Raw genomic sequence first — 42,462 nt, forward strand, 5'->3', positions numbered from 1 at the left:
ATAATGCAACGGAAGCTGTTAAGCAAGTTGCTAAGCATCAATGTCCTTCAAATGACGAAGACGGTGTTTTAGTGACGCTCGATCGATTGTTCCCTAACACGTAAACACTAGGTAATTCATCAAAAAACCTCGATATAAGAAATATTCGAGGTTTTAAAACTATATTTAGAACAGATTTACGAAGCGTCTGATGAGTCAAAATAGACTTGGACATTGCTATCTAAAATACCACTTTCATTCTTTAAACGAATTGTTTGATTTGATGGAGTTACCTCTAATACTAAATGCCCATTAATAAAGGTAGTATCGTATTCAGATGTTTTAACTGTTGCTTCTTCGCAAGGTATTGTTAAATCATATGCTGGAATATAATGTTGTGTGGAAACTAATAAAAAATGATCACCAATCATACAGCATCCCTCTGCTGAAGAAAATTGATTAGAGCCATCATTTAAAGTTAACAAGAATCCATCCTTTAAACGAGGTACTTGCTTAAATACTTCTGGTTGTACTTCTAAAAATAAATTATCGCTCATTTTCACGACCACCATCGACTTCCACAGTTGAAATTGACATTTTATTTAACACACCTATTCCCCCTTAACTATAACTCAATTCTATATAAAAAATATTCTATTCTCAAATAATTGAACTTTTCAAATCGCCAATTTACTTCGGCTTTATCAGAGCTCATTCATATCAAGAGCGATTAACGCTGTAAAAATTAAACCGAAGATCTGATAAATTTTCTCTATTTTCTACAATATTTAAAACGCTTCCTTAGTCTATTATATATCTATTTCTCTTAGGAGTATGTTTAGATGTTTGAATAATAGTTGCCCAACTTTAAAGGTTATTCTTATAATATTTTACTTCATTTTCCAATAGAAAATTCAAAGGATTACTGGTTTTTCTAAAATAGTTTAGTTTAAATACATAGGTATCCTCCGACACTGTATTAGTTCATAATCATCTAAATACAAAATTTTCAAATAAAAATATTTCAAGCTCTATCGTTGACGAATGTAAACGATACTTATAAAGTAATAGAAATTGATTACGTTTGTAAACTTAAAATGGTTAATTTATCTCACATAAAACTAAGAATAAAATAATGATTAAAAGTGGTTAGTTTTTATACGATTTAGCCTATCGGTAAAAATGAATTAACTTGGTAGATAAAGGAGAAGAAAGATGAAGACGATAGCAGTAGTTGGCGGTCATGGACAGGTTGGAAAAGGTAATGTTAGAGAGTTAACAAATCATGGGTATTTCGTTGTTTTAATGGGAAGAAATTTAAAAAAAATGGAAGTATTTGCCCAAGAATTTTTACCCATTCTAGAACAGAGTGAAGTAGACTTGAATAAATTTGTTATTCCTGAAAAACTTGCTGATCTTGATATGGTAATTGTTTGTTTGGACCAAACGGATACCCAGTTTGTCGAACAATGTCAAAAATTAGGAATTGATTATTTGGATATCAGTGCCAATAGTGATTTTTTGAAAAAAGTTAATTTGCTACCCATTCCTGAAAAAAGCAAGAGAGTCATTGGTTTAGGGTTAGCACCTGGTGTTACCAACTTAGCCGCGGCCGCGTACACTAAGAAAGAGCCATCTGCTCAAATGATAGTAATTGATGTCCTTTTAGGAATAGGTGATCGTCACGGTGAAGCAGCAGTAAGATGGACCTTTGAGCAATTAAATCGTACGTATATACATCCTAAATGGGCACAACCAATTGAAAATTTTGTCTATAGTCGAAAAACGGATTTTGGACCACCATTTGGGAAGCGTCGCAGTGCTAACTTTGGCTTTGCCGATCAGCATTTACTTTTTTCTGCAGATCCTTCACGCAATTATGTAACATTTCTCGGTTTGGATCAAAATTGGTTGACTGCATTGTTAAGAACAATAAAAAAAGTTGGACTAGCAAGACTTTTTAAAAATCCAAGAGTAATAAAGAGCCCCGTATGGTTCATGAAACGAGGATTAGTCGGAGATCGTTCTTTTGTTGTAAAAGTATCAAATGGACAAGTTAAAGATCCTGAAAAAATTGTTCTCTTTGGAGAAGAAGAAGCAAAAATGACTGCAGAAATCGCGGTATTTGTTGCGAACAAAATTTTAATAGAGACATTACCAAATGGGCATTACCATTTAACAGAACTAACTACCATGTCGGAGATACTAAGTCAGCTTCCACGTTTATCAGCCACAGAATAAATTGAAAAACTTTTTACACTATGAAAAATGGAAACAAGCTTCTCTAATTTGTTAAAATTATTCTTTTATTCTATCATTTCAACAAATATGTTGTAGTATGCAATAGCTTTTTTAGATTAAATTATATTATTTAATTTTTTCTATAGTAATAAAATTCTATATCAACCAGATTACAATAATAGTTCTTGCTGTGACAGATATCGACCTTATATTGCGAGACACTTATACTTAAAACGAATTGGATGTAAAGTTACTTGATTGAAAGAGAAGAAGCTGAGGAAATAATGAAAAAATATAATCGCAGCTATGGAGAATTTGAAGAAAAGGCTACTCGAAAAGAGTTTATGACTGTTTTACAGTGGGTAGCTGAAGAATCTAATCGGAAACAGCGAAAGATTGCGGGATTGGATAAAGAGGAAGAGCAGTAGGCAAAAGCCCACTGTTCTTCTTAGTAAAAATGCCTAAAAAGGAAGTAAATGAATTTTAAATTGTAATCCTAAAATCTGTTTTACAAGAAGCTACTGATAGTGAGTATCTAGTACAAATAATATTTAAAAAAGACCGACTACATCATAAATTGAAGTAGTCGGCTTTTGTGTGCAATACTAAGGCTATTTAAGTGTTCTTCAAATTATATAACTTTATTTTGTATCATAATGAGAATAAATCTCCCATAGAACGTCATAGGTAATTAAAAATATGAAAATGCCATATGTTAAGAATAGCTTTTTCTTTGAAGACTATCTTTTTTTATTAGATAAATAAAATTGTTGCAACAAACAGTATAGTTTTTACCGTTTGAATAATTCTCTTATCGAAAGAAAGAGTAAAAGGATAAACAAGAAGATCCCTAAACTGTTTAATAATAATTTTGGGATTGAAAGGTTTGTGCTGAAATTATGGATACCTAATAGAATAAAGCATGAAAAAATAATAGTTGATACTATAAGTCCTTTGGATTTGTTTTTAGTAGACATATCATTAGACCCTAGCAGCTTCAAAATCAATACTAGCTAGTCCTTCGCTGATAGCTCCTGCAACACAGTTAACAGCTTCGTTTCTTTCAACTTGTTTCATTTCTACTAATAGTATTTTTTTTATATTTTGCATGTTGATCACACTCCCTTTTTGATAATACTATTATATTAAACTCGATACTGATTGTGGTAAAAAAATCGTAAATCGCTATTTTTTTGTCTTATAGCAGTTTTTTTAGACTTGCTTATAGGAAAATATTTGTATTGGTGAAATAATTTTAGTGAAGTGTGATTAGTATATAAATTTCTTTTGGAATAGTTTCGGATAAACTCAATCTTGTTATAAGTAATTATTATGATCGGTAGTGGTCAGGTAATGATATTAGGCTCTATCTCGTATTTTATCAAAATAGTCTGAAAACGATTTGATTTTATGATTGTAAATATATTTTGAGCTAAGACTTTTGATGAATTATTCAAAAAATAAAAGATCTAGAAATTTTTTACTAGCTAAAGATAAATTTTTTTCTTCTTTGTATGCAATCCCTATTTTTCTATATAATGGAACATCTAAATCTAAAATTGTTAGATCATATTGTACACGTTGTAAAATTAATTCCGGAAGTATACTAACACCTAATCCTTTTTCAACCATGGCCATAATTGCATAATCATCCCAAGTAGTGAAATTAATATCAGGTGAAAAGTCCATCGTTTCAAATAATGTAGTGATATTGGAGTTTCCATTTTTATCTAAGAGAATAAAAGGTAACCCAGAGAGATCATTGAGTGAAACAGAATCTTTCTTTTCTAAAAAGTGGTTCTTCGGTACTATAACTTTGAAATCATCTTGATGTATAAATTGCGTACTTAATTTTGGCAGTGTGGGCAATCTTAGAAATCCAAAATCTACCCTACCAGTAAGAATCCAATGTTCGATTTCATCATAATCTCCAAGTAATAATTCAAATTTTATATTTGGATATTTATTTTGGAAATTTAAGATAAGTTGAGGTAGCCAATGCGTAGCCACACTTGAAAAGGTCCCAATTCTAATTACGCCAAATTTAATGCCGTTCAGTTCTTCTAGCTTTCTCTGCATAGATTCATATTCGTCAAATAAATTTTTTACATATGGATAAATGTTAATTCCGTCAAAAGTTAGACGTAGACCTGTTCGGTTCCGTTCAAGTAATGTCACACCCCATTCATCCTCCAAATCATTTATCATCCTACTTATTCCTGATTGAGAATAATTTAAAGCTTCAGCTGCTTTAGTAAAACTTTTCAATTCAACTGTTTTTAGAAAAGCAATATACTTTTGAATATTCATATCCATGCTTACACCTCATTAATATCTGGTTTTATCATACTAAAGATCTGATATATTCTCTTTTGTGATGTAATTATACATGATAAAGTTTCTTTGTAGTAAATATTAAGTGAAAGAAGGATTCAGATTGATTAATGTTAGTGAAATAAAAACCAATAAACCTCAAAAATATGAGACACTTTTACAAGAAAAAGTTTACGCTGCTTTAGAAAGTTTAGACATATCGTATGAACGTGTAGAAACAGACGAAGTGATAACTATGGAAGATTGCGAACAGGTGAATTTGAAATTAGATATGCATATGGTAAAAACACTCTTTTTGTGTAATAGACAAAAAACAAATTACTATTTATTTATTACGAGTGGCGACAAACCATTTAAATCTAAAGATTTTAGTAAAGCTTTAGGAATCTCAAGAGTGTCTTTTGCTTCCAAAGAAGATATGACAAGTATGCTACAAACCAAAATTGGAGCAGCTACAGTTTTTAGCACACTAATTGATACAAAGAATAAAATTAAAATCATATTTGATAAAGATGTAACGGATGACAGGTGGTATGGTTGTAGTGATGGGACTACTACTGGATATTTGAAGATTTCAACAAATGAAATGATAGCAAAGTTATTACCCTATACAAAACATCAAATGGAAATTGTAAAAATATCCTGATGAACATTCATAGAGACAAGATTGTAATTAAAGTTGGAAATACAACTTTAACAAATACAATTGGTAAAAATAATATCTAATCTTTCGATAAAATGGATGATGTTTTAACCGATATTCAAAATCTTGGCTATGAGATAATACTGGTTTCATTCGGAGCCATTGTGATTGGTGCAAATAAGCTAAATTTCCATAAATATCCTGAAACATTAAAAATAAAGTGGTTGGCACAACTTTCTTTACACAACAAAAATACTTTTGAAATTATTTCTAAAAAATAAAAGCTAACCGCTCAAACAATTTTGAACGCCTCTAATAAAAAAGCCTGTTCTTCTTACTTTCAATAAAAGGGTTCTGTTGCAAAGTTTTCCAAAAAATCTATTTTAGTGTAAAATTGAGAAAAAAGACAGAGAGGACAGAGTAATGAATCATTTTAAAGACAAACAATTCAAAAAAGACGTCATTATTGTCGCTGTTGGTTACTACCTGCGTTACAATCTAAGCTATCGTGAAGTTCAGGAATTGTTATATGATCGTGGAATAAATGTTTGTCATACTACGATTTATCGTTGGGTACAAGAGTACAGCAAAGTCCTCTATTATCTTTGGAAGAAGAAAAATAGACAATCCTTCTATTCATGGAAAATGGACGAAACCTATATCAAAATTAAGGGACGTTGGCATTATCTTTATCGTGCAATTGATGCGGACGGCTTAACCTTAGATATCTGGTTACGAAAGAAACGGGATACGCAAGCAGCCTATGCTTTCTTAAAACGACTCCATAAACAGTTTGGTGAGCCGAAAGCAATTGTGACCGATAAAGCACCTTCTCTTGGCTCCACCTTTAGAAAGTTACAGAGTGTGGGTTTATATACTAAGACAGAGCACCGAACTGTGAAGTATCTTAACAATTTAATAGAACAAGACCATCGACCTATTAAACGACGAATAAATTTTATCAAAGTCTCCGTACAGCCTCTTCCACGATTAAGGGCATGGAGACCATTCGGGGAATATATAAAAAGAACCGAAGAAATGGAACGCTCTTCGGCTTTTCGGTGTCTACTGAAATCAAGGTATTAATGGGAATAACAGCCTAAGATATTTGGAGTTCAGAGAGTGCGCGTTTGATTTTCAAACTTCGCAACAGAACCGGATAACTTATAATGAATAACTATTCTGTGATGATTAAAAACTCGGCTAAAGCTGATTTAAAGGAAATCAAACAGTCTAATTTGAAACCTCAATTTGAGAAGGTTATTCAGACTTTAAAGGAAGATCCCTATCTCCCTACCCAATCATTTGAGAAGTTAAAACCTACACATGAAGGTAGGTATTCTAGAAGATTGAATAGACAACACCGGGTTGTTTATAAGGTAGATGAAGATGAACACGTGGTTGAAATTTATTCAGCAAGGACGCATTACGAGTCACAGTAATTACTTGTAAATACATTATCTCGTGGTATAATGTATTTACTAAGTAATTACATACTGTTAGAAATGAGGGATTTAAATGATTACAAAAACAAGAAAACAAGGCAATTCAATCATGTTGACAGTACCTAAAGATTTTAATGTTCCTAATGGAGTCGAAGTTGAAGCAAAGTTGGTAGAGAATGGTATTCTTTATGAATTTGTTGAACCACAAAAAGAATTTTATGATTTTAGCGAAGATATTTTGTCTGATATAATTGCAGAAGGCTACGATAAAGATGAGATTCTTGTAGAATTTAAGAATAGAAAAAACAAAATGCATTCTTCCTTTAGAGATATTGCTGAAGATACACTTACTAATTCTAAAGTAATGACTAAAGAGGAGTTGGCAACAGAAATTGGCTTATGAAATCGTTCCTTCAAAACATGTCATTAAGTATTTAAAAAAGCTAAAAGAGAAGCCATTGAAAGAAAAATTTTTGAATTTAATTTATGATGAAATTGCGATTGATCCATATAAGGGTGAACAAAAAACTGGGGATTTATCAGGTATTTGGTCTAGTGGGTTCAAATATGCGGGCACAACATATAGAGTAGCTTACGAGATTATAGAAAACAAGGTTATTCCAGTATTGTTATGTGGAACGCATGAAAACTTTTATGAACAGTTGAAAAAATTAATCTAGTGATTTGTTGTCGTTCTTAAGAAGGACGGCTTCTTTTTTATCGAAGATCTGATTCGTCTACATGACTAAAGTCGCGAGTATTCTCTGCTTCTCGATAAATTAAATAACGTCATTACTTTGAGGAAAGCTATAAATCAATATATTTCAGCTTTTCCTTATTTATGTACTACCTTTTCCTTATTAATTATAAGGTAGTACATATATATTTTTTTTTTGGTAGTAACTAAAAATAAATATGTTATAATAGTATCAAATGAATATTGCTAAAAGAAAAGAGGTAGGAACGTGGTAGCGAAGAAATATGTAATCGGTAATTTTAAAGGTGGCGTAGGTAAAAGTACGTGCGCGCAAATGTTAGGGTTTGAATCAGCAGTTAATGAAGGAAAAAGAACCTTGATAATTGACTTGGATATGCAAGGAAATACTTCTGATGTGATGAACTTAACGCATATGAACTTCACTAACGAAGAAGGAGGCGGAGAAGGTGAACCGATTGTTTACGAAAATACTGTGACTGACGTGTTGATAAACAATCTTCCACCTAAAGAGGCTGTCTATAAAGTAATCAATAACCTCTATATACTTCCAGCAGACATGTCCTTTGAAATGTATGATGATTGGATCAAAGACCAATATAATGATTCATTATCCCAATTCAAATATATGAAAGAAAAGCTAGAACCATTATTTGATGAGTTTGACGTCATCTATTTAGATGTCCCACCTTCTATTTCTGTATATAGTAAATCCGCGATGTACATTGCGGACTGGGCAATCGTCGTCTTACAGACCCAAGTAAAATCGATGAGAAATGCGATGCAATATCTTGAGTATATGGACTTTTTTGTGAAAGAATTTGATACAAATTTATATGTTGCTGGTGTTATTCCTTTCATGTTGGAAAGCGGTGACGCAGTAGATCAGGAAATGTATAAACAAGCCCAAGAGATTTATGGGGAACATTTGATTAAAAATGTTGTACTCAAAAATGCGCGCTTAAAACGATACGACGGATCAGGTATTACGATGGAGAAGACAAAGAAAGGTCTCTTAAAACAATGGGATCGCAAAAGCCACGAATTATTTATCAGTATTTTGAAAGAATTGGAAGAACACGAGAATTGGTATGCGGAGGTGGAGTAATTGGCTGACATCAAAGGACTTGATATTTTTGGGAACAACAAAGGACTCGCCAAAATAAAAAAAGAAGCAGAAGCAAAGAAAAAGCAGCAAGCAATTACACCATCTGAAAATAAGCAATTAGAAGTGCACCAAGTTCAAGAAATAAAAACTTCCTCCAATGTTGAAAGACAGAGTAGAGGAAGAACAAAAAAAGTTGGCGCACCAATCAGAAAGTTTGATAAGGTTTATTCCACCAAGCATCCTTTAAAACTGTCGACTTTGTTAAATGCGACTTCCAGAGTTTTAGTAGAAAAGTATGAGACTAATATGACAAGAGATGAATTGCTTAGAAAAGCTTTAGATGAGTATATTAAACAGAATCTTACGCAAGAAGATAAGCAAGATTTGTTTAATGACGTGGTGAAAGAACTAGACTTGTTCAGAGAAAAATATCCAATTGTTCCAGAATTAGATGATCGTGGAGAAATAATAAGAACTACCAGTCAGATAAAACAAGATACCGAAGACTCACTGCGCAAAGGGTGGGGAATGAATAATAAAGTTAGATAATAATCAAAGAAGAACTAAGTAACTACCTTTAAACGGTAGTTACTTAGTTCTTCTTTGATTTGCGTGAAATAGAGGGGATTTATTTTTCTGGTTACGTGATTAAAAAATCCAAAAAATGAGCATAGGAACGGTTATGATTTTAGGGTGTGTTTTAATGAGATATTGTGATTTCATTAACAAGTGTATGATAATCTGTTGTTGAGTTAGTAAATAAGTAATAGAGCTAACTCTAAAATAAAACTATTAGGAGGAGATGTAGATGAAAAAGTTTAAAAAGAAAATATATTTAGGATTGGTTGTTGGGGTGAGTATGTTTGGGTTCATGGCTCATACTAAACAAGTAACTGCAGATACTAACCAAAAAGAAAGGATTATGAGCCAATTAGATGACTCTCAAATAGAGTATGTACCCAATGAGCTAATTGTCAGTTTAAAGGCTACACAAAGAATTTCAACAGAGAAAAATAAACCGCAAAATTTATTGGGTGTAAAAGTTATGGTGGAAAAAGATTTGACTCTTAGGACAAATGAAAGCGATTATAATAAGCGAGATCAAGTATTATTAGTGAAATTGAACGAAGAAATTAGTGTGGAAGAGGCAGTAAGAACATTTAATGCTTCTGATATGGTCAATTATGCAGAGCCAAACTATGTGGTTGAACTAGAGCCGTTGAATGATGTTGAGGAGCCAAATACAACTGATTCTTTAGGAAATCGATCAATTATTCTTAACGATCCTAATTGGAGTAAACAAGCTAATTTAAGAGAGATTAGCATGCCATCCGCTTGGGAAGAAACCAAGGGTTTGGATCTGTGTCAATAAAGTGGACTCATTTTTTGAGAGTTTTTTTGCAACCAATCCACTCTCGAGTTGTTTCATGATTTCAGACAATCGTCAAACTAAAACCGTTTGACCATTCTCTGAAACCATGAAAAGAGATTCTCGTGGATTCGTTCAAAAAATGTGAGTAGCTATTGCGCGTGCTGCCGAGCTTGGTCTTCTGCCTGTTGTGGTGTCAGATAGCCAATTGCTCCATGAATTCGCTTGCGGTTGTACCATCCTTCAATATATTGAAACAGTTCGAGTTTGGCTTCTTCATAAGAATGATAGGTCGTTTGATAGACTTCTTCTTTCTTTAATGCCGCGTGAAACGATTCGATACAGGAATTGTCGTAAGGCGTACCTTTGCGACTATAAGAGTGCGTTATCTTGTTCGTGCGCATTGCTTCCTCAAAATCGGAGCTAGTATACTGCGAACCAAGATCGGTTTGGATGATCAGTCCGTCTGTCGGTTGTTGATTTTGGATTGCTGATTCTAGCGCATTCATCACGATTTCAGTGGTCATCTGCTTGGCGTAAGTGTAGCCGATGATCTTTTTCGAATAAAGATCGATCACAGAAGCCAGGTAGGTCCAGCCGTCTTTTGCAGTCGAGATATATGTGATATCAGCGGCCCATTTTTGATTGATGCTGGTTGTGGAGAAATCTTGGTTTAAGAGATTTGTCCGTTCTTCAACGCGCTCTTTAGAAGCCTTGGTTGGATGATATTTTTTTACGGTGATCGAATGGATGCCAAGGAGACGCACCCGTTTGATCGACAAATCAAAGCCTTGCTCTATCAGCTGATGATGAATTTTCCAGGCACCATAACGTTTCTTGCTGTCTGTGTAAATCGATAAGATGGCTTTATCGATGCGTTCATTTTCAAGTTCACGCTGACTTGGTGTGTGTTTGAGTTCCTTATAATACGTGCTTGGAGCTACTTCCATTACTCGCAAAAGCATGCGCGTCGGATACTCGTTGCTCTCGTTTTCAATGAAGAGGATTTTACTGTATAAGTTTACTTCGTGAATATAGCCATTGCTTTTTTTAAGATTTCGTTCTCCTGTCGCAGACGCGTCATTTCTTTTTCCATCTGTTTAATCTGAGCGGGAGTCAGCGAACTGCCAGTAACGGGCGTGTTGCTTTTCTTCCATTTGTAAATCGTTTGTTCTGCAATGCCATATTCACGGGAAATTTCGGCAACCGGCTTACCAGTTGCGACGAGTTGAAGGATCATGTCTTTTCTTTCTTGACTGTACTTTTTCATTTAGCGAACTTCCTTTCGTTCGAGGTTATTATAGTCCTCTCCCAAAATGTGTCCACTAAATCATCCTAACACCATATGGATGTAGTACTGATGCGGCACGGGGAAAGTGAAGCAAATTTTGAAAATTATTGGACGGGATGGCTGGATGTTTCTCTGACAGAAAAAGGACAGGAACAGGCTCGTAAGGCAGGGGAAAAAATCAAAAACGCGCAGATCGAGTTTGACGCTGCATTTACGTCAGTATTGAAGCGGGCATCATTGACTTGCCAGATTATCTTAGAAGAAAGCGATCAGTTACGGATACCGACATTTAAAACCTGGCGTCTGAACGAGCGGCATTATGGCGCTTTAGTAGGGAAAAATAAGGATGAAATGGCACGAGAATTCGGGGCAGATCAAGTCAAACGCTGGCGTCGAGATTATTATGAAATGCCTCCATTAGTAGAAGAAAACCATTTTGATCGCCGTTACGCACAATTGGCAGATCAAGACATTCCTCATGGAGAAAATCTGCAAATGACGGTCCAGCGGGTCGCGCCATTATGGCAAGACGAGATCGCGCCGCTGTTGGGTTCGGGTAAGAATGTTTTGATTACCGGACATGGCAACAGTCTGCGGGCACTGGTGAAATATTTGGAGGATGTACCGGAAGACCAAATGGATACCATTGATATTCCCAATGCGCAGCCGATCCACTACCGCTTTGATAAGAACTTGCAGATCGTCAATAAATCGATCCTCTAAAGACGAATATTGGCTGAAGGAAATAGCCCTTTGTTTCAGAATTTTTCATAAAACTATCATAAATTATGGTATACTATTGAAAAAATTGGAGGAATAAGAATAATGAAAGCTATTTTAACGGTGGTCGGGAAGGACAAGGTTGGGATCATTGCCGGTGTCAGCCAGAAGTTGGCAGAATTGAATATCAATATTCTAGATGTATCTCAAACGATCATGGAAGATTATTTTACCATGATGATGATGTTGCAAATGCAACCAGAGGCTGATTTAGAAGCGATCAAGCAAGCATTGAGTCAAGTTGAAAACACGTTGGGCGTCAAAATCAGCATTCAAAATGAAGAGATCTTCAATGCGATGCATAAACTATAATTCGGAGGGAAATGATGGAAACAAAACAAATTCTTGAAACGATCCGGATGGTAGAAGAAGAAAATCTTGATATCCGGACGATCACAATGGGTATTTCATTGTTGGACTGTATCGATGCCAGCACAGAAAAGACTTGTCAAAATATCTATAATAAAATCACCAGCAAAGCGAAAAATCTTGTAAAAGTCGGTGACGAGATCGCCAGTGAATTTGGGATCCCCATCATCAACAAGCGGATCTCGGTAACGCCGATCGCAATCGTTGCTTCCGCAAGCGGCGGGCAAGACTGTGTTGCTTTTGCGCGAGTTTTGGACAAAGCCGCAAAAGTGGTGGGGATCAATTTTATCGGCGGGTATAGCGCATTAGTTGAAAAAGGCTATCAAGGAGCGGACCTGTCCTTGATCCAATCGATTCCGGAAGCCTTGGCAGAAACAGAATTTGTCTGTTCTTCTGTCAATATTGGTTCGACACGGGCAGGGATCAATATGGACGCTGTCAAATTGATGGGTGAAACCATCAAACAAACCGCCGAAGCTTCAGATATGGGCTGTGCGAAGTTGGTAGTCTTTGCGAATGCGGTGGAAGACAATCCTTTCATGGCGGGAGCATTCCACGGGGTCGGTGAAGCAGATTGCGAGATCAATGTCGGTGTCAGCGGACCGGGCGTAGTAAAACGCGCTCTGGAAAAGGTCAAAGGCGAATCTTTCGATGTGGTTGCTGAAACAGTTAAGAAGACGGCATTTAAAATCACGCGGATGGGACAATTAGTCGGTCAAATCGCTTCTGAGCGATTGCACGTACCCTTTGGTATTGTGGATCTGTCATTAGCTCCTACTCCGGCAGTTGGTGATAGTGTCGCGTTGATCTTGGAAGAAATGGGCTTGGAATCTGTCGGCACACACGGTACAACGGCCGCACTGGCTTTATTGAACGATGCTGTGAAAAAAGGCGGCGTGATGGCCTGCAACCATGTGGGAGGCTTATCAGGCGCATTCATTCCGGTTTCTGAAGATGCAGGTATGATCAAAGCCGTAGAAGAAGGCTATCTGAATCTGGAGAAATTAGAAGCGATGACCGCCATTTGTTCAGTGGGTCTGGACATGATCGCGATCCCAGGAGATACACCAGCGGAGACGATTGCGGCGATGATCGCTGATGAAGCTGCGATCGGTGTCATCAATCATAAAACAACGGCGGTGCGGATCATCCCCGCTAAAGATAAAAAAGTCGGCGATTCTGTCGAATTCGGCGGTTTGCTGGGGACTGCTCCAGTCATGCGGACGAATTCGGCGAAATCGACGGACTTTATCCAACGAGGCGGGCGGATCCCGGCACCAATCCATTCATTTAAAAATTAGGAAGATAGTGAGAAAATAATGTTTGATTCATATATATGGGATTTTGACGGGACGTTGTTCGATACGTATCCGATCATGCTTGACAGCATGATGAAAGCTTTAGAAGATCGGCAAGTAGTTGCTGATCCAAAAGCTGTTTATCGATTATTGAAAGAAAAATCTTCAAAAGCATTGACTGAAAAATATCATTTGGACTTTCGAGAATTCTCAGATGATTTCCATCAATACGAAACGCTTGATACACGCCAACCTGTCACATTTGATCATGTGTATGACACATTGACGCAATTGAAACAACAAGGATCTAAACATTATATCTTGACTCATCGTACGATCGCTTCGACTCGCAAATTGTTAGTAAAAGAAGGAATGTTAGAATTTTTTGAAGAAAACGCTAGGCGCCTGGCACTCATCTTCCTCCCTCCCTACAGCCCTCAGTTGAACCTAATGGAAGGCGTTTGGAAGTGGCTCAAGGAATCGGTCATCAACAATGTTTTTTTGACCACGTCCAGAAAATCAAACAGTCGGTCCGCGGTTTCTTAGCCGATGTAAACGAGCGTCCCCTTGAGGTGATTGACCGACTGTGCGTGCGGATGTAAAGTATTTAATTCAACCTATATAGCTAAACGATCAAAGATTCCTTGATCTGGTTTCCTATGTTAGAAACGGATCAGGGGGTCTTTTGCTTTTGAAAGAGGTCTTGTTGAAAAAAAACCTCTGTTTACCTTTTGAGTAACAAAAGATAAACAGAGGCACCCACCTTGTCAAACCAGCACGTGGTCGTTAATTGAAAAATATAAGTTGTACGCTTGTAACTGAACAGCAGTCATTAAACTGGTCCCTGCCAGACCCCATTGGTGTACATATAAGCCTGTACCTGCTTTGTGCTCGCTTTTGACTCCCACCCAGCTGTTTTATAAATCAACAAGCCAATTTGTTTGTTGAATCTGCCCGTCTAATTCACGTAAGGCTTTTGCGGTTTGATTCAAACGGTCGGTGATTTGCTTGGTATCGATCGTTCGGATCATACGAATCTCATTACGTCCCATCCGTGGAGCAACCTTGGCTGCTTCCAATGTTGCCGTTAGCATCGCATGCGAACGCCTTAAAGCTTCCCGTTTCTCTAATGCAGCAGCAATCGTTTCTTGTTCACCGATTTTGGCGACCGCATTTCGCTGATTGATTGCAATGACCAACTGGGCAAATTCTTGGTTTGTTGTTTCATAATCCAGCAGTAAGTCGTCGATGCTGCGGTCTAACGTATCGCCTTCTTGGATCACGGCACTACTGGCAATCTCTTCTCGTAACAGAGTGAGTTTGGATTCAAGATCTCTTCGTAGTAATAATGCTTCAGCAAGTTTCATTGATTTCATCCTTTCGAGCAAGGTTTCTTTTCTTTATCTTAGAAAAAAAAACACTAAGCTGGCAAGTATTTGCCCTCCAAAAAGTCTCGAAGCCATTATTGAAAAGATTGAAAATTCTAAAAACTGTTTGACTTGAAAAACGAGGAATAGTGTACTTTTATCAATTCAGTAGAATATAGGACATCGATGAGAAGAGTAGCTTTGATGACTGTTTAAAGAGAACCCGGGTTGGTGAGAAAGGGGACAGAACGCTAAGTGAAGATGAGCTCAGAGTCTTTTAACTGGTTTACGCTGGTTAGACGGAACGCAGCCGTTATCCTGCCGAGTATGCATACGTACTGATGAGGTGTTATTTGTAAAAATGACACGAAAAAGGGTGGTAACACGAAGTCTTCGTCCCTTTGTTGATCAATGATGATCAGCAAAGGGACGAGGATTTTTTTATTTGATCAAGCTTGCAACTCGCAAGTGAAAAGGAAAGAGGAGAGTAAATGAAAAAGGGTTTGGTTGTTGTAGGAATTTTAAGTTTTTTGTTAGCAGGATGTAGCACGACTGGATCGTCCGCAAAGGAGACAGATCCAGAAGTTCAAGAGATTTCAGTCAGCTTACCGGCAGAGTTGACAACATTAGATACGACGCAAACAACGGATAAAGTTACGTTTACCGTTATCCAGCATCTTTTTGAAGGGTCGTATCGTTTTGATGAAAAGAGTCAGCCAGTTCCCGGTTTGGCGGAGGAAGCAGTCATCAGTGAAGATGGCAAGACATATACCTTTAAACTAAAGGAAGAAGCCAAATGGAGTGATGGGCAGCAAGTGCAAGCAGCAGATTTTGCTTATGCTTGGAAGAAACTGGTCGATCCTAAAACCATGGGGCCTAATGCGTATCTTTTAGACAATGTCGTCAACAGTCAAGATATTCGCGAAGGGAAAGCAGACATTGCGACGATTGGCTTAGAAACACCGGATGAAAAGACCTTTGTCGTCCATTTGGAACAGCCGCAACCTTCTTTTTTATCGGTGGTGTCGATTGGCTGGTTAGCGCCTCAAAGACAGTCTTATGTTGAAGAAAAAGGGACGGCATATGGGAAAACAAGTGAAGACTTGCTCTATACGGGACCTTTCATTCTGAAAGACTGGCAACAGACCGGTGCAGAATGGACGCTTGCCAAAAATCCTGAGTATTACGATCAAGCGGTAGTTAAGTTGGATAAAATCAAAGGTTCCACGATCAAAGAGGAGAATACTGGAATCCAGTTGTTTGAAAGCGGAGAGTTGGATCTGCAAAAAATCAGCGAACTCTATGTGCAACAGTACCAAAATAATGACTCCTTAGTCACTCAAAAGGATATTGCCAACTATTTTTTAGATTTTAATAAACAGGCAAATAAACCATTGTCAAATGTCCACCTTCGTAAAGCCATCGCTTTGGCGATTGACAAAGAGAGTCTCGTGAATGATGTGTTGAACGATGGAGCAAGCGTATTGAATGGCCTTATTCCCAGTGGGCTTTATGCCAATCCGAATACCAATGAAGATTTTCGCACTTATAGCGGGGACTACAATGAATACGATAGTAACAAAGAACAAGCAGAATGGAGTCAAGCACAATCAGCTATCGGTGACAAAATTGAACTGACTTTATTGGTAACAGATGATGATCACGGACAAAAAATCGGTGAATATCTGCAAAATCAGCTTCAAGATCATTTGCCTGGTTTGACGATTACAATCAATAAACAACCACGAACGAATTTGAATCAATCACGAGCAGATGGTCAATATGAGTTGTCGATTTCTGGTTGGATTGCTGGCAGCAGTGACTTGGACTCTTATTTCAATTTATATAAAAAAGGTTCTTCTTACAATTACGGTGGATATGTCAACGAGGACTATACGGCATTGACAGAAAACGCACGTACCGTGGATGCCAATGATCCAGATAAAGTATTTGAAGATTACAAATCAGCAGAATCAATTCTGTTAGCAGAAGATGCAGCTCAAGTTCCTCTATATCAGAGTGCATCAAATTATTTGATCAGGTCAACGATCAAAGATATCCAATTTCCCGCATACGGTGCCTATTTTTATTTCCGTACGGCATCTGTAGAGAAGTAAGCAAAAAACGCAGCCCTAAGCTTGCTTGGGCTGCGTTTTTGTGAGCTGCACTTAATAACAACGATCAGTAGTTACTCATTTTCTGTGGTCATTGCAGCTTCTTTAAATAAGAGAACTTTACTTTCTGGATAGGTTGGAAAGTGATTCATTGGAATCTTCCAATCTTGTTCAGGAACTTCAAACTGATAGTGGTTGACCAGTAAATCACTGAACACGCGCAACGTATGCAAGGTGATCCATTCACCAGCACAGCGGTGCATTTTGCGGAAATCACCGCCTCCTTGTGCGATCATTTCATATTCTTCCTCATAGGAAATGGCTTGTGTACGTCCGACAAAGCGATCCACTTTGAAGTCATCTGGCTGATCAAAGGTTCTCGGATCATGATTCGTACCATAAATATCTTGGACGACCCAGCTGTCCTTAGGGATCAGATAACCATCGACGACAACATCTTGCAAGCTAATGGCGGGCATCATTGGAAAGAAAGGATAAAAGCGGCGTAATTCTTGAATAAATGAATCCTGTAACTCCGAAAAGTTTTGTTTAAGTGCTTGGTAGATGGTCGTTGTACTAAAAAGGGCATGTCCCATCAAAGCGATCCAAACGGTTAAAGCAACCGTAGGGCGGATGATATTTAACAGATCGACGGCTGCAACTTCGATCGGCAGTAAATTACCTTCAAGATCAGTGGCAGTAGCGAAAGTATAAAGTGCTAATGATTCTTTGCCAGCAACAGGATGTTGATGAGCTTCTTCAATCAATCCTTGAGCCCATTTCTCAGATTTTTTACGATATTCGACGCCTCTTAAATGGGCGACAGGGGAGGTGACAGTCCCGCTGAACATAGCAACTTGATAAAATCAGCTAACTCACTGATCTCTAATTGAGACAGTGGTGCTAGATTGATTCCTGACCATTCACAAATCGTTTTGAATAGAACATTTTTTGTGAGTGAAAAAAGCTCAAAGGTACCGGATTGTTTATCCAGTTCATGAGAAAGGTTTCGTTCCAACAAATCATGGTAATCGGTCATTCTCTCAGGTGTCATCAAGTCCATAAAGTAGTTTTTCCGATGGTGATGTTGTTCCCCGTCTAAAATTTGAACCCCCTCTTCACCTAACAAGGTTGAACGGACGAGTTTAGGCATTGCTCCTTCACGTTTAAAGTTTCGTGGATCATAAAAAATTTTTGCTGCTTCTTTTCCATAAATGGCAATCACTTCTTAATTCAGAAATTTTGCTCTAACGACTGGGGCATTCACCTCAGACCGTAATTCTCCTAAGATTTCATAACCAGCATCAAAGAGTTCTTTGACCTCAGTTAATTTGATTTTCGCTGTTGGTACTTCTTTCATTGGATTTCCTCCTATCTTTTTCCTATTGATATACTTCTAGCTTAAGCTTTTTTCTTTATTTAGACAAAAGAAACACATAAAAAAGAGCAGATCATCCAAGATGATCTGCTCAAAATGCGGAAGATGGGAGTTGAACCCACACGAGATATACTCACACGCGCCTGAAGCGTGCGCGTCTGCCATTCCGCCACTTCCGCGCATAAATAACCTTAGCGCATTTTGAGAATTTTGGCAAGAAAAAAAATAAGTCTGTCAGCGGGGACTGACAGACAAGGAGTAAAAAATGAAAAAGTTGGGTTGTTTGTTGGGTTATTTATATAGTAACCGGAAAATATGAAAAAATTGTGATTAACCCTTAGCGTTTTAAAGAAAAAAACAGGCCAAAGGTTAAAAAAAACTAAAATAGCACCATGAAAAAAAAGGGCCTGCCAGCGGGGACTGGCAGGCAAGGAGTAAAATGAAAAAGTTAGGGTTTGTTGGTATGAATAAACTATACCGCCCAAATGTGAAAAAAGAGTGACTAAAAAGGAACGTTTTTGTTATGATCCGTAGACCAAATCAAGGTTTTTTTCATTGAAGGTGTCTCCATGCTCCAAATCACCATATTTGAACCCCCGGTTGAACCATTCAACTCGTTGTTTTGAAGTCCCATGAGTAAAACTATCTGGTACGACATATCCTTGGTATTCCTTTTGTAACGTATCATCACCGATGGCATTAGCAGCTGTGATAGCCTCTTCGATATCACCAGCTTCTAAAATCGGTTGGCCGTTATAAGTTTTTCCTTGTAGATACTTGGCAAATGTACCGGCTAAATAATCCGCTTGTAGTTCCAAACGAACACTATATTGATTGTATTCTTTTTCAGAAACCTGTTGGCGGATCTTATCGAGTTGCTGTGTAATACCAAGTTCGTTTTGTACGTGATGACCAACTTCATGAGCAATGACATAGGCCATAGCAAAATCTCCGCTGGCCCCATACTTTTGAGAAAGTTCTGTTGCAAAGCTGAGATCCAGATAAACATTTTGATCGGCAGGGCAATAAAAGGGACCAACTTGAGAAGTTGCATTCCCACAAGCCGATTGAACACTTCCTGTAAATAAAACCAGTTTAGGATCTTGATACGTAGTCTGTTCTGCTTCAAAAACACCATTCCAATAATCTTCCAAATGGCCGAAGACGACAGCGGAGAATTCTTTTTCCTCTGTATACTCGTCTGAAGCCACATTTTCTGTTTGATAATTAGCGGCTTGTCCGCCTCCCAAAATATCTGTGACGGAGTTTAAATCACCTCCACTGAATAGAAAAAAGAGGACTGCGATAACAATCGTACCGATACCACCGCCGGCCATTATTTTTCCTCCTGAACCTGCGGAACGACCAGAGCGGTCTTCCACATTGGAACTTTGTCTACCCCCACGCCATTTCATTTTGTTTCCTCCTCATTTGACTGTTTACATTTATTATAAGAGAAAACGAGGAAGATGAGAAAAGTTTGGCTTGCTTGAAGCGATTTTGCGGAACAAACGACCGATATTACTATCAAGGGAAAGGGTGTGCACACCTTTTAATCATTTTTTAATCTAACAATTGGTCTTCATATTTGTTAAGGTATCACTAGAATAAAGGTAGAGGGTGAGCAAATGAAAAACAATTATTCTTTGATCGAAGACCGACGCATGCAAATTTTGGTTCTGTTGCAAAGTTTTCCAAGAAATCTATTTTAGTGTAAAATTGAGAAAAAAGACAGAGAGGACAGAGTAATGAATCATTTTAAAGGCAAACAATTCAAAAAAGACGTCATTATTGTCGCTGTTGGTTACTACCTGCGTTACAATCTAAGCTATCGTGAAGTTCAGGAATTGTTATATGATCGTGGAATAAATGTTTGTCATACTACGATTTATCGTTGGGTACAAGAGTACAGCAAAGTCCTCTATTATCTTTGGAAGAAGAAAAATAGACAATCCTTCTATTCATGGAAAATGGACGAAACCTATATCAAAATTAAGGGACGTTGGCATTATCTTTATCGTGCAATTGATGCGGACGGCTTAACCTTAGATATCTGGTTACGAAAGAAACGGGATACGCAAGCAGCCTATGCTCTCTTAAAACGACTCCATAAACAGGTTGCTGAGCCGAAAGCAATTGTGACCGATGAAGCACCTTCTCTTGGCTCCGCCTTTAGAAAGTTACAGAGTGTGGGTTTATATACTAAGACAGAGCACCGAACTGTGAAGTATCTTAACAATTTAATAGAACAAGACCATCGACCTATTAAACGACGAAATAAATTTTATCAAAGTCTCCGTACAGCCTCTTCCACGATTAAGGGCATGGAGACCATTCGGGGAATATATAAAAAGAACCGAAGAAATGGAACGCTCTTCGGCTTTTCGGTGTCTACTGAAATCAAGGTATTAATGGGAATAACAGCCTAAGATATTTGGAGTTCAGAGAGGGCGCGTTTGATTTTCAAACTTCGCAACAGAACCATCATTTGAATGGGGTGGCAGCAGGAGTGGTGCAGTCTTTTCAAAACTGTTTACAAGAGAATCAAATCAGTCCAGATGATGTGGTTTTCGTGGCTCACTCGACAACGCAAGCAACGAATGCATTGATTGAAGGAGATGTAGCTAAAGTTTTGGAGTAATCGGCATGTCGAAAGGCGGTCTTGAAGGATTTTTAGCCAAAAGACAAACACGATTGAACGATATTGATCTAGGGAACAAGAAAAAAATCGAAATCGTCAATGCTTTTTTACCAGTAAAACATTTGAATGTGGATCGAGTGGCTGAAACGATCTCTAATTTAGAAAAAGAAAAAGCGGAGGTACTAGTGTCTTCGATGGCCTTTGGGGTAGATAATGGTGAGCCAGAACGTGTTGTTTATGAAGCTGCTTCTTGTAAAGCCATTCCAACAACGATGGCATCTGATATTACTAAATTATATGGATTGACAGACATCGGTACGCCAATCGTCAAACAGCATAATGGTATCAATGAGATCACCTTATATTATGACTTGCCGCTCTTCTTTTATTTCATCATCGGGTTGACCTTCATTGGTTGGCTGATTTTATTCATCATGTTTATTAGAAGTCGGATACATTCATAAAAAAATGAGGTCGAGACAAATCTAAAAATCAGTCTTTCTACAGACGCTCGAATAAACGGCGAGAGCAGAAGCAACTCCTTCGGAAATAAGCCGAAATTCACAAAAATTTGAAAAGCAATTTTCGTTCATTTCTTCTTATTTCTCGGAGTTAAACACTTCTGTCCCAGCTTCTCTCAAATAAACGGTGTCCAAAAGTCAGGCTTTTCGGGAATTTCAAAAAAGAGGTTGAGACAGAAGTAAGAAACACTTTTGTCTCAATCTCATCTTTTGGTTATTCTATCTCTTCATTTCAATTCCTACCAGTTATTGCTTGGGGTTCAGTGGCACAACTGTTTCTCTCTTGATCAAGTGATGAGGGATGACTAGGCGCACGCCGCTACTGATCTCGTTATGGATCAATTCTTGTAATTTTTGCATGGCTACTCGCCCTAATTCGGAAATATCGATATCGATACTTGTGAGATAAGGATGAGTCAGTGTAGAAAAAATCGAATTATTGAAACTGATGATCGATAAGGTTTCTGGAATAAGATAACCGTACATTTGCGCTAATTGCATCGTGCGAAGTGCAAAAATATCATCGATTACCACAAGTGCTGTAGCACCGGCGTTTTTTAAGATAGTGTCAAAGGATAGATAGTCTTCTGCCTTTTCGATCACAACGCTAGGGTGAACATCTAGTCCAGCCATCATCATCGCTTTTTGATACCCGAAATAGCGTTCGAAATAGAGGCTTTCGTGGGTCGTGTTCGTAACGAAAAGAATCTGTTCATGCCCATTTTGGATAAGAAAATCAGTTGCCTGTTTTCCCAATAGCTGGTTGTCGTTATCAACGTAGATGATCTCATTTTCATGCTGATAAGGTTGACCGATCAGAGTGAAGGGAATCTCGTTTTGATACAAATAATCGATGACTGGGTCTTCGCTATCAGAGTACACTAAGATAAAGCCATCGACTTGTTTTTGTAAGTGCATTCTTTGGACATTTTCTAATAAGACATCAAAATTTTTCGCTGTTGCAATGGCTATTGTCATGTCGTGGTGACGTGCTTCTTCATTGATTGCATCCATGATCTCTAAGTAGAAGGGATTACCGATTCGTTCTTTAGAATCAAGTGGCGGCAATATCACGCCGATGGCACTAGAAACCCGTTTACCTAAATTTCTAGCAGTGATATTCGGTACATAGCCAAGTTCATCCATGATTTTTCGGACTTTCTTTTTGGTTGCTTCGGAAATACTTGGATGGTCATTGATGACGCGTGAGACAGTAGAGGTAGCTACTCCCGCTTTTTTTGCAACATCTTTTACCGTAATTGCCATAATTTAAACACCTTTCTTCTAAATAAAAATCTCTTCTTTTCTGAGCTATTCGTAATCAAAACAAGCAACTATTGAGTATTTGCTATCTGTTCATTCGGTAAAATAGTAAACTGATAGGTCGTATGGTTGACCTTTTCTTGACCAGGGTACAAAGCGATCGAACCGAGTTCAGGTAAATGGACTAGATCCGGAAATTCTTGTGGCTCGATGGCTAAACCATAGTTTGAATGCATATGTTTCCCGTTGATCATAAAATCAGCTTCAAAACCAGTCGTAGAAAATAATACCACACTTCTATTTGTTGTTGCTATAGACAACTGGCGTCCAGATTGTTTTTCTGAAAGACACAGCACCTTTTTTGAACGTTTCGGTGTAGTAAGAACAAAAACGTCATCAAGTCCTTCTGGATAAGCGTTGAGAATTTCTTCGATTGTATGTGGTTTCTTGAAATTGATCGGTAAATCCGCTTGAGTGATTTGTTCGCCTGTTGGTAGTTTATCTTCATCTAATACCAATAGACTTTCTGCTTGGACAGCCAGTTCATGTGTATCAATGTCGCGTTTACCATTCCCAGAAAGGTTGAAATAGGCATGATTGGTTGGATTGCAGATCGTCTCGACGGGACTGTTCGTTTTTGTGATCATTTCCAGGCTATTCGCAGTTAGCTGATACGTGATCGTTGCTGTGATAGGACCAGGATAATCGGAAAAAGTGTCTTGTAAATAAAAGACAACGCCGATCGACTGTGGATTTTTGAACACTTCGACATCCCAATATTGGAAAGACCATCCATTTGTTCCTCCGTGGATATGGTGGTTGCCAGCGTTTTTTTCAAGTTGATGATTTCCCCATGTAGCATTTCGGATTCTGCCTGCTACGGGACCGACTGTGGCTCCAAAGAAACTTTCATCGGTTAAAACATCTGAAAGTTCATCATAAGAAAGTAAGACGTTTTCTAAATGTCCTTTGTTATCTGGAGCAAAGATTTGGTGAAGTCTAGCGCCATAATTTAGAAGAACGACGGTCAATTCGTCGTTCTTCAATGTGATTTTTTTTAATTCAGTGTTGGGGATAGGAGTCACTGAAATAGAAGGTTCAGGCATTTGGCTGCCACGTTTTTTTCAAGTAATCGAAAGTCAATGAAGCTGTATCAGGTACGATTGGAATATCCTCCCCAAGATCTTCTGAACGTCCTACGCCGATAGGTTGCGCACCACTAGCAATGATCGCAGCGATTCCAGCTTTTGCATCCTCGATTCCGATGCAGTCACGAGGGGTCAAACCGATTTCTTTCGCAGCAAGTAGAAAAATATCTGGTGCAGGCTTTCCATTAGCGACTTTTGCCGGATCAGCAATCGCATCAAAGTAGCTTTCTAGACCCATCTTGGCAAGTAGGAAAGGGCCATTTTTGCTTGCAGATGCTAGTGAAATCTTGATATTGTTTGCCCGTAAGTCTTTTAATAATTCTAAAATCCCTGGAAAAACATCTTTTGGTGTGATCGATTGGATCATTTCAAGATAATAATCATTTTTTCTTTTCGCTAATTCGAGAAATTCTGTTTTTGAGAATTGCTCTTCTTTTTTTCCGTGAGCAAGAAGGAGAGTCAGAGAATCTTCTCTGCTTACACCCTTCAATTGTTCGTTGAATGACCGATCTAAGGGAATACCGATCTCATCACCTAGCTTTTTCCAAGCACGGTAATGGAATTCAGCGGTATCTGTAATGACCCCATCTAAGTCGAATAATACACCTTTAAACATTCGCTTCACCTTCTCGTAATGGAATAGTCAAATGATCAGTAAGGACATACGCTTTTTCGTAGACTTCTAGCGGTAATGCTTCGCCAGATAAGAGGTTCAATGTTACCTGTTCATTTGAAACGGCGACAAATAACAAGCGGTCGCGATAATTGATATGGAATGAATAAGCAGACCATGTTTTAGGCAAGAATGGTGCAAATCTTAATTGTTCATGATCTGTCTTCATTTGCGCGAATCCTTGTACGATAGCAAGCCAACTTCCGGTCATTGAAGTGATGTGTAAGCCATCCTCTGTATCATTGTTATAGTTATCTAAATCTAAACGAGCAGTGCGTTGATACATTTCAACGGCTTTATCTTCCATGCCTAGTTCAGCAGCTAAAATAGCATGGATACTAGGAGATAGGGAAGACTCATGGACAGTCATTGGCTCGTAAAAATCAAAGTTGCGTTGTTTTTCTTCTTTTGTAAATGAATCATTGAAGAAGTAGATACCTTGTAAAACGTCTGCTTGTTTAATGAAGCAAGAACGAAGGATCTTGTCCCATGACCAATGCTGATTCAATGGCAATTCACTTGCGGATAGTTCCGCTACTGGTTTGAGATCTTTGTCTAAGAAAGTATCGTGTTGAACAAAAATCCCTAATTCTTCATCTACTGGGAAGTACATATTTTCAGCAATTTCTTGCCAATGTGCCAATTCATCGTCGCTGATTTTAGCAGTGCTCTCTTCTTTGAACTTCAAATAATTTTCTCGTGTGTAACGTAGTACCCAACAAGCAATCGTATTCGTGTACCAATTGTTGTTGATATTATTCTCATATTCGTTCGGTCCTGTAACCCCGTGGATCATATATTGATTGTTTCGTTTAGAAAAATGGACTCGGTCTGCCCAAAAGCGAGCGATTTCTGCTAAGACTTCTAAACCTTCATTTTTTAAATAGTCGATGTCGCCAGTGTAGTTAGTATAATTATAAATAGCGTAGGCAATTGCGCCATTTCGATGGATTTCTTCAAAGGTGATTTCCCATTCATTGTGGCATTCGACACCTGTGAAAGTGACCATTGGATATAACGCGCCCTTTAGCCCTTGCTGTTGTGCATTATGGATTGCTTGTGGCAATTGGTTATGGCGGTACTTCAAGAGATTCTTAGTGACTTCAGGTTTCGCTAAAGCGAGGTACAGAGGCACTGCATAGGCTTCAGTATCCCAGTAAGTTGCACCACCATATTTTTCGCCAGTGAAGCCTTTTGGTCCAATATTCAAACGTTCATCTTCGCCATAATAAGTAGAAAATAGCTGGAAGAGGTTGAAACGGATTCCTTGTTGTGCTTCATCGTCTCCTTCAATGACTACATCTGCCAATTCCCATCGTTTAGACCAAGCGGCTGTTTGCTCCTCTTTTGCTTGGGGATAGTGAACGTTCAATTCGTTGAATTCTTTAAAGAGATGTGTCGCTTGTTGCGCTTCAGGGATATCTCGGCTTGTGAAAATCAATACTTCTTTGTCGATAAGAAGTGTTTCATTTTCATTTAAGTCAAAGGTGAATGAACCTTCGATTGCTAAGGTGCCCTCTTGGTAGCTTGGCGTATATAATTTTCCATCAACGTAGTGGCGCATCCCAGCGGTCACTGTAAATTGTTCGATCTCAAAATTATTCGGGATCGTTTTAGTCGTTAAGTACGCTATTTCTTCCTTGACACCATGATCGATGTCATTCCAAAAGTGTTCATCGTAATTGCTGTCTTCGTTTTGGACATTGCCATCTAGCTTAGAAATAACTTTTACAGTTCCATTTCCTTCCAACATTTCAATGGTTAAGCGAATATAAGCGGCTTCATTTTTGACAATACTTAAAAAGCGCTCGAATGAAAGACGAACTTTGTTTGATGGGGTAGTGACTGTATAACTACGTGTCAAAACACCGTTTTTCATGTTTAATTCCCAATAAAAATCTTCAGTAGTAAGTGTAGCTAGATCAATCAGCTGATCATCGATAAAAAGATCCATAGCGATAAAATCGACTGCATTGATTACTTTTCCAAAATATTCAGGATAGCCGTTTTTCCACCAGCCAACACGTGTTTTGTCAGGGTACCAAACACCTGCTAAATAGGTTCCTTGGTGATGATCACCAGAATATGCTTCTTCAAAATTTCCGCGCATACCCATATATCCGTTACCGATACTGGTCAATGATTCTTGCAAGCGTAAATTTTCTTTATCTAATTTATTCGTGCTGATTTTCCAAGGGTCGATCTGAAATAACCGTTTAATTTGTTTCATTGTTCTCCTCCTAGACGTTGTCGTTTATACGTCCATAATAAACGCAACCGATTGCGTAAGTCAACTAGAAAAGTGAAATTAAATTTTGAAGTGGATGAAAAAACAAAACAAAAGCGATTGTATCAATATTTACTACTATAATATGAACAGAAATAATGTATAAAGAACGATTGGGTACTTACAGAAAAAGCATAAAAATACGAAATAAAGCATTTACAAAAAAAGAAACACACGCTATAATAACTAACAACGAAACCGATTGCGCAAAGGAGACGAGGAAATGAAAAAAATATTTAGCTTTGAGTTTTGGCAAAAATTTGGAAAGGCTTTAATGGTCGTTGTGGCAGTTATGCCAGCGTCAGGTTTGATGATCAGTATCGGTAAATCGATTCCGTTGATCAATCCTGATCTTGCACCTTTAGTTACAACGGGTGGCGTGATCGAAAATATTGGTTGGGCAATTATCGGAAATTTACATCTTTTATTTGCACTAGCGATAGGTGGTAGTTGGGCAAAAGAACGAGCAGGGGGAGCATTCGCTGCGGGGATCTCATTTATATTGATCAATCGGATCACAGGAGCAATTTTTGGTGTGACTAATGAGATGTTGGCAAATGAAGACGCATTTACGCATACCTTGTTTGGCACGAAAATCATGGTTAAAGGGTTCTTTACCAGTGTATTAGAAGCACCAGCACTAAATATGGGGGTATTTGTTGGGATTATTGCAGGGTTCGTTGGGGCGATGGCCTATAATAAATATTACAATTATCGTAAATTACCTGACGCATTATCGTTCTTTAATGGAAAAAGATTTGTTCCTTTTGTAGTTATTTTGTGGTCAACGATTGTTGCATTGATTCTTGCTATTGTATGGCCGAATGTCCAAGCAGGGATCAATAACTTTGGATTGTGGATTGCAGAGTCAAAAGAAAGCGCTCCGATTTTAGCACCATTCCTATATGGTACATTGGAACGTCTATTGTTACCATTTGGCTTACATCACATGTTGACGATCCCAATCAATTATACGCAGCTGGGTGGTACCTATGAGATATTATCTGGTGCGCAAGCGGGAACACAAGTATTTGGACAAGATCCTTTATGGTTGGCGTGGGCGACTGATTTGGTCAACTTGAAAGGCGCCGGCGACATGTCGCAATATGAATTCGTATTGACGAACTGGACACCTGCTCGTTTTAAAGTGGGACAAATGATTGGTTCTTCCGGTATCTTGATGGGATTAGCACTAGCGATGTACCGTAATGTTGATCCAGACAAAAAGTCTAAATATAAATCAATGTATTTTTCAGCAGCACTTGCAGTTTTCTTAACAGGTGTAACCGAACCATTAGAGTTCATGTTCATGTTTGCAGCTGTACCTCTTTACATTGTTTATTCTGTGATCCAAGGGGCAGCTTTTGCAATGGCAGATATTCTACCTTTACGTGTCCATTCATTTGGGAACATTGAACTATTGACACGTACACCATTAGCGATCAAAGCAGGATTAGGTATCGACTTGCTCAATTTTGTTATCTGTGTCATATTATTTGGAGTATTGACGTATTTTGTGGCAAACTTTTTGATCAAAAAATTCAATTATGCTACACCAGGACGTAATGGGAACTATGATAACGACAGTGAAGAAACGCCGTCAGGTTCTGCAACTAATGCAGATCAACAAATCATTAAGATCATCCATTTGTTAGGTGGAAAAGAAAACATCAAGGATGTAGATGCTTGTATGACTCGTTTACGTGTCAGCGTCGAGGATCCTGGGAAAGTCGGTTCAGAAGAAGAATGGAAACGTGCTGGAGCGATGGGCTTGATCGTTAAGGACAAAGGTGTGCAAGCCGTGTATGGACCAAAAGCGGATGTGTTGAAATCGGATATTGAAGATTTACTACAATCAGGCGCTGATATTCCAGAGCCAACAGTTGAGGCAACAAATAAAAATGAGAAGAATGAAGAGAAACATGTTTTAGGTATCGAAAAAGAATTATTCACTGTAGCAACTGGTGAGGTAATTGCTTTAACAGATGTGAATGATCCAGTCTTTTCACAAAAGATGATGGGTGATGGCTTTGCTGTCATTCCTGCCACTGGAGAAGTGACGGCACCACTTTCTGGTAAAATCGTGAGTGTCTTCCCAACCAAGCATGCAATTGGCATGCAAACAGCAGAAGGAGCAGAAGTTTTGATCCATATGGGACTGGATACTGTTCATATGAGCCAGCCAGCGTTTGAGATCTTAGTTTCTGAAGGCCAAGAAGTAGTAGCAGGAACAACGATTGCTCAGATGAATCTAGATGCAATCAAGAACGAAGGGAAAGAAACGACGATCATAGTAGTCTTTACAGATGACAAAGTCAATGGGCTGACCATCAATAAATTAGGAGACACTGAACGAGGAACAGTGATCGGGAAAATAAACTTGTAAAGAATCACAGAAGTTCATGTGTGTATTTCATATCGAAAGAATGTGTTCGATGTGTGTAACTCCTAGAAGTAAGCCGATAATCCCGAAATTGCTTTTCCTATTTCAGGGATTATTGGCTTATTTTTTGAATAAACTACTTTGGGGTCTTTACCTATATGGATCCAGAAGGTGGGAGCAATGTTTCGACCCATCCCATTAAGAAGGAGAATTATATGAAAATAATGACGTTGAATACGCATAGCTGGTTAGAAGAGGAACCACAAGAAAAATTAAAACAGATCGCTCAAAAAATCTGTCATGAACAATATGATGTGATCGCATTGCAAGAAGTCAATCAAACGATGGACGCAAAAGGACTAACCAGTGAGCAGCTGAAGAATTTTAGTCAGGTGCAGGAACAAACGCCTGTCCGCTCGGATAACTTTGCCTATTGCTTGATCCAGCTCTTAGCAGAACAAGGTGAAACTTACTATTGGAGTTGGGAAATGAGTCATATCGGCTATGCTATCTATGAGGAAGGCAATGCGCTTCTTTCCAAACAACCACTAACTAGTCAAACGCACCTAGTCTCCGAAACAAAAGAAAAAGAGGATTACCATACTCGAAAAATATTAGTAGGTCAAACCTCTGTCAAAACACAATGTATTACTGTAGCAAGTTGTCATTTTTCTTGGTGGGCAGATGAAAAAAGCGGATTTGCATTTGAGTGGAAAGAATTAGAAGCAAGTTTAGCGCCTCTTACAACACCACTGTATCTATTAGGGGATTTCAACAATCCTGCTGAAGGCAGCGGGTACGATTTAGTGGCAAAAAGTCAGTTGCCTATTCGTGATGCTTATCCAATCGCGCAAAAAAAACAAGCTGAAGCAACGATCGAAAAGAGAATCGATGGCTGGGAAAACAATAAAGAGGGGCTACGTATCGACTATATTTATGTACCACAAGATTGCTTTGTTACAAGTTATCAACGTATTTTTGACGGGGAAAATGGCCCGATTGTCAGTGATCATTATGGGGTAGCAGTCACGTTGGAGTGAAGAGAAACGAAGGAATATTGTCACAATAAGAATATGGGACAAATCTAAAAACCAGGTTTGCTACAGACTCTCGAATAAACGACGGGAGCAGAAGCAACTCCTTCTTAAATAAGCCGAAATGAACAAAAATTTGAAAAGCAATTTTCGTTCATTTCTTCTTATTTCTCAGAGTTAAACACTTCTGTCCTAACCTCTCTCAAATAAACGACGTCCGAAAGGCAGGTTTTTCGGAAATTTAAAAAAAACGAGCAATACAAAAAATGTATTGTTCGTTTTTTCTCTAATTTCTCATAAACGATTTTTGTCTCGACCTCATTTTTTTATGAATGTATCCGACTTCTAATAAACATGATGAATAAAATCAGCCAACCAATGAAGGTCAACCCGATGATGAAATAAAAGAAGAGCGGCAAGTCATAATATAAGGTGATCTCATTGATACCATTATGCTGTTTGACGATTGGCGTACCGATGTCTGTCAATCCATATAATTTAGTAATATCAGATGCCATCGTTGTTGGAATGGCTTTACAAGAAGCAGCTTCATAAACAATACGTTCTGGCTCACCATTAGCTACCCTTAAAGGCAATGTGGAAGGAATGATTGACGGAGTCTGGAAAATAACTCCCGAGCGCCTACAATCTTGTTATGATGAAATAGATCGTCTAACTCGTTTAATTGGAAATATAGAAGTAATCAACAAAATTGAAGCAAAATATGATCATTTAAATAAAACTGAGTTTAACATATATAAGTTGATTGAATCCGTTATTGAAAATTTCGCCAGCAAAATTGAGTCAAAAAACCTTCATGTTGAAATCCAAGGGGATAACATCAATATATCTGCAGATAAAGATAAAATGAACCAAGTTGTTATCAATCTTTTGAATAATGCTATTAAATTTACGCAAAAGGAGGGAACCATTAAGTTTTCTATAAGTAAAAATAAAGACCATGTTCTTTTAATTGTTGAAGACAACGGCATCGGTATAGAAAAAGATCAGCAACTTCATATTTTTGATAGATTTTATATGGCTGACCCCTCCAGAAGTAGAGCTTTAGGGGGTCAAGGTATCGGATTAGCTATTGTAAAGAGCGTTATTGAAGCGCATAAAGGTAGTATAACTGTAAAAAGTAAATTAGGTCTAGGAACTAAATTTGTTATAAAGTTACCATTTCAATAAAGGAGGAGAGTTATTTGTTTCAAAAACAGATAAAAATTGCTAAACTAGTATGTGAATGTTGGGCAAAAAAAATATTTTTTCAACTGATTTCGATAGATAGTGTCGAAAAAGTTCATTTAGATATCTTATCAAATTCTGTAGTAATCTTTTCTAAGAAGGACTTATCAATAGCTACAATTAAAAAAGAAGTTTTTGGATTACAAATTTATGAGATGACCTAAATGTGATTAATTAAAGGAGGATGAAGACAGTGAAAAAGATGACAAAATTAGTATTTGCAAGTCTTGGAATTATTGTATTTTTAGGAGCGTGTAGCAATCAAAGTGAATCGAATAATTCTAATAGCACAAACGAGGAATCGACTTCTACAGCGTCTAGTGAAATGAATAGTATGGAGGGAATGAATCACGAAGGTATGGTTCCTTCTTCAATGAAAGATGCTGCGAACCCTAAATTCCCGGTGGGAAGTAATGTTATACTGCTAGGCGATCATATGGAAGGGATGAAAGGTGCAAATGCTCAAGTTGTAGGGGCCTTTGATACTACAATGTATGAAGTAAGCTATGAGCCAAAAACTGGGGGACCAATGGTTAACAATCATCGATGGGTAGTACAAGAAGAGTTAAAAGATACTGAGACTGTAGCAAATGAGGGCGATACTGTTATCTTGAATGCCGATCACATGGATGGGATGATGGGAGCTGAAGCAAAAGTAGATAAATCTATTACAGGAACTGTTTATGTTGTTAATTACACTCCAACCGATGGTCAAGAAGAAGTTAAGAATCATATGTGGGTAACGGAAGATGAGATGGAATATGACGAAAATAATGAGTAATTTTATATACTAAACCAATAAGCTGGTACATGGCCTTCGTATTCTCAACATGAGGAATATGAGCTCTTTGTTAATAAGGACTGATGAGTTGTGCAAAATCAAATCTGGGTCAGAACGAACCTCATTCTGGCTCAGATTTTTGGCTCTTCGACATTTAGTGCTGGTAGAGAGACAACTGAAAATTTAGTCATAACCAGTTAGGCAGAGTGCTTAACTGGTTTTTGTTTTACTTGGAAGATCAAGCCTTGAATGAGATAAATTCTTGCTCGAAAGTTGTGGAAATTTCGATAGCCGTAGGCTACTCGTTTTATCACTTTTATCTTATTATTTGTTCTTTCCAATGCACCATTACTATACCTGGGTTTTAAAGCATATTGAATCCCTAATTTGTATTTATTTAAAAACGTCAGCTTCTTACAAAACCATTGTGGAAGGCATTGATCTAAGCTGTTGATCGTATCGAAAAAACTTTGGTTGTCCTTGTGTTTAAAGTGATAGAGGAGGAGCTGGCAAGTCTCGTAAGCCCTGGTTAATTGCTCGTCGTAACTCAAAAGCTCATCGACCATCGCTTTTTGCGTCATTGGTCTGCGAAAGGATCGATCATATTGATAATCGGAACTATCCAGATCATAGGCATGCGTAAGGAGTAATTTCCAGAATCGCTTCAATCGTCAATACTTTGTCGGTTCCGTTTTTTGAAACCTGTTCATTGTTTTGATTCGCAACTGATTTAACGTACGAGTGATTTGTTGGACAATGTGAAAGCGATCGGTCACGATTTTGGCGTTTGGGAAGACCGCTTTTACAAGTTCAAAATAAGGGGCATTCATATCCATCACGACGTATTTCACGTTCGCTCGTGCTTTTCTAGTGAATTTAAGGAAATATGGTTTTAAGAAAGCAAGGCGACGATTCTCCAATACACCGATTAATTGCTGGGTCTGCCCATTCATAAAAACAAAACTCATTTTTCCACTGCAGGACTTCATCGATTTGAACTCATCAAAACAAAGGACCGAAGGTAACGTATCAAAACGAGGATGATACGTTTTTAAACAGGTGTGCAGGACACGCAGAACGGTTACGTCAGAGACAAAATAGCGATCGGCAATTTGGTTCTGTTGCAAAGTTTTCCAAAAAATCTATTTTAGTGTAAAATTGAGAAAAAAGACAGAGAGGACAGAGTAATGAATCATTTTAAAGGCAAACAATTCAAAAAAGACGTCATTATTGTCGCTGTTGGTTACTACCTGCGTTACAATCTAAGCTATCGTGAAGTTCAGGAATTGTGATATGATCGTGGAATAAATGTTTGTCATACTACGATTTATCGTTGGGTACAAGAGTACAGCAAAGTCCTCTACTATCTTTGGAAGAAGAAAAATAGACAATCCTTCTATTCATGGAAAATGGACGAAACCTATATCAAAATTAAGGGACGTTGGCATTATCTTTATCGTGCAATTGATGCGGACGGCGTAACCTTAGATATCTGGTTACGAAAGAAACGGGATACGCAAGCAGCCTATGCTTTCTTAAAACGACTCCATAAACAGTTTGGTGTGCCGAAAGCAATTGTGACCGATAAAGCACCTTCTCTTGGCTCCGCCTTTAGAAAGTTACAGAGTGTGGGTTTATATACTAAGACAGAGCACCGAACTGTGAAGTATCTTAACAATTTAATAGAACAAGACCATCGACCTATTAAACGACGGAATAAATTTTATCAAAGTCTCCGTACAGCCTCTTCCACGATTAAGGGCATGGAGACCATTCGAGGAATATATAAAAAGAACCGAAGAAATGGAACGCTCTTCGGCTTTTCGGTGTCTACTGAAATCAAGGTATTAATGGGAATAACAGCCTAAGATATTTGGAGTTCAGAGAGGGCGCGTTTGATTTTCAAACTTCGCAACAGAACCAAATAGTCTATACAGTAGAAGATGCCGATGAGTAAAATATCACATTACCTGTATTCAATTATTGGGAAACAGTTGTGAAAGTAAATGGGAAAAAGAGCACTATAGAAAATGACAATGGTTTAGTGTCTATTAAAGGTACGGGAAAAAGAACTATAGTTGAGGTTTCATCTACGTATCCAACTACGATGATTCTATCTTTATTAATTAGTTCAATAACTTTTATATTCTTATTTACACGTTATTTAATAAGATGCTGCGGTTAAATGAAAATAGATTAGATAGATATTATAAATATGTTGATTCTATTTTCATAGCAATGGAGAAAATACATTAGCAATATATAAAAGAAGGTATCAAGAGTCACAGTGAATTTATTCCGAAAAGTGAAAAGAGCAAATATAAAATTTAATAAAAATATAGATCTAAATAGGAAAACGTAGACGTAATTTTCTACGTTTTCCTTTTCATATATATTAAATATTACGGAAAATTATATAAACTAATTTAGTGTTTTGTTTGTAATTCCTAATTTTGCTCCACTTTTAGATAATTTTTAGGTCTATTTAACTCATCAGACATTCTATGCTCATTTTTCTCCAAATTTGTTTCAACTCTTTCGTACTTAATTTTGCGTATTTGAAAATTCTTCTTTTAGAGTACTTTTATTACGATACTAGTATGATATATATCTATAGCAAACAGTTAAAATCTTCCTAAAATAAGCGAATAGCATTCCTAAAACCTATAAAATTTTTAGATGAAGCGACAAGTGGACAATTAATAAACTACTTGAACATGAAATTATGGATCACCTTTCAAATTTAGAAAATAGAATTCTTATACTTATTGCGCAACATTTATTGATTGCAAAATTATGTGACAAAAAGAACTAGTAGAAGAAGGAAGAATGGCTTGATAATAAAGTACTACCTATTAAAGGTAGTACTTTATTTAATTTAGTATAAATTAACATACTACTATATTTTAGATTTCATATTATATAAATTAATAATATACTACCATTTGTTGGTAGTATAATTTAAAGGTAATAAGTTATTCTTTTATTACTATGTTTGGGTTTTATAGCAAAGAAAGTTTAATAAGAGTTTGGACCTAGCAAACAATATTAATGAGGTCATTAAATCTTATTATCTTTAGTGATATAACGAAATATCTACACAGACAAAATTATGATCTTGCGTAAAGTTATAAAATATTAATAAAAATATTTTATTAATGAAAAGCTTGGTAGCACGGTTATTCATATGCTAATTTATTTCACTTTATAGTAAGGGGAGTTCTTAGTATATTGTTCAAACTTAAATTTTATATAATTTAATTATGTAAATTAGCTATTCTAAGAACTTCTACGGATAACTGCCCGTCTAAAATTTAAATAAGAGCTTAGAATCTTCATATAAGTAAGGTTAATTTTTTTGTACAAAAAAGTCGGAATATTCTGAGTTACTGAAATGATATAAAATCATAAACTAAACCCCTTGTTTTTCTTGACTTTTAACAGAGTATATATATAAGTTCATGATTATGGTAAAATATATACATAATCATAAACTCAGAATATTTTTAAGAAGGGAAACAACAGTGAGCTATAATGTACAACCATTAAGGACAAATGAAGAGATACAAGATTTTCAGTTTTGGCTAAGAAGAACAAGTAATCCGGAAAGAGATAGTTTTTTATTTTTGTTTGGAATCAATAATGGGTTACGTATGTCAGATATTATAGGATTAAAAGTTGGAGATATACGAGGTAAAAGTAAGCCTATTATTGTTGAACATAAAACAGGTAAGCGAAAACCGATTTTTATAGATAATTTGAGAGAAGAGATTTTATTATATACTGAAGGTAAAGAAGAAAATGATTGGTTATTTCCAAGTCGGCAACAAGGTCGACATATAACAAGGGATCGTGTCTATCAGATATATGCAGATATAGCAGAAAAATTAGGAAGAGATGATATAGGGACACATACATTAAGAAAAACTTTTGGGTATCACTACTACAAAAAAACTAGAGACATTGCTACATTAATGTTTATTTTTAATCATAGCTCACAAGCAATTACAAAAAGGTACATTGGTATAACTGAAGATGAAATAGGGGCATCACTTCGTGGATTTAAATTGGGAAGCTAACTGTTAAAATGAATTAATGTTGAACTATAATTATAAAAAAGATGTGCTCATAAGTATAAATTTGATGAAGGAGTGAGAACTGAGTATGGAATCAGCAATGGATCAACAAACAATGAACCATATTATTGAAGCCATGATTAATGATTCTTTAATTATTTTTGTAGGTGCTGGAGTATCAGCTAATTCAGGTTTGCCTACTTGGAATCAACTTATAAGTGAGTTTAGAAGGGAACTTTCACTGAATGAAAATGAAGAAGATAACTTAAAAGTTGCTCAATTTTATTATGACACGTGGGGGAAGCAAAAATATTTTCAAAAAATTACCGATGTATTTAAAGAACACACTAATGCAGTGCCCAATGAAATACATGAACATATCTTAAAAATTCAGCCACGACATGTTATAACGACGAATTATGATACATTACTAGAAGAAGAATTAAATAAAGGTGTTACAAAATATAGTATCATAAAAAGTGATTATGATATTCCTTATACCCAAGGGAATAGGTATTTAGTAAAGATGCATGGTGATTTAAATAGTAAAAATATTATCTTAAAAGAAAATGATTACTTGGATTATGAAAATAATTTCCCAATGATCTCAACACTAATAAAATCCCTGATAATGAATAATACCATCTTATTTATTGGATATTCATTAGGAGATACTACATTCAACTCCATCTTTAGATTAATTCATAACAGTCTGGATGATCACACAAAGAAATCTTATTTTTATACTCCAAACCAACCCAAAGAAGCAGTTATAGAATATTACAAGAAAAAAGGTATCCATGTTTTATCAAGTGGTAAAAATGATATTCCTAGGGAAGATTTAGGAATAGAAACTGTCAACTTTTTATCAAATATATCTAGCAATAACAAAAATAAAAAAAGCAGGGACATTCAAGATGTGTGGAATAGTATCAAATTTTTAGATAAATTTAGCTTTGTAGAATCACGAGATGTTGTTAGTCACTTGAATTTAGAAGAAGATGCATATCTTTATTATCCAGATCAGTATAGCTACAATATAAATACTAAAGAAAAAAAAGTATTTGCTCTACCTGACAAAAGTAATACAAGAAAATTTTTAGAGAAAAAAACTTGGTTAAATTCTTTTTTAGGAAATGAAATTACTCACCCTGATGATGTGAAACAGAATAATATTTTACAGCCCGCATTTGAATTATATAAATTAAATCAAAATAATGAAGCCAAAATAAAATTTAGAGAAATATCAAATGAAGCATATAAAAAACAAGATTATCTAAATTATATGATTTCAGAATTTAATGTAACTAATATTAAATTTGATATCTTTAAAGAGGAACCAGAAATTCCACAAAGTATTGTCAACACAGAACTACGTGAAGTAATAGATAAAATAATTAATAACTCAAACAACGATACTAAAAAATATGCTACTTATTTTAGAGATACTATTCTAAATTTTAATTTTATTTATAAAAAATTATTTAAAATTAATGATTTGTTGGATAAACTAAAAGTAGAGAACAATACTGTAAAAAATGGCGGTTTTTCATATAACAGTAATTTTAGTATACTACAATATGAATTTCAATCTTTCATACAATTTGTGAACGCAAACTGTATATGTATTGGCCATTACAAAGAATTTCAAATGATAGTAAATAGATATTTTGAGAGTTTAATAATAGCATCCAATAATTCAAACATTTTGTATGACAATAAAGATAAACATAGTCATGCATCCTCTGTTATAGATGAAATTGAACTGAGCGATATAAAAGAAATAATTCCATATCTTGATTTGAAATTGCTCCCCATCTATCTGGACAAATATTCTATTAGTAAAATCAAAATAACCGAAGAGGCCTTCGAATATATTATAGATACTAGTGTAGAAATTTGTGAAAAAATTACAAGCCATATAGATAATAATTTTTCATTATTGAAACAATATATTAAATTTTTATCCTATGTTGACATCTATAAATTTGATTACAGAAAACTAGTCAACTTACTTTCTATATACCCAATTTTCCACAATAATGATAATGAAGTTAGAAAATTATTGTATATGTTGCTAAGTAAAAACGAAAATTATGTAGAAAGTGATGTCACAGATATATATGATTGCGTTAGTAATCATATAAAGTATATAATAAATAAAAACTATGAATTTCATTTTAACAACTTTTATATTTATAGTAAAATCCTAAAAAGCTTAAAAAAGTGGAATAAAGATTTAATCTTAAGTATAGATAAGGTATTCGAAGAATTTCTAATTATCGAAAATGTACCTGGTAAACTGCAAACAATAATAAACTACAAAGACTATTTAGCTAACTTTTATGAGTATATAGGAATACCAGAAACCAAGCTAGTAGACAAAATACTAACAAGATATTCCAGGTTGCCCTATGAAGAAAAATCATTCAATTTTATTATAGAATTGATTATTTCTGGTTCAGATAAATTTGATAACATAAGAAACGAAGTCTTAACAAATATCATCCAACGAATTAATATCGAACAAGTTAAAGGAATAAAATCATATCCAGATACAATAGAAGTAGCAACATCTGATCTGTTTAATCTTATCCAACAAAATTACTTTGATAAATACCAAATAATTAGTAAAGAAGTAGAAGGCAAAATGAAAGGCAGATCTCCCTTAATTGATTGGATGCTGTTCGATGCAAGAACTGACGAAATAATTGAGAAGTTACTTAAAACTATGAGCTTCTCTACCTTAAAAGAAGTACTATGTACTACGATAAGTGATAAAAAAATCATAGATACTTGGGCTATTAAACAATTTGAGTTAGGTAAGGTATAACATAATTTTCTTCTTGTTTTTTACAGATGTTGACAAGAAATTTTATAGCAGTTACATTAAGGGGATAACTAATAATATTCAAACAAAAAAGACGAGAAGCTATTATGGTTTCTCATCTTTTTTATTTTACTATATTTATAAAGAATTAAGCGCATCAATCGTAGCTGCATTGTCTATATGGGTATATAAAGTCGTTGTATTGGTACTAGAATGTCCCAATTGTTGGGCAGTTAATACCAAAGAATTTGTCTGTTGATAGAGTCTAGTAGCCAATGTATGACGCAGTTTGTGCGGACTGACTTGAATTCTAAAGCCTTTTGAATATTTTGCTACCATCCGTTCGATTGCAATACCGGATATACGTTTGGCTTCTCCTTGGTAAATTGCTAGAAATAATGCTTTTTCGTTTTCTGTCACTTTATATCTTTCTTTCCGAATAGCTAGATAATTAGCTAAATATTCCATTGCGAACGCTGCTATATTGACCGCATCTCTCTTATTTCCTTTTCTAGTTACTACCACATTATTCTTATCCAAAGATAGATCATCTAAGTTAATATTTACAACCTCGGAGAGTCTCAATCCAGATCCTAAAATCAGTGCATTGATCGCCAGGTCTCTTTCTACATCTCGATGGTAATAGATCAGAGCTCGTTTGCTCAAAGTATTTTTATATTCATTGGCAATATAATCTAGATAATTTTGTGTATCTTCGTCTAGAAATAATTTTTTCTCAATGGCATTTGCACGAGCTGCTAAAGTTGTTTTATCTGTGATAGTTGCTACCTGGTCCATAGGATTATCGTCTAAGTATGGTTTTCCTAGAGGATTATTGGAACTTTTCGAAAGATATTTAAATAGAACTTTCAATGCTGTTATATTTCTATTGATAGTAGAAGTGGATAGGCCTAAGTTATTATTATCTTCGAGCTTAGCTTTTGTTGTATCTTTTTTTACATTTTCTTTTGCGCGACGTTTCAAATGAGATTTGTACAAGTTTAGGTCATAGGCAGTTAACTGTCTTATCGAGGTGATTGAAGTATCAGGAACGATAGACTCACTCAGAAGCCATTCATAAAAGAGCTTATAATTTTTTAGATATTCTAAAGTGGTTCGAGGTGATTGATCTTTATCTTCACGATCTTGAACAAAATCTTTTATATAATCGGGCATATGAAGTATGATTGTATCTATTTTTTGATATATTTCTGTATTTTTCATGTCATTCATCCTTTCAATAAGTAGGAGAGAGGAGTATCCCTACAATTGGACTATACCAATTATAGGGACGTTTGTCAATTGGTATGCTATATTTTTTTTGGAAAACACAAATTATATAAGGTTCTATATAATCATATAAAATAAATGGTATATATAAATAGGCGAGGGGATAGCAGTTTGTATTCTAAAAATTTTTTTGGTTTTTCTTAATTCTATAGAAAGAACAATCTTTCTATAGAGTTAGACATGAGAGGGACTACGATTGATTTAAAATCAATAAGCGTATATACTGTATATACAAACAAAAAAGGGGAGAAGACTATGGCAATCAAAGAAAGAAAATTCAGAGAAGTAGGGAATTCAGTAGTATTAACTATTTCAAAGGAGTTTCTTAAAGAAAATGGGTTAAATCCTGGAGATACGGTTTTTTTAGATGAAGAAAAACTTCGAGCAGCAATTACAAAAAAACAAACCTTATCTGATGAGATCGATGTAGCAATATCTCAAGCATTAACTGAATATGATACTACTTTTAGAGAGCTTGTCGATAAATGAGTGTTCATTACCTAGAAGCCAAAGATGTTATAAAAATGAATGTGATCCAAATAAAAAAATACTCTCCTAATGAACCCATTGGTGTAAAGGACGCGAATGCTTTAGAAATGTGTGTAGGACAACTTCGAGCCTCAGCTTTTGGTGAAGAGGTTTATCCTTCGATTTATGAAAAAGCAGCTATCCTACTTATACAATTGATAAAGAAACATCCTTTTCATAATGCAAATAAACGTACTGCTTTCTTAGCTACTTTTGTCTTTTTGAAAATCAATGGACAGCTTTTAGCTATTGATCAAAAAGATGCTGTAAATTTAGTGGTATATATTGCTACATATGATAAGGATTTTGACCAACTAAAATATGAAGTGATCAACACTATAAAGACACATACGAAACCCATTTAAGGAGTTGCTGTATGTGTCTTTATAGTGTTATTAGCTGCTATAGCGAAATAATTGAAGTAAATTACAAATAGCTATAATTCAAATCCAACTATACAGAAAACGTAAATTTTCTATATACTTGGATATGCTGGAATGTTTAAGAGAATAATTACATTTCTAGAAAATACGATAAAAATTACAGGATAATTAGCCATATCCTACCTCCTCTAGCAGTTGCTCAAAAGTTAGCACTAAGTAACTTCTTTTTTGTTGCTGGTAACAATTTATCAATACTAAAATAGCTTTTAAGTATCTAATAAATACTAATTTTAAAGCTCTTAATTATTATGAAACACGATATAACAATATTGCTATATCGTGCTATTGTAATATTATACATTTGAAGACAGCGTATTCTTGTTCTAATATCAGGAATTTTTTATAAATATCAGTCATATTAAGACTCAAAATTTATTGGTATGTTCCTCTGTATAGAGTTTGACCGTCTACCATTATATAGCAATTATTATCATTGTTGTCTTGCACCAATATACCGTTAAGGGTAGCACTAGGAGTAGTAACAATCACTGGAAACTCATGAGAAAGCTCGGTCATTTTTCCTGTTCTGCTAGAAGTCAATTAATACTGTACCCGTGGTGCTAGTTAATTTTTTCCTAGAGGAAAATGTCTAAACATGTTGGTAAATCAACAAAAAAACGCATACAGTAGTCTCAAAACTCCCAAGAAATGAGGACTACATATGCGTTCATCAAAATATACTGAACATTTTGACTTAGCCAATCCTGTTACTAAAGTCGATGATATCCCCGATTATGAAATGTACAGTCAAACAATCGATAGCTTAAATAAGCGTTTTGGCAATCGTGTTTTAAAAGGCATCGAAATCGGTTACATCGCTTCTGAAAAGGATCGGATCATCGACTATTTAGCCGATAAAGATTACGATTTAAAATTACTCAGTGT

At 36.2% G+C, this 42,462-nt stretch carries 36 protein-coding genes, 1 tRNA gene and 9 pseudogenes (1 of these 46 running past the window's edge); 30 read left to right on the forward strand and 16 right to left on the reverse strand.

From position 1 onward, the window contains the following. Positions 1–104: the end of a Cof-type HAD-IIB family hydrolase gene (locus OS139_RS11520; RefSeq protein ID WP_002316734.1), read on the forward strand. 715 nt of this gene lie to the left of the window's left edge; 104 of the gene's 819 nt are visible here — the last part of the coding sequence; the start codon falls outside the window, past its left edge; its stop codon occupies positions 102–104. Positions 105–176: 72 nt separating this feature from the next. Here OS139_RS11520 and OS139_RS11525 read toward each other — a convergent pair whose 3' ends face one another. Beyond that, complete coding sequence (locus OS139_RS11525) at positions 177–536, reverse strand: iron-sulfur cluster biosynthesis family protein (protein WP_002303333.1); 360 nt, start codon at positions 534–536, stop codon at positions 177–179. Between the two features lie 658 nt (positions 537–1,194). Here OS139_RS11525 and OS139_RS11530 point away from each other — a divergent pair. Further along, positions 1,195–2,220 (forward strand): saccharopine dehydrogenase NADP-binding domain-containing protein, encoded by a 1,026-nt coding sequence (locus tag OS139_RS11530; RefSeq protein ID WP_002293560.1) that lies wholly within the window; start codon positions 1,195–1,197, stop codon positions 2,218–2,220. A gap of 284 nt (positions 2,221–2,504) precedes the next feature. Next, positions 2,505–2,648, forward strand: a complete 144-nt coding sequence (locus OS139_RS11535) for a hypothetical protein (protein WP_002329838.1) — start codon at positions 2,505–2,507, stop codon at positions 2,646–2,648. Between the two features lie 553 nt (positions 2,649–3,201). On the opposite strand, the gene OS139_RS11540 is transcribed toward OS139_RS11535, so the two are convergent. Together OS139_RS11540 and OS139_RS11545 are read right to left on the reverse strand one after the other, a co-directional pair. Next, positions 3,202–3,330, reverse strand: a complete 129-nt coding sequence (locus tag OS139_RS11540; protein ID WP_002316733.1) for a hypothetical protein — start codon at positions 3,328–3,330, stop codon at positions 3,202–3,204. 339 nt (positions 3,331–3,669) lie between these two features. Then, positions 3,670–4,536, reverse strand: coding sequence for a LysR family transcriptional regulator (locus tag OS139_RS11545; protein WP_203434839.1), 867 nt, complete (start codon positions 4,534–4,536; stop codon positions 3,670–3,672). 121 nt (positions 4,537–4,657) lie between these two features. Here OS139_RS11545 and OS139_RS11550 point away from each other — a divergent pair, with 121 nt between their 5' ends. The 8 genes from OS139_RS11550 (at position 4,658) to OS139_RS11585 (ending at position 9,837) form a co-directional block, all read left to right on the forward strand. Further along, positions 4,658–5,200 carry a prolyl-tRNA synthetase associated domain-containing protein gene (locus OS139_RS11550; protein WP_025477385.1) on the forward strand — a complete coding sequence of 181 codons (543 nt, stop codon included), beginning with the start codon at positions 4,658–4,660 and terminating at the stop codon, positions 5,198–5,200. Between the two features lie 420 nt (positions 5,201–5,620). Next, a protein-coding gene (locus OS139_RS11555) for an IS6 family transposase (RefSeq protein ID WP_325066935.1) occupies positions 5,621–6,300 on the forward strand; the annotation gives its coding sequence in 2 pieces (ribosomal slippage) (positions 5,621–6,146 and positions 6,146–6,300; 681 coding nt in all). Between the two features lie 66 nt (positions 6,301–6,366). Further along, a complete protein-coding gene (locus OS139_RS11560; RefSeq protein ID WP_025477383.1) occupies positions 6,367–6,639 on the forward strand; it encodes a Txe/YoeB family addiction module toxin in 273 nt (90 codons plus the stop codon). A gap of 76 nt (positions 6,640–6,715) precedes the next feature. After that, complete coding sequence (locus tag OS139_RS11565; protein ID WP_002292678.1) at positions 6,716–7,045, forward strand: AbrB/MazE/SpoVT family DNA-binding domain-containing protein; 330 nt, start codon at positions 6,716–6,718, stop codon at positions 7,043–7,045. Further along, the gene (locus OS139_RS11570; protein ID WP_002300557.1) at positions 7,035–7,322 is read left to right on the forward strand and encodes a type II toxin-antitoxin system RelE/ParE family toxin; all 288 of its coding nucleotides are present in this window, start codon (positions 7,035–7,037) and stop codon (positions 7,320–7,322) included. Before OS139_RS11565 ends, OS139_RS11570 begins: the two co-directional genes overlap by 11 nt. 285 nt (positions 7,323–7,607) lie before the next feature. Then, positions 7,608–8,465: a ParA family protein gene (locus tag OS139_RS11575; RefSeq protein ID WP_002292680.1), complete on the forward strand. Its 858-nt coding sequence runs from the start codon at positions 7,608–7,610 to the stop codon at positions 8,463–8,465. Beyond that, positions 8,466–9,014, forward strand: coding sequence for a hypothetical protein (locus OS139_RS11580; protein ID WP_002292681.1), 549 nt, complete (start codon positions 8,466–8,468; stop codon positions 9,012–9,014). It abuts the gene before it with no gap. Positions 9,015–9,273: 259 nt separating this feature from the next. Beyond that, a complete protein-coding gene (locus OS139_RS11585) occupies positions 9,274–9,837 on the forward strand; it encodes a S8 family serine peptidase (RefSeq protein ID WP_002316729.1) in 564 nt (187 codons plus the stop codon). A gap of 149 nt (positions 9,838–9,986) precedes the next feature. Here OS139_RS11585 and OS139_RS11590 read toward each other — a convergent pair. Next, a protein-coding gene (locus tag OS139_RS11590; protein WP_104807972.1) for an IS3 family transposase occupies positions 9,987–11,104 on the reverse strand; the annotation gives its coding sequence in 2 pieces (ribosomal slippage) (positions 9,987–10,876 and positions 10,876–11,104; 1,119 coding nt in all). 75 nt (positions 11,105–11,179) lie between these two features. Here OS139_RS11590 and OS139_RS11595 point away from each other — a divergent pair. The 4 genes from OS139_RS11595 to OS139_RS11610 all read left to right on the forward strand — a co-directional run bounded on the left by OS139_RS11595 (position 11,180) and on the right by OS139_RS11610 (position 14,118). Beyond that, positions 11,180–11,848, forward strand: coding sequence for a 2,3-bisphosphoglycerate-dependent phosphoglycerate mutase (locus OS139_RS11595; RefSeq protein WP_002316727.1), 669 nt, complete (start codon positions 11,180–11,182; stop codon positions 11,846–11,848). 102 nt (positions 11,849–11,950) lie between these two features. Beyond that, a complete protein-coding gene (locus OS139_RS11600; RefSeq protein ID WP_002290085.1) occupies positions 11,951–12,217 on the forward strand; it encodes an ACT domain-containing protein in 267 nt (88 codons plus the stop codon). Positions 12,218–12,231: 14 nt separating this feature from the next. After that, the gene (locus OS139_RS11605) at positions 12,232–13,575 is read left to right on the forward strand and encodes a PFL family protein (protein ID WP_002332322.1); all 1,344 of its coding nucleotides are present in this window, start codon (positions 12,232–12,234) and stop codon (positions 13,573–13,575) included. Positions 13,576–13,593: 18 nt separating this feature from the next. After that, positions 13,594–14,118, forward strand: coding sequence for an HAD hydrolase-like protein (locus OS139_RS11610; RefSeq protein ID WP_002316725.1), 525 nt, complete (start codon positions 13,594–13,596; stop codon positions 14,116–14,118). Between the two features lie 371 nt (positions 14,119–14,489). On the opposite strand, the gene OS139_RS11615 is transcribed toward OS139_RS11610, so the two are convergent. Continuing rightward, positions 14,490–14,939: a DIP1984 family protein gene (locus OS139_RS11615; protein ID WP_002331389.1), complete on the reverse strand. Its 450-nt coding sequence runs from the start codon at positions 14,937–14,939 to the stop codon at positions 14,490–14,492. Positions 14,940–15,430: 491 nt separating this feature from the next. Between OS139_RS11615 and OS139_RS11620 the strand changes: the two genes are divergently transcribed. Next, a complete protein-coding gene (locus tag OS139_RS11620; RefSeq protein WP_325066937.1) occupies positions 15,431–17,056 on the forward strand; it encodes a peptide ABC transporter substrate-binding protein in 1,626 nt (541 codons plus the stop codon). Positions 17,057–17,127: 71 nt separating this feature from the next. Here OS139_RS11620 and OS139_RS11625 read toward each other — a convergent pair. From OS139_RS11625 to ypfJ, 3 genes and pseudogenes are all read right to left on the reverse strand, one after another. After that, positions 17,128–18,413, reverse strand: a pseudogene (locus tag OS139_RS11625) (cytochrome P450). A 115-nt stretch (positions 18,414–18,528) separates the two neighbouring features. Then, positions 18,529–18,610: transfer RNA gene (locus OS139_RS11630), tRNA-Leu, on the reverse strand. A gap of 342 nt (positions 18,611–18,952) precedes the next feature. Then, positions 18,953–19,846: a KPN_02809 family neutral zinc metallopeptidase gene (gene ypfJ, locus OS139_RS11635; protein ID WP_002316719.1), complete on the reverse strand. Its 894-nt coding sequence runs from the start codon at positions 19,844–19,846 to the stop codon at positions 18,953–18,955. A 333-nt stretch (positions 19,847–20,179) separates the two neighbouring features. Here ypfJ and OS139_RS11640 point away from each other — a divergent pair, with 333 nt between their 5' ends. Together OS139_RS11640 and OS139_RS11645 are read left to right on the forward strand one after the other, a co-directional pair. Then, entirely contained in the window at positions 20,180–20,860 is a 681-nt protein-coding gene (locus OS139_RS11640; RefSeq protein WP_119657922.1) for an IS6 family transposase, read from the forward strand. A gap of 56 nt (positions 20,861–20,916) precedes the next feature. Beyond that, a pseudogene (locus tag OS139_RS11645) lies at positions 20,917–21,380 on the forward strand (hydantoinase/oxoprolinase N-terminal domain-containing protein); the annotation flags it as partial. A gap of 203 nt (positions 21,381–21,583) precedes the next feature. Here OS139_RS11645 and OS139_RS11650 read toward each other — a convergent pair. From OS139_RS11650 to OS139_RS11670, 5 genes and pseudogenes are all read right to left on the reverse strand, one after another. Then, positions 21,584–21,703, reverse strand: a pseudogene (locus OS139_RS11650) (DUF3788 family protein); the annotation flags it as partial. 136 nt (positions 21,704–21,839) lie between these two features. Further along, positions 21,840–22,859 (reverse strand): LacI family DNA-binding transcriptional regulator, encoded by a 1,020-nt coding sequence (locus OS139_RS11655; protein ID WP_002316718.1) that lies wholly within the window; start codon positions 22,857–22,859, stop codon positions 21,840–21,842. Between the two features lie 68 nt (positions 22,860–22,927). Beyond that, entirely contained in the window at positions 22,928–23,962 is a 1,035-nt protein-coding gene (locus OS139_RS11660; RefSeq protein WP_002316717.1) for an aldose epimerase family protein, read from the reverse strand. Further along, a complete protein-coding gene (gene pgmB / locus OS139_RS11665) occupies positions 23,955–24,620 on the reverse strand; it encodes a beta-phosphoglucomutase (RefSeq protein WP_002291307.1) in 666 nt (221 codons plus the stop codon). Before pgmB ends, OS139_RS11660 begins: the two co-directional genes overlap by 8 nt. Then, on the reverse strand, positions 24,613–26,907 hold the full coding sequence (locus OS139_RS11670) for a glycoside hydrolase family 65 protein (RefSeq protein ID WP_002291308.1): 2,295 nt from the start codon (positions 26,905–26,907) through the stop codon (positions 24,613–24,615). Before OS139_RS11670 ends, pgmB begins: the two co-directional genes overlap by 8 nt. Positions 26,908–27,187: 280 nt before the next feature. Between OS139_RS11670 and OS139_RS11675 the strand changes: the two genes are divergently transcribed. After that, positions 27,188–29,350, forward strand: coding sequence for a PTS transporter subunit IIBC (locus OS139_RS11675; protein ID WP_044145485.1), 2,163 nt, complete (start codon positions 27,188–27,190; stop codon positions 29,348–29,350). 212 nt (positions 29,351–29,562) lie between these two features. Beyond that, positions 29,563–30,387, forward strand: coding sequence for an endonuclease/exonuclease/phosphatase family protein (locus OS139_RS11680; protein WP_002332312.1), 825 nt, complete (start codon positions 29,563–29,565; stop codon positions 30,385–30,387). 320 nt (positions 30,388–30,707) lie between these two features. Here OS139_RS11680 and OS139_RS11690 read toward each other — a convergent pair. Continuing rightward, positions 30,708–30,965: pseudogene (locus OS139_RS11690) on the reverse strand (hypothetical protein); the annotation flags it as partial. Between OS139_RS11690 and OS139_RS11695 the strand changes: the two are divergent. The 3 genes and pseudogenes from OS139_RS11695 to OS139_RS11705 form a co-directional block, all read left to right on the forward strand. Then, a pseudogene (locus OS139_RS11695) lies at positions 30,952–31,572 on the forward strand (sensor histidine kinase); the annotation flags it as partial. The pseudogenes OS139_RS11690 and OS139_RS11695 overlap by 14 nt on opposite strands. Positions 31,573–31,586: 14 nt before the next feature. After that, positions 31,587–31,793 carry a hypothetical protein gene (locus tag OS139_RS11700; RefSeq protein ID WP_002307659.1) on the forward strand — a complete coding sequence of 69 codons (207 nt, stop codon included), beginning with the start codon at positions 31,587–31,589 and terminating at the stop codon, positions 31,791–31,793. Between the two features lie 20 nt (positions 31,794–31,813). Then, on the forward strand, positions 31,814–32,410 hold the full coding sequence (locus tag OS139_RS11705) for a YdhK family protein (protein ID WP_002351732.1): 597 nt from the start codon (positions 31,814–31,816) through the stop codon (positions 32,408–32,410). 197 nt (positions 32,411–32,607) lie between these two features. Here OS139_RS11705 and OS139_RS11710 read toward each other — a convergent pair. After that, a pseudogene (locus OS139_RS11710) lies at positions 32,608–33,525 on the reverse strand (ISL3 family transposase); the annotation flags it as partial. Between the two features lie 72 nt (positions 33,526–33,597). Here OS139_RS11710 and OS139_RS11715 point away from each other — a divergent pair. The 4 genes and pseudogenes from OS139_RS11715 to OS139_RS11730 all read left to right on the forward strand — a co-directional run bounded on the left by OS139_RS11715 (position 33,598) and on the right by OS139_RS11730 (position 39,319). Next, positions 33,598–34,278: pseudogene (locus OS139_RS11715) on the forward strand (IS6 family transposase). Between the two features lie 50 nt (positions 34,279–34,328). After that, positions 34,329–34,595 (forward strand): annotated as a pseudogene (locus OS139_RS11720) (hypothetical protein); the annotation flags it as partial. Positions 34,596–35,934: 1,339 nt separating this feature from the next. Further along, positions 35,935–36,489: a tyrosine-type recombinase/integrase gene (locus tag OS139_RS11725; RefSeq protein ID WP_061343393.1), complete on the forward strand. Its 555-nt coding sequence runs from the start codon at positions 35,935–35,937 to the stop codon at positions 36,487–36,489. Between the two features lie 85 nt (positions 36,490–36,574). Next, positions 36,575–39,319, forward strand: a complete 2,745-nt coding sequence (locus tag OS139_RS11730) for an SIR2 family protein (RefSeq protein WP_221669429.1) — start codon at positions 36,575–36,577, stop codon at positions 39,317–39,319. Between the two features lie 135 nt (positions 39,320–39,454). Here the strand turns inward: OS139_RS11730 and xerS are convergent, their stop codons facing one another. After that, on the reverse strand, positions 39,455–40,540 hold the full coding sequence (gene xerS / locus OS139_RS11735; RefSeq protein ID WP_174131365.1) for a tyrosine recombinase XerS: 1,086 nt from the start codon (positions 40,538–40,540) through the stop codon (positions 39,455–39,457). A gap of 321 nt (positions 40,541–40,861) precedes the next feature. On the opposite strand from xerS, the gene OS139_RS11740 reads away from it, so the two are divergent. The 3 genes and pseudogenes from OS139_RS11740 to OS139_RS11750 form a co-directional block, all read left to right on the forward strand. Then, positions 40,862–41,095 (forward strand): addiction module antitoxin, encoded by a 234-nt coding sequence (locus OS139_RS11740; RefSeq protein WP_002295764.1) that lies wholly within the window; start codon positions 40,862–40,864, stop codon positions 41,093–41,095. Continuing rightward, positions 41,092–41,499, forward strand: a complete 408-nt coding sequence (locus OS139_RS11745) for a type II toxin-antitoxin system death-on-curing family toxin (protein ID WP_002307501.1) — start codon at positions 41,092–41,094, stop codon at positions 41,497–41,499. Before OS139_RS11740 ends, OS139_RS11745 begins: the two co-directional genes overlap by 4 nt. Before the next feature lie 739 nt (positions 41,500–42,238). Beyond that, positions 42,239–42,462, forward strand: a pseudogene (locus OS139_RS11750) (histidinol-phosphatase); the annotation flags it as partial.

Source organism: Enterococcus sp. E4-223, assembly GCF_035727065.1.
In the GTDB taxonomy this organism is placed as follows: domain Bacteria; phylum Bacillota; class Bacilli; order Lactobacillales; family Enterococcaceae; genus Enterococcus_B; species Enterococcus_B faecium.

What these genes read in the sequence shown, in the direction of transcription:
- OS139_RS11705 (WP_002351732.1), top strand. Translation starts at nt 31,814, where the DNA reads ATGAAGACAGTGAAAAAGATGACAAAATTAGTATTTGCAAGTCTTGGA.
- ypfJ (WP_002316719.1), bottom strand. Translation starts at nt 19,846, where the DNA reads ATGAAATGGCGTGGGGGTAGACAAAGTTCCAATGTGGAAGACCGCTCT.
- OS139_RS11525 (WP_002303333.1), bottom strand. Translation starts at nt 536, where the DNA reads ATGAGCGATAATTTATTTTTAGAAGTACAACCAGAAGTATTTAAGCAA.
- OS139_RS11655 (WP_002316718.1), bottom strand. Translation starts at nt 22,859, where the DNA reads ATGGCAATTACGGTAAAAGATGTTGCAAAAAAAGCGGGAGTAGCTACC.
- OS139_RS11610 (WP_002316725.1), top strand. Translation starts at nt 13,594, where the DNA reads ATGTTTGATTCATATATATGGGATTTTGACGGGACGTTGTTCGATACG.
- OS139_RS11680 (WP_002332312.1), top strand. Translation starts at nt 29,563, where the DNA reads ATGAAAATAATGACGTTGAATACGCATAGCTGGTTAGAAGAGGAACCA.
- OS139_RS11660 (WP_002316717.1), bottom strand. Translation starts at nt 23,962, where the DNA reads ATGCCTGAACCTTCTATTTCAGTGACTCCTATCCCCAACACTGAATTA.
- OS139_RS11745 (WP_002307501.1), top strand. Translation starts at nt 41,092, where the DNA reads ATGAGTGTTCATTACCTAGAAGCCAAAGATGTTATAAAAATGAATGTG.
- OS139_RS11540 (WP_002316733.1), bottom strand. Translation starts at nt 3,330, where the DNA reads ATGCAAAATATAAAAAAAATACTATTAGTAGAAATGAAACAAGTTGAA.
- OS139_RS11620 (WP_325066937.1), top strand. Translation starts at nt 15,431, where the DNA reads ATGAAAAAGGGTTTGGTTGTTGTAGGAATTTTAAGTTTTTTGTTAGCA.
- OS139_RS11595 (WP_002316727.1), top strand. Translation starts at nt 11,180, where the DNA reads ATGGATGTAGTACTGATGCGGCACGGGGAAAGTGAAGCAAATTTTGAA.
- OS139_RS11565 (WP_002292678.1), top strand. Translation starts at nt 6,716, where the DNA reads ATGATTACAAAAACAAGAAAACAAGGCAATTCAATCATGTTGACAGTA.
- xerS (WP_174131365.1), bottom strand. Translation starts at nt 40,540, where the DNA reads ATGAAAAATACAGAAATATATCAAAAAATAGATACAATCATACTTCAT.
- OS139_RS11670 (WP_002291308.1), bottom strand. Translation starts at nt 26,907, where the DNA reads ATGAAACAAATTAAACGGTTATTTCAGATCGACCCTTGGAAAATCAGC.
- OS139_RS11740 (WP_002295764.1), top strand. Translation starts at nt 40,862, where the DNA reads ATGGCAATCAAAGAAAGAAAATTCAGAGAAGTAGGGAATTCAGTAGTA.
- OS139_RS11530 (WP_002293560.1), top strand. Translation starts at nt 1,195, where the DNA reads ATGAAGACGATAGCAGTAGTTGGCGGTCATGGACAGGTTGGAAAAGGT.
- OS139_RS11560 (WP_025477383.1), top strand. Translation starts at nt 6,367, where the DNA reads ATGAATAACTATTCTGTGATGATTAAAAACTCGGCTAAAGCTGATTTA.
- OS139_RS11545 (WP_203434839.1), bottom strand. Translation starts at nt 4,536, where the DNA reads ATGGATATGAATATTCAAAAGTATATTGCTTTTCTAAAAACAGTTGAA.
- OS139_RS11535 (WP_002329838.1), top strand. Translation starts at nt 2,505, where the DNA reads ATGAAAAAATATAATCGCAGCTATGGAGAATTTGAAGAAAAGGCTACT.
- OS139_RS11605 (WP_002332322.1), top strand. Translation starts at nt 12,232, where the DNA reads ATGGAAACAAAACAAATTCTTGAAACGATCCGGATGGTAGAAGAAGAA.
- OS139_RS11675 (WP_044145485.1), top strand. Translation starts at nt 27,188, where the DNA reads ATGAAAAAAATATTTAGCTTTGAGTTTTGGCAAAAATTTGGAAAGGCT.
- OS139_RS11600 (WP_002290085.1), top strand. Translation starts at nt 11,951, where the DNA reads ATGAAAGCTATTTTAACGGTGGTCGGGAAGGACAAGGTTGGGATCATT.
- OS139_RS11585 (WP_002316729.1), top strand. Translation starts at nt 9,274, where the DNA reads ATGAAAAAGTTTAAAAAGAAAATATATTTAGGATTGGTTGTTGGGGTG.
- OS139_RS11640 (WP_119657922.1), top strand. Translation starts at nt 20,180, where the DNA reads ATGAATCATTTTAAAGGCAAACAATTCAAAAAAGACGTCATTATTGTC.
- pgmB (WP_002291307.1), bottom strand. Translation starts at nt 24,620, where the DNA reads ATGTTTAAAGGTGTATTATTCGACTTAGATGGGGTCATTACAGATACC.
- OS139_RS11615 (WP_002331389.1), bottom strand. Translation starts at nt 14,939, where the DNA reads ATGAAACTTGCTGAAGCATTATTACTACGAAGAGATCTTGAATCCAAA.
- OS139_RS11730 (WP_221669429.1), top strand. Translation starts at nt 36,575, where the DNA reads ATGGAATCAGCAATGGATCAACAAACAATGAACCATATTATTGAAGCC.